The organism is Agathobaculum sp. LCP25S3_E8 (assembly GCF_052117165.1).
In the GTDB taxonomy this organism is placed as follows: Bacteria; Bacillota; Clostridia; order Oscillospirales; family Butyricicoccaceae; genus Agathobaculum.
In genome coordinates this window covers 1-40,775 of record NZ_JBQKJR010000028.1, presented here as the reverse complement: position 1 = coordinate 40,775, position 40,775 = coordinate 1, and the positions used below count along the sequence as shown (strand labels likewise).

Annotated in this window: 42 protein-coding genes; 11 read left to right on the top strand and 31 right to left on the bottom strand. The window is 46.5% G+C overall.

Annotation, left to right across the window (positions count from 1 at the left end):
* Positions 1–238: 238 nt before the first annotated feature.
* The 26 genes from ACTQ34_RS10630 to ACTQ34_RS10505 all read right to left on the bottom strand — a co-directional run bounded on the left by ACTQ34_RS10630 (position 239) and on the right by ACTQ34_RS10505 (position 28,401).
* A complete protein-coding gene (locus ACTQ34_RS10630) occupies positions 239–1,195 on the bottom strand; it encodes a sugar-binding transcriptional regulator (protein ID WP_441363785.1) in 957 nt (318 codons plus the stop codon).
* 95 nt (positions 1,196–1,290) lie between these two features.
* Positions 1,291–2,337: a zinc-dependent alcohol dehydrogenase gene (locus ACTQ34_RS10625; protein WP_441363784.1), complete on the bottom strand. Its 1,047-nt coding sequence runs from the start codon at positions 2,335–2,337 to the stop codon at positions 1,291–1,293.
* Positions 2,338–2,347: 10 nt separating this feature from the next.
* A complete protein-coding gene (locus ACTQ34_RS10620) occupies positions 2,348–3,514 on the bottom strand; it encodes an iron-containing alcohol dehydrogenase (protein WP_441363783.1) in 1,167 nt (388 codons plus the stop codon).
* 9 nt (positions 3,515–3,523) lie between these two features.
* On the bottom strand, positions 3,524–4,405 hold the full coding sequence (locus tag ACTQ34_RS10615) for a class II fructose-bisphosphate aldolase (protein ID WP_441363782.1): 882 nt from the start codon (positions 4,403–4,405) through the stop codon (positions 3,524–3,526).
* Between the two features lie 8 nt (positions 4,406–4,413).
* Positions 4,414–5,220: a BtpA/SgcQ family protein gene (locus ACTQ34_RS10610; protein ID WP_441363781.1), complete on the bottom strand. Its 807-nt coding sequence runs from the start codon at positions 5,218–5,220 to the stop codon at positions 4,414–4,416.
* A 38-nt stretch (positions 5,221–5,258) separates the two neighbouring features.
* Positions 5,259–6,107 (bottom strand): PTS system mannose/fructose/sorbose family transporter subunit IID, encoded by an 849-nt coding sequence (locus ACTQ34_RS10605; RefSeq protein ID WP_441363780.1) that lies wholly within the window; start codon positions 6,105–6,107, stop codon positions 5,259–5,261.
* 1 nt (position 6,108) lies between these two features.
* Positions 6,109–6,855, bottom strand: coding sequence for a PTS mannose/fructose/sorbose/N-acetylgalactosamine transporter subunit IIC (locus ACTQ34_RS10600; protein ID WP_441363779.1), 747 nt, complete (start codon positions 6,853–6,855; stop codon positions 6,109–6,111).
* Positions 6,856–6,873: 18 nt separating this feature from the next.
* Positions 6,874–7,335: a PTS sugar transporter subunit IIB gene (locus ACTQ34_RS10595; protein ID WP_441363778.1), complete on the bottom strand. Its 462-nt coding sequence runs from the start codon at positions 7,333–7,335 to the stop codon at positions 6,874–6,876.
* A 52-nt stretch (positions 7,336–7,387) separates the two neighbouring features.
* A complete protein-coding gene (locus tag ACTQ34_RS10590) occupies positions 7,388–7,792 on the bottom strand; it encodes a PTS sugar transporter subunit IIA (RefSeq protein ID WP_441363777.1) in 405 nt (134 codons plus the stop codon).
* A 405-nt stretch (positions 7,793–8,197) separates the two neighbouring features.
* The gene (locus ACTQ34_RS10585) at positions 8,198–13,012 is read right to left on the bottom strand and encodes a BspA family leucine-rich repeat surface protein (RefSeq protein WP_441363787.1); all 4,815 of its coding nucleotides are present in this window, start codon (positions 13,010–13,012) and stop codon (positions 8,198–8,200) included.
* Positions 13,013–13,385: 373 nt separating this feature from the next.
* Positions 13,386–14,780, bottom strand: coding sequence for a hypothetical protein (locus ACTQ34_RS10580; protein ID WP_441363776.1), 1,395 nt, complete (start codon positions 14,778–14,780; stop codon positions 13,386–13,388).
* Between the two features lie 16 nt (positions 14,781–14,796).
* A complete protein-coding gene (locus ACTQ34_RS10575; protein WP_441363775.1) occupies positions 14,797–15,072 on the bottom strand; it encodes a hypothetical protein in 276 nt (91 codons plus the stop codon).
* 269 nt (positions 15,073–15,341) lie between these two features.
* Complete coding sequence (locus ACTQ34_RS10570; protein ID WP_441363774.1) at positions 15,342–16,187, bottom strand: tyrosine-type recombinase/integrase; 846 nt, start codon at positions 16,185–16,187, stop codon at positions 15,342–15,344.
* A gap of 352 nt (positions 16,188–16,539) precedes the next feature.
* A complete protein-coding gene (locus ACTQ34_RS10565) occupies positions 16,540–17,787 on the bottom strand; it encodes a hypothetical protein (protein WP_441363773.1) in 1,248 nt (415 codons plus the stop codon).
* 88 nt (positions 17,788–17,875) lie between these two features.
* On the bottom strand, positions 17,876–20,416 hold the full coding sequence (locus tag ACTQ34_RS10560; protein WP_441363772.1) for an S-layer homology domain-containing protein: 2,541 nt from the start codon (positions 20,414–20,416) through the stop codon (positions 17,876–17,878).
* A 184-nt stretch (positions 20,417–20,600) separates the two neighbouring features.
* Entirely contained in the window at positions 20,601–21,461 is an 861-nt protein-coding gene (locus tag ACTQ34_RS10555; protein ID WP_441363771.1) for a vWA domain-containing protein, read from the bottom strand.
* The gene (locus ACTQ34_RS10550; RefSeq protein ID WP_441363786.1) at positions 21,439–21,573 is read right to left on the bottom strand and encodes a hypothetical protein; all 135 of its coding nucleotides are present in this window, start codon (positions 21,571–21,573) and stop codon (positions 21,439–21,441) included. Before ACTQ34_RS10550 ends, ACTQ34_RS10555 begins: the two co-directional genes overlap by 23 nt.
* A 313-nt stretch (positions 21,574–21,886) precedes the next feature.
* Complete coding sequence (locus tag ACTQ34_RS10545; RefSeq protein ID WP_441363770.1) at positions 21,887–22,477, bottom strand: zinc-ribbon domain-containing protein; 591 nt, start codon at positions 22,475–22,477, stop codon at positions 21,887–21,889.
* A gap of 36 nt (positions 22,478–22,513) precedes the next feature.
* Positions 22,514–23,164: a zinc-ribbon domain-containing protein gene (locus ACTQ34_RS10540; RefSeq protein WP_441363769.1), complete on the bottom strand. Its 651-nt coding sequence runs from the start codon at positions 23,162–23,164 to the stop codon at positions 22,514–22,516.
* Positions 23,165–23,188: 24 nt separating this feature from the next.
* Positions 23,189–23,308 carry a zinc-ribbon domain-containing protein gene (locus ACTQ34_RS10535; RefSeq protein ID WP_441363768.1) on the bottom strand — a complete coding sequence of 40 codons (120 nt, stop codon included), beginning with the start codon at positions 23,306–23,308 and terminating at the stop codon, positions 23,189–23,191.
* A 37-nt stretch (positions 23,309–23,345) separates the two neighbouring features.
* Entirely contained in the window at positions 23,346–23,936 is a 591-nt protein-coding gene (locus tag ACTQ34_RS10530) for a Crp/Fnr family transcriptional regulator (protein WP_441363767.1), read from the bottom strand.
* 249 nt (positions 23,937–24,185) lie between these two features.
* Positions 24,186–24,815: a zinc-ribbon domain-containing protein gene (locus ACTQ34_RS10525; RefSeq protein WP_441363766.1), complete on the bottom strand. Its 630-nt coding sequence runs from the start codon at positions 24,813–24,815 to the stop codon at positions 24,186–24,188.
* A gap of 46 nt (positions 24,816–24,861) precedes the next feature.
* Positions 24,862–25,497, bottom strand: coding sequence for a zinc ribbon domain-containing protein (locus tag ACTQ34_RS10520; RefSeq protein ID WP_441363765.1), 636 nt, complete (start codon positions 25,495–25,497; stop codon positions 24,862–24,864).
* A 52-nt stretch (positions 25,498–25,549) separates the two neighbouring features.
* Complete coding sequence (locus ACTQ34_RS10515; protein ID WP_441363764.1) at positions 25,550–26,458, bottom strand: serine hydrolase; 909 nt, start codon at positions 26,456–26,458, stop codon at positions 25,550–25,552.
* The gene (locus tag ACTQ34_RS10510) at positions 26,442–27,209 is read right to left on the bottom strand and encodes an N-acetylmuramoyl-L-alanine amidase family protein (RefSeq protein ID WP_441363763.1); all 768 of its coding nucleotides are present in this window, start codon (positions 27,207–27,209) and stop codon (positions 26,442–26,444) included. The genes ACTQ34_RS10515 and ACTQ34_RS10510 overlap by 17 nt, the downstream gene beginning before the upstream one ends.
* A gap of 16 nt (positions 27,210–27,225) precedes the next feature.
* Positions 27,226–28,401: a YARHG domain-containing protein gene (locus ACTQ34_RS10505; protein ID WP_441363762.1), complete on the bottom strand. Its 1,176-nt coding sequence runs from the start codon at positions 28,399–28,401 to the stop codon at positions 27,226–27,228.
* 156 nt (positions 28,402–28,557) lie between these two features.
* Here ACTQ34_RS10505 and ACTQ34_RS10500 point away from each other — a divergent pair, with 156 nt between their 5' ends.
* The 8 genes from ACTQ34_RS10500 (at position 28,558) to ACTQ34_RS10465 (ending at position 34,575) form a co-directional block, all read left to right on the top strand.
* Entirely contained in the window at positions 28,558–29,259 is a 702-nt protein-coding gene (locus ACTQ34_RS10500) for a LytR/AlgR family response regulator transcription factor (RefSeq protein WP_441363761.1), read from the top strand.
* 2 nt (positions 29,260–29,261) lie between these two features.
* Positions 29,262–30,551 (top strand): sensor histidine kinase, encoded by a 1,290-nt coding sequence (locus ACTQ34_RS10495; protein ID WP_441363760.1) that lies wholly within the window; start codon positions 29,262–29,264, stop codon positions 30,549–30,551.
* Positions 30,552–30,765: 214 nt separating this feature from the next.
* Positions 30,766–31,140 carry a hypothetical protein gene (locus ACTQ34_RS10490; RefSeq protein ID WP_441363759.1) on the top strand — a complete coding sequence of 125 codons (375 nt, stop codon included), beginning with the start codon at positions 30,766–30,768 and terminating at the stop codon, positions 31,138–31,140.
* Between the two features lie 15 nt (positions 31,141–31,155).
* Positions 31,156–31,299 (top strand): hypothetical protein, encoded by a 144-nt coding sequence (locus tag ACTQ34_RS10485; protein ID WP_441363758.1) that lies wholly within the window; start codon positions 31,156–31,158, stop codon positions 31,297–31,299.
* A 6-nt stretch (positions 31,300–31,305) separates the two neighbouring features.
* Positions 31,306–31,800, top strand: a complete 495-nt coding sequence (locus tag ACTQ34_RS10480; RefSeq protein ID WP_441363757.1) for a hypothetical protein — start codon at positions 31,306–31,308, stop codon at positions 31,798–31,800.
* Between the two features lie 61 nt (positions 31,801–31,861).
* Positions 31,862–32,311 (top strand): hypothetical protein, encoded by a 450-nt coding sequence (locus ACTQ34_RS10475; RefSeq protein ID WP_441363756.1) that lies wholly within the window; start codon positions 31,862–31,864, stop codon positions 32,309–32,311.
* Positions 32,312–32,499: 188 nt separating this feature from the next.
* Positions 32,500–33,795 carry a hypothetical protein gene (locus ACTQ34_RS10470; RefSeq protein WP_441363755.1) on the top strand — a complete coding sequence of 432 codons (1,296 nt, stop codon included), beginning with the start codon at positions 32,500–32,502 and terminating at the stop codon, positions 33,793–33,795.
* A 123-nt stretch (positions 33,796–33,918) separates the two neighbouring features.
* Positions 33,919–34,575 (top strand): hypothetical protein, encoded by a 657-nt coding sequence (locus ACTQ34_RS10465; protein WP_441363754.1) that lies wholly within the window; start codon positions 33,919–33,921, stop codon positions 34,573–34,575.
* A 230-nt stretch (positions 34,576–34,805) separates the two neighbouring features.
* Here ACTQ34_RS10465 and ACTQ34_RS10460 read toward each other — a convergent pair whose 3' ends face one another.
* A complete protein-coding gene (locus ACTQ34_RS10460; RefSeq protein ID WP_441363753.1) occupies positions 34,806–35,753 on the bottom strand; it encodes a DNA/RNA non-specific endonuclease in 948 nt (315 codons plus the stop codon).
* Positions 35,754–35,881: 128 nt separating this feature from the next.
* Between ACTQ34_RS10460 and ACTQ34_RS10455 the strand changes: the two genes are divergently transcribed.
* A complete protein-coding gene (locus tag ACTQ34_RS10455) occupies positions 35,882–36,142 on the top strand; it encodes a helix-turn-helix domain-containing protein (RefSeq protein WP_441363752.1) in 261 nt (86 codons plus the stop codon).
* A 212-nt stretch (positions 36,143–36,354) separates the two neighbouring features.
* Here the strand turns inward: ACTQ34_RS10455 and ACTQ34_RS10450 are convergent, their stop codons facing one another.
* From ACTQ34_RS10450 to ACTQ34_RS10440, 3 genes are all read right to left on the bottom strand, one after another.
* Positions 36,355–37,212 (bottom strand): hypothetical protein, encoded by an 858-nt coding sequence (locus tag ACTQ34_RS10450; protein ID WP_441363751.1) that lies wholly within the window; start codon positions 37,210–37,212, stop codon positions 36,355–36,357.
* 1 nt (position 37,213) lies between these two features.
* Complete coding sequence (locus ACTQ34_RS10445; protein WP_441363750.1) at positions 37,214–38,269, bottom strand: DUF4367 domain-containing protein; 1,056 nt, start codon at positions 38,267–38,269, stop codon at positions 37,214–37,216.
* A gap of 74 nt (positions 38,270–38,343) precedes the next feature.
* Complete coding sequence (locus tag ACTQ34_RS10440; protein WP_441363749.1) at positions 38,344–38,823, bottom strand: RNA polymerase sigma factor; 480 nt, start codon at positions 38,821–38,823, stop codon at positions 38,344–38,346.
* A gap of 290 nt (positions 38,824–39,113) precedes the next feature.
* On the opposite strand from ACTQ34_RS10440, the gene ACTQ34_RS10435 reads away from it, so the two are divergent.
* A complete protein-coding gene (locus ACTQ34_RS10435) occupies positions 39,114–40,136 on the top strand; it encodes a stalk domain-containing protein (protein ID WP_441363748.1) in 1,023 nt (340 codons plus the stop codon).
* A gap of 222 nt (positions 40,137–40,358) precedes the next feature.
* On the top strand, positions 40,359–40,595 hold the full coding sequence (locus ACTQ34_RS10430; protein ID WP_441363747.1) for a putative signal transducing protein: 237 nt from the start codon (positions 40,359–40,361) through the stop codon (positions 40,593–40,595).
* Here the strand turns inward: ACTQ34_RS10430 and ACTQ34_RS10425 are convergent.
* The coding region (locus ACTQ34_RS10425) for a hypothetical protein (RefSeq protein ID WP_441363746.1) at positions 40,570–40,775 on the bottom strand (206 nt) is incomplete at its 5' end. The genes ACTQ34_RS10430 and ACTQ34_RS10425 overlap by 26 nt on opposite strands.

Below are 40,775 nucleotides of genomic sequence, written 5' to 3'. Positions count from 1 at the left end.
TTCTCGGACATGGTTTGCTGTCTCCTTTCGAATGGTGTGTCGCGACTTCATTCTACCAAAGATCTGCAAACCATGTCTTTTTTGTTTTTGCGAAACTTATTCTACCTGACCTCTGGTTCCGCTTTCATACTACCAAATGTCCGAATAAGGTCTGACACCATAAACATATCTAATAATAAAGAGTGACGCTGCCGATATTGCGTCACTCTTGATGAGATTTCATTTTTCCGTTTTTTGCTCACATCTCACATAGCATAGCGGCTGTATGTGTATCTACGATTAAAACATTGATATATTTTCCTTTTATAGCCGCATATATGGCTTTGGCTTTGTCAGGAAGTCCAGCCACTCCGATTCGCACCGGAATATGGAGATAATCAGGTAATTCGACTGCAATAATCCTATCCCGATAGCGGTTTACAACGCGCTTTCCATCCTGATCAAACAGATGCGAACCAACTTCGCCAGTCAGTTGCTGTCCCTCTTCCAAAACGGCAATATCATGGATATCTACGCCTACAAAGGAGTACCGTAAATCCACACTTTCGTATGCGCCAATACCAACCACAGCGATATTGCAGGACTGAATCACATGATAGGTGTCAATGAAACTCGGTTCTTGCTGCAATGACTTTTTCATTTCCGCACTGCTCACAATAATTGGTGCAAACAACATGAACGGTTTTGCACCCAATCGATTTGAAATATTATGGACAATTTCATTTGCTGCAGTATTTTGCGGTTCGCTGTTTCGGCTGCCCAGCATTTGCACCACAGTTACATTTTTCTTATGTAGAGAGGGCATTTGTTCTGCCATTGCCGCCAATGTATTTCCGCGTGTCAGCCCGATGACATCATTGTCCCGCAGAATGGTAGACAGGTATTGTGCGGCCGCTGCACCCAAATCACGGAACGCATCCTGTTCGCTGGCGATGTCTACAACACGAATGTCAAGCAATCCGAATTTTTCTTTTAAGCGAGTCTCCAATTCCAGCAGTGTTGTGCTGGGATTGGGATTGATGGTAATATGCACAATACCGCTTTCCAGGCAATCCGCCAAAATCCGGTTCACTCTCTGCCGTGACATATTCATTCGTTGTGCGATCTGCTCCTGTGTACATCCCTCTTTGTAATAGTAGTGTGCAACGCGGGTAAATTCTGAAATCTGTGCATCTGTCAGTTTTTTATCCTTCATGCCGATTCCCCCAGCACCTTTACTATCTATATTCTAAACAATACATATGGAAAATGCAACCATTGTTCAAGCAAATCAGCAGAATCTTTCCATAATCACAGCAATACGCTCACACGGAATTTGCCGGGTGTGGCCGCTTCCGCGAATGCGTCCTGAATTTTATCCAGCGGATACTTGTTTTTTTCAATCAGCTGCGACACCTTCACGACTCCTAAATTGAGCATATCTGCCGCCGTACAGAAATCTTTCAAATCCGCACCGAATGTGCCGATGAGTTCCAGACGGCGATAATGAATGACATTGGAATCAATATCGATAGCGGGTGCCGGATAGGCTGCACCGAAAAACAGGATGCGGCCATCCAAATGTTTGACCAAATCCAGCGCCTGCTGGTTTACCTTGGTCGCTGCCACTGCCAGAACGGCCGCGTCCGCACCTTTTCCGTCCGTCAGCCGCATGATTTCCTGCACCGGATCGCTGGCGCTGCTGTCAATCACTTCAAAACCCATTTCCCGGGCAACACGCAGCTTATGCTCCATCAGTTCAGAGACGATCACTCTGCATCCCAGCGCACGCGCCGCCTGTGCATTCAACAGTCCCATGGTTCCGGCGCCAACCACGATTACGGTTTCGAGCGGCTTGACTCGCAGTTTCTCCAACCCCTTCACCACTGCAGCCAGAGGTTCCATAAATGCCGCCTCGCTTGGGGAAAGCGATGGATTCATTTTAATCAGAGCACGTGCAGGGCGAACGGCATAATCCGCATAGGCAAACATACCGCGATATCCGTCCGGACTGATTTTTTTCGGCCCAATTTCGTTATTATCGCATCCGCGGCCGCGTTTGCATCCATCACAAATTCCGCACGTGACGTAGGCCAGCGCAACATGATCGCCGGGTTTCAGATCCAGCACCTTCTCGCCGGTCGCTACAACCGTGCCCGCGCTTTCATGTCCGCTTGCCATCGGATAGCCGCGTCCTTCCCGCAGCCCCAGCCACTGCTGGTAATCCGTCGTGCAAATATTACATGCGTCCTGCTTGACCAGAACTTCATCCGGCCCTATTTCCGGCAAAGGACGCTCTCTCACTTCTGCATGCCCTTTTTCCGTCAGCACACCAAACCGCATGGTTTTGATTTCCATAGCTACCCTCCTAAACGCTTGCCTGCAAAATATTCAGAACATCCTGTTTATCCAGCTTACGCATCCCGCCGATAGGACCGTCTTCGGTTACCAGCGCAGCGATTTCTTCCAATCTGTCACAGGTTACCCCTGCTTCTGTCAATGTGAGCGGCACATCCAGGCTTCTCCAGAAATCGCGCAGCGCGGCAATGCCTGCCTCTGCCGTTTTTTCCGGATGGGCTTCGTCGTATGCGATATCCCACACACGGACAGCAAATTGTGCAAATCTATCCACATGTTCTTTATAAACATATTCCATCCAATGAGGCGTTAAAATGGACAGCGTCGCGCCATGCGCCAGATTGGTAAAGCCGCCTAAAATATGCCCGATGAAATGACAACTCCAATCCGGAACACGGCCGCAGTCGAGCAGCCCGTTGTGCGCCAGATTGCCTGCAAAAACGATTTCTGCGCGCGCATCATAATCGGTTGGATTTTCCAATGTCAACGGAAGATTGTGGATAATTGTGCGCAGCGTTGCTTCGCATAACCGGTCCGTCAGCTCCACATGCGGCTCGGCGGTGAAGTATCGCTCCATCACATGGCTCATCATATCTACTCCGCCAACGGCCATCGGATACCGAGGTACCGTAAAAGTCACTTCCGGGTCCATAATGGCAAACACCGGTCTTGTATGTCCGTTCGAGCCGAGCAGCTTAATATGGCCGTCTTCATTGGTGATAACAGAACCTGCACTGGATTCGCTGCCGGTTGCCGGAATGGTCAGCACAACGCCAACCGGCAGCGTCGTTTGAATGACATGCTTTTTTGTGTAGTGGTCCCAAACATCACCGTCGTATGTAGCACCCAGACCAATTGCTTTGGCTGAATCAATGACACTGCCTCCGCCCAGCGCAAGAATAAAATCAATTTTTTCCCGTTTGCAGATTTCGATGCCTTCCCGCACCTTACTGAGCACCGGATTGGGCTGTACGCCGGTCAGTTCCACAATTTCCAGGCCCTGATCCTGTAAAGACTGGATGACTGTCTGATAAATTGCAGAATTGCGGATGAACTCATCGCCATAATGATGGAACAGCACCCGCTTTCCATAGGGAAGAATTTCTTCTCCCACACAGGATGCCATACCGCGTCCAAAAATAATTTTAGTTGCATTTTGAAACTTAAAATTTCTCATATGCTTTTCTTACGCCTTTCCGTCCGAACCAAACAGTCGAATATAGTGCTCCAGTTTCCGCCGGTATACCTCTGTTCCCACCATGGGAGCAACATTGAAGTTTTTCTTTTTGCCCGCGTACATGTCCAATGCCGCCGCAATGTCAGCATCATCACTGGATTCCCCGCGCATGAAGCATGCCATGGCCTCTCCAGCCGGATCTGCCATATCCGTAAACAAATTGATTTTCTGAATGCCGCATTCGATACATTTTTTCAGATTCTCGTCTCCGGTGCCGGAACCGCCGTGCAGAACAAGCGGCACAGGGACCAGTCCGGCAATATCCCGCAGCAAATCAAATTCCAGTCGCGGCGTACCTTTATATACGCCGTGCGATGTGCCGACTGCCACCGCCAATGCATCCACACCGGTTTCCTCGACAAACCGCTTTGCTTCCTCACGATGGGTCAGGCCGCTGTCACGCGTTTCTTCATATTCCGAACCGGTTCCGACGTGTCCCAGTTCCGCCTCCACGGTGACGCCCATCGCATGTGCGATTTTTACCACTTCGCGCACTTCGCGCACATTTTCTTCAAAAACCAGCTTGGATCGGTCAATCATGACCGAGCTGTATCCGCATCGAAGCGCGCGCATGATTTCTTCAAACGGTCCGCCATGATCCAAATGCAGCGCTACAACGGCTTCCGGATGTTTTCTGGCATAAAATTTTGTTACTTCGGCGGTTTCCTCCATATTGGTCGTGCCAAGACAGGAAATAATCAGCGGTGCTTTCAAATTCAGCGCAGCCTGAAAGCATCCCTGTACCGAAGGGCTGTTATACGCATCGGGCGCTGCAACGCCATAGCCTCCTTTTTTAGCCGCATTTAAAATTTTATCGATTGCTACCAGCATATGTATCCTTATCCTTTCGCTGCATCAATAAATCTCTTGGCACGTTCCGGATCGACTTCATTCCACAGGATGCCGTCCTTTTTGACAAAGGTGCCAACCACCATGCCGTCTGAAATCCGTAAGGCTTCCTTGATATTATTCGGCGTGACGCCGCTTGCAATCATGATTGGCCTGTCCTGAAAACGGTTCTTAATCTGTTCCACTTCGCTGAAATCCGGCGCCAGTCCTGCGTGTTGGCCCGGAACCAGAACACCTGCCGGATCCAGCACGCTAAATGCTGTGTCTGCCATATCCGACTGACTGCGTGTATCCAGAGAAGTACCGCCATGCGCATCGCAATAGCAATAGATATTGACGTTTTCCGCATGGATATTACGACGAAACCGCATGATATCTCCGGGATGATATTGTGTCAGACCACACATATCCGCATAAACACCACTGATATAAGCGCGGATGAACTGTGCATCAATCGCTTTTGCAATCGAAATCGCCGCGTATGGATCCACCAAAACACCGCAGCCGTATGGAATCTCCACGGCATCCAGCGCTTGCGAAACAATGCGGGTATAGCACGCAATGACTTCCGGACCAACTTTGGATAAATACGGTCTGTCCCCTTCGTTGGCAAAGACAATGGCATCAAACCCGGCATCCTGCAGTGCGCGTATTTCGCGCTTTGCGCGGGCAACCTGCTCCCGGAGCGTTGACGTACTGTCATAATGCGGTGTGCCCGGCAACGCCGCCAAATGCACACAACCGATGATGGGCTTATCTGTTTTGAATATCTTTCTGTGATTATCCATCCAATTCATACAATACCGTCTCCTTATTTGTGGTTTTAAACAAGCAATTATCCAAGGAAGTTCACAAAGGTTAATACAAAGCCGATTACAAACAGTGTCAGCAAAACAAATACGGAAGACTTCTGTTTTTTCTTCAGCAGATAGATGACCAATGCCAGTACCGCCAACGGCATCAGACACGGAAGAATGCTGTTCAGAACGTCCTGCAACACCACTTCAGAGCCACCAAACGTACCGGAAACAATGGTATTTACCTTGATATTGCCGGCGGCAAGCGCGCCGATTACAATCATACTGACGATTTTAAGCGCATCCGTCACATTTTTCGTGGTATCCGACGCCAGCAGTTTCATAACGGCGCCTCGACCCATCTGATAGCCCGAGAAAAAGGAAAAATAACTGACAATCAGCGCATATGCCGTAAACCCCACGATATACAGAATCGGACCAATCACGTTGCCCTCGGTTGCCAGATTGATGGAGATACCCAGCAGAATTACCTTGACAATCGATTGCGTTACAGAATCACCTATGCCTGCCAGAGGGCCCATCAATGCATTTTTCATGCTGTCAATCATATCCGGCGCAACATCATGTCCCATGGCGCGCTCCTCTTCCAACGCGCATGTTGCGCCTAGAATCATGGCGCCCCAGTTATTTTCCGTGTTGTAGAACCGCATATGCCGGCTAAGGGTTTCCGCGCGATCCTCTTTGCTGGAAAACAGCTTTTCCACCACTGCACTGATCGCCTGACAAAAACCAAGGCCCATCAATCGCTCGTAATTATAGCATCGCTGCGCCCAGCATATCCATCTCCACCAGGTCTTCAGCAAATCCTTTCGATTGAGTAATCTTTTTTCCTGTTCCGGCAGAGTTGCCTTGTTTTCTGTATTCACGTTAACCCTCCTTTTTTCTTGCAAACATGTAGAGCACTGCAATACATCCGCCAAGGATTGCTACAAACATAATATTCACATTGAGATAGGCAACCAGGAAGAAGCCGATAACGGCGTAAGGCAGAAACTTTTTATCCCATACATAAGTCAGCAGCAAACCAATGCCGAGCGCCGGAATCAATCCGCCGGTCACACCAAGCGCGGTAATGATTTTTGCAGGAATCAGTTCCATCAGCTTTTCAATCGCCTGCGAACCGAGGTACATCGCCAAAAAGCTGGGAATGAAATAGCAGAGAAACGGTACTACCTGAGAACCATATTGATTCATAATACGGACCATTTTTGCATTGCCTTCCGCAGCATATTGGTCTGCCTTATGCACCACGATAGAATTCAGCGTCATATAGGCATTACGGCAAAGCAAACCCAAAGAACCAAGTGCCACTGCAACGGTCAGGCCCGCTTCTGCCGCCAATCCGGCGGACATGGTAAGCGCCGTGCCAAGATAACCCGCGATTGCAAGTTCGCTGGGCAATGTGCCGCCAACAGCAATGGCGCCCAAATAAGCAAGCTGAATGGTTGCGCCGACCTGCAAGCCGTAGGTGATATCGCCAAATAAGATTCCGCACACCAGCCCGCCAACCAGCGGACCGCCCAAATAGAATGACCACCGCAAAAACATCGGCATCGCTGTCGCTACATACCAAGTGATCAGTGCAACAATTACCGCCATCAAAACTTGACTCATACTCGTTTCATCCCCATTCTATCGTTTAAATTCGGTCTTGGTGTCATCTGGAAGCAGCTGCATATTCACTTTCCAGCCCAATTGCTGTAAATCAGCCAACTTATCTTTTTCCTCTTCGCTCATATAGGCGTATTTGGTATATTTCGTTCTTTTCGGCGTAGTCGCCACATTGCCAACGATCAATTCTCCAATTTCGACATCTTCATGCAGGGCCTCCCATGCTTCCATTGGACCTTTGAATAAGATGATGGCATTTTTCCCATCTTTCTCCCGCATCATTTCTCTAAACTGCTGTACTTCCGCCACTTCTACCTTGATGTTACTAGGTGCAGCCAGTTGGTAAACTTGCTGCATAAACGCATCATGTGCAGCCACATCATCCACAATAACAACTGTGTTGGCACCGGTCTTAGCCTGCCAGGCCACCATTACCTGTCCATGAATCAATCTTTCATCAATTCGATACAATACTGCTTCCATGTTTTCCCTCCATTCTGCAAATAAAAAATTTCAACCCGTTGTTCGTTCCGATCTATCTGGAAAGTTCCGCCATTAAATCCCGTATTCCCTCCGTACCAACCTCCAATGCAATTTTTTTCAATTCCTGACATGGCATTTCGAGAATTAATGGAACGATCTCCAGCAACATGGGAAGGTTTACACCCGTAATCACCTCCATATTTTTACCCTTTTCCTTCACTTCGCTGATTAACGATGCCGCAATATTAAAAGGCGTACCGCCAAACAGATCCGCAAGAATCAGGAAATCTGTTTCTGCATCCTCCAATAACATCTTCCGCAGTGACGTTCGGAATGCTTCAATATCCACACCCAGTCCAAGTGCTTCCAGTCCGGTGCGGTCCGCGATGAACATCCCCGTTGATTCATACAAAGATGTCGCAAGCTCTCCATGCGTTAAAATGATTACCTTTCCCATATTTCCTCCAATCGTTACATTTGTAATACTACATTACTTATGTTACAAACAGAGTGTACAACCAAATAAAATACAAGTCAACACATTCCAATCAATTATTTATTTTTCTCTATTTTATAAAATATCTATTATATATTTCTGTACAAATCGACAACTTGATAAGATTTTCTCAATGAGTGTTCTGCTATGGTTTTCAGCTTTATACAATCGGATGGTTTGAGCCTATTATGCAGAACTTAATCCGTTTTTTCTCCAATGGAAATGCCCCCTGATGCAGTACTCTCATTTTTCCTGCATCAGGGGGCATTTGACCTTTGACGATTCTATGGGTTGCCGTTTATAGAAAAATCGCCAACCATTTTTTTGCTCAGTCCGTTACGCTAAATAAGAAAATATACCGAAACCTTATTTGAGATTCTTCCAAGTCTCCGCACCATTTGCTTTCTCAAATTCGTGACTGTTCGTGGCTTCCACGATCTGATAGTACGCCCAATGCGTGCCGGTTACATCCGCAAACGAGCGCAGGGAAGAACTGTTGTTTCCAACATAGGTTTCGTCTGCCGCGCGTCCCAACATGCGGTTGGTTATCGTCGTGACTTCCGCACGCGTAATCGTGTTATTGGGTCGGAACGTACTATCTGAATAACCGGTAATCCAGCCGTATTGAATGGAGCCAATCACATAATCGTAGAACCAGTCGCTTTCCTGCACATCCGAGAAAATATTGATGCCGGTCTTGTCCAGCTTGGCAAAACGCATGGCAATGGCCGTAAATTCCGCACGTGTGATCGCTCGTTCGGGTGCAAACTTTTCATTTCCCACACCCGTGATGATGCCGAGGGACGCCAGTGTATTCACCGCCGTAGCGTACCAGCGTTCCGAATTCACATCACTGAACGATACGGTGATCGCAACATCCTTGTTCAGCAGCAGATTGTAGAACATCTGCGCCACTTCCGCACGGGTCATGTTGCCGCCGGGCTGGAAGGTCCCGTCCGGATAACCATTCAGATAGGAATTATGGTTGACGGTGTCGAGCCAATCCGCAACGCCGGTGTCATTCGGATCTGCCACTTCGGGAAGCGGTTCAAATTCAACCTTTACCGTTACCTCGGAATTCGGCATCTCAAAGGTGAACGATCCGTCGCCGTTGTCGGTAATCGGCACTTCATTTCCATCCTTGTCCACAATTGTGATATCGGTTACTGTGCCGTTGGTATCGACCGTGACAACCTCGCCCGGTGCAGCTTCCTGCTTATCCGAAGTTGCGGTGCCGTTGCCGGTATCCTCAACATGAACAGGGTATTTATCGGTAACAGAGCTGCCGCCTCCGCCACCGCCACCGCCGGAGCCACCGGAACCGCCACCCGTTCCTTTGTCAAACTCTACCTTGACAGTGACTTCTGAATCGGGCATTTCAAATGTATAGTTGCCATTGCCCTTATCAGTAATAGTAATATCATTTCCGTTCTTATCGGTTACAGTGATTTTATCTACTGTGCCGTTTGTGGTGATGGTTACCGTTTCGGCAGCAGCAGCTTCTGTTTTGTCAGAAGTGGCTGTACCCTTACCAGTAGAATCTACATTGACAGGGTGTTTTCCAGTATCTTCACCAGAACCGCTGTTCGTAATTGCCTCTGCTTTGATGATGATATTGCCGCTGACGTTGTTGATTGATACCTCACCAGTGGATGCATTGTAAGCAGTATTGGTGATGGAAACGCCACCCATGGTAATAGAAACATCGTTCATTTTATAGCCGCTGTCTGCCGTCAGGGTGGTGGAATAGCTTCCTCCCAGAGCGACTGTCGTATCCGTATTACTACTTGTTACATGGTTTAAATTATATCCAACGCCGTAGCTACCGCGTTTCCATACAGCATAGAGCGTAACCGTCTTACCATTCTGATCAATCAATCCGTCAGCTCTGGCTTGGTCGCCTTTTACCACAGCGCCGGAAGGTGTTTTTGCCCAGCCCACAAATGTGTAATTGCTATCCGGATAAGTAAAACCATTCGCTGTCAAAGTTTTTGTGGTGTCCCAAGTGACGTTGGTCATGTCGTTCATGGTGTCCTCGCCACCGTTGGCATCAAAATGGATGGTGCCGGTATAGGGCGTCCAAGGACCGCTGAATGTTACAACTACATTGGATTTATCCTTAAACTGGTCAGTGGATAGTGTACCATTCGCAATGTCGATGGAATAGGTGCTGCTATCATCCTGATAGGTGCCGTCCGACTGCTTGGTCAAAGGAACATTTATGCCGTCTACTGACAAAGTAGGTGTCCAGCCACCGAATATATGATGGTCTGCATCTTCATCGATCCTCTGAATGTAGTGTGTCTGACCTATTTTTACCGTCTGTTCACCTGGCAGTGCAGGTGCACCGTCTGGTATATGTTTAGCATCATTGTTTGTGGTGTATTCATACTTGACCGTAATTTTCTGCGTATGTGCATCATCAAGAGTCCATTTGCCAGTCAATGTCAAGTTGGAGCTTGGCATATTGAACGAACTATCCGGAGTAACCTTTTGGTTGGTATCAGAGCGATACCAGCCGTCAAAGGTGTAGCCTTGCAGAGTGGTGTTCGGTTTCGCCGCAGCTTTGATGCTTGTTCCGCTGTCTACCGCGGTGGTGGCAGGAAGTGCCGCATCACTTGGCACGTCACCGGTAAAGACATAGCTTAACTGGTACGCGGTCGTAGTTGGCGGCGTACCACCATCACCACCGGCATTCTTCTGATTCCATAAGCGGACGGTTTGAGATGCAGATGTACCGGCGCTGTCGGTGACATAGGCGGTGCCATCCCAGAAGGCATAACCTTCTGTGTTATAGTCCTGATCCTCCTTCTTCTGCACCGTTGTCATAAGGCTGACGGTGACTTCTGTGCCGGTATAAAGTCCCTCGAAAACGCCTTGAAGGGCATACTGACCGGAACCGCTGCCGCCAACTTCCACCACTTTGGGCTCTTCTACTACACGGCCACCCTTGTAGCCGGTAGGTGAGCCAGAGTCCTTGATTTCTGTGGTGCTCACATACCAGTCCGCATTGGTGTGGTCGGGATCGTCTTTATCCCCTTGGAACTGCTGAATGTCCTCGGGAATAGGGAAATTGAGCGTAATGCGGCCAGATTTTACACCAACATCACCCACATATTTGACGGTTACCTTGTAAGTAATTTTATCGCCTGCGCTTACCATATCCGGGTGAACATACACGGATTCATTTCCCTCTGCAGTGGGTACTGCCCGTGCCAAGGCGGGGGCAGTCGCGCTAAGCGGCACTACCTCGAATTCTTCTGCAGGCTGCGTTGTTTCCTCCACCGAAGCAGACTGGTTTCCATCCTGCGGCTGGCTTACCGCTTCCGAGGTGTCATTCGCAGGTGTCTGCGGTTCGTCATTCTGGGTTTCCTCCGGGATCGGCTCGGAAACGCTCGGGGTTCCCTCCGGAGTCGGCTCGGAGACGTTCGGGGTTTCTTCCGGGGTCGGTTCAGAAACGCTTGGGGTTTCTTCCGGAGTCGGATCTGCAACGTCAGGAGTCTCCTCCGGGGTCGGTTCGGAAACGCTCGGAGTTTGCTCCGGCAGTGCAGGAGCGGCGTTAGGAGCAGTCGTCAGTTCATTGGTTTGGGACAATGCCTGTCCGCTTGTTGTGATACTGGAGAATGCATCACGAATGGCCAGCAGCATCTGGGAATTATCTGAACCAATTTCCAGAGAAGCGCTTGAGGGCACACCCTTGAACATATCGGTTATCGAATAATTGTTTTGTGTTGCTTTGATTCCAGACCAGGATAGATCAATGTTTGTTAGGCTGGAGCAGCCGGAGAACATGGAACTCGTATTCGTCAAATTAGGTAAAATCCAGTTTCCAAGGTCTGCTTTCTCTAAACTTGAGCAATCAGAGAACATATTCTGCATGGTTGCAAGTTTAGTGAACGTTGCACCACCTTTGGGAACATTGAAAGTGACATTCTTGAGGTTTGTTAAGCCAGAGAAAAGACCGGAAAAACTACTTATAATATTATTACTTCCTAGTCCTATACCATCTATGGTTTCAAGGTTAGAGCAACCAGAAAATATGTCGGACATATCTGTAACATTTGAAATGCTAAAGTTTTTTCCAAAATTCAGTGTTTTCAGATTATAGCAATTGTAGAACATTTGGTACATATCCGTAACCTTGGAGGTGTTCCATTTGTCCCCAAAGGTCAGGCTTTCTAAATTCGAGCAACCACTGAACATTGAATACATAGTCTGCACGTTAGATGTGTCAAAGTTGCTTAAATCCAGACTGGTTAGGCTCCTGCAACCTTGGAACAGGCTGTACATATTCCCCACGTTAGAGGTATCCCATTTGCTCAAATCCAGACTAGTAAGATTTGAACAGTAGGCAAACATAGATTCCATGGTTACTACCTTGGAGATATTCCATTTATCCCCAAAGGTCAAACTGCTTAGATTTGAGCAACTACTAAACATAAAACTCATATCTGTCACACTGGAAGTGTCCCAGCCGCTCACATCCAGATTATACAGGTTCTGGCAGCCAGAGAACATCTCATACATTTTTTTTACCTTTGAGGTGTCCCAGTCACTCAGATCCAAGCTAGTCAAGTTAGAGACGTAGAACATATTCGACATATCCGTCACACTAGAAGTGTCCCAGTCACTCACATCTAGGTTAGACCAGGGCGAGCAGCGTGCAAACATCCATCCCATATCTGTAACCTTGGAGGTGTCCCATTCCTCCCCAAAAGCAAAGCTGTTTAGACTCGAGCAGCTTTGAAACATAGCATGCATATCCGTCACGTTGGAAGTGTTAAATTGGCTCACATCTAAACTATTAAGCTTTGAACAGCCGGAGAACATATAAGACATATCTGTAACCTTGGAAGTGTCAAAATCATCTCCTAAATCCAACGTCACGAGGTTTTCGCAACTCTGGAACATAGTACGCATGTTTGTCACGTTGGAAGTGTCGAATTTACTCAAGTTTAGGCTGGTTAGATTCGAGCAGAAGTTAAACATACAAGACATATCTGTGACTTTGGAGGTGTTAAAATTGTCTCCTAAATCTAGACTTGTCAGACGAGGACAGTAGTTGAACATGTACTTCATATTTGTCACGTCAGAAGTATCCAAAGATTTTAATGAGATCGTTTCAACATAGGATGCCCATAGTTCTGTCCAAGGAGAGACCTGCAACTGACCCGAAAACATATATGAACAGTCTTGTGGTGCTTTTACTCCGCCAGGTCCGGCGATAATCATATCATATTTGTTATTTTGGGATTTGTTTGGAACAAGGTATGCAACAACCTTGTCGTTTTCTGTCGCACCAATATAACGGGCATAAACGGCATCGTTTACATTCGTCAAATTTACTCTGAGTGGATCAACGGTCTGCTGTTCTGGTGGAATGGTGTCATATTGAGGCGTAAAGTTAATAACCTGAACACTTACTACACTGTCCTTGGCAATTGTGCCGCCGTTATTGGGCAGTGTAACACCGGTAAAGTCCAATGGATTTGAATTTTGAAAATTAAAAGAACCCATCTGATTGCCATATCTTGGCATCTCACCCTTCTCATAGTCAATCTCCAAATTGACCTCCACATGACCAAACGACGGTTCGAGCGTCATGTTGCCATCCGGCATGGAGATGATTTCGCCGGGGGCATAATGACGGCCGTAATTGGCGCCGGAAACCACAGTCCAGCCGCCAAAGGAAGAACCGTCCTGCGCGAGTATCATCCCCCATCGGCAACGTGACACTTTCGCCGGCGAGCTTGTTGGTAATATTACTTACTCCGTCCGCGTTCTGGAAGGCAATGTCATGTGCTGTGCGATCCATTTCGACCGAGGGCAAATCCAGTTCCAGACCATATTCAATCTGTTCATCAAACAGACCGGTATGCAAACCACCATTGTTGCCATCGTGGTCCGCGATAATTTTCCCTGTGGGAATAACAGTCTGCTCTTCGTAGACGCTGGTGTCCAACTCGACATCCAAAATAAAATCCAGATCGATCTGACGGCATTGCCGCTCGATGGTGACATCCACGCCCTTGCCATCCTCTCGAAGCGTGGTAGTCAGGCTGGCCATGGAGCTGCTGGCTTCATACCGCACGCCGGTAATTTTCTTCACCAAGGTTTGATTATTATCCAACTCCAGCGAAAAATGGATGTTGTGGTAATGGTCGTGAACGATCTCTTCCAGATCAGCCGCCATTTCCTCTTGCATCAGAATCACGTCATTCGCAGCATGAGCAGCCGGCGCCTTTTGATTGGGGTCACCATGTGCTTCGGCATGCTGCGTGGCGTATTGGGACAGCAGTTCATTTGGCGAGTCGGCATACTGCCAGGTGACCAAAGCATCTGTGCCGTCCTTCAATTCATTATCCAACGCTTTTAGATTTTCCTCAATGGCGGTGGTATCGGTCGAGCCAAATTCCTTGCCCAGCACCCAGAATACCACAGTCGGATAATCGTTTGCGTCGTGAGCTGCCTTGACCGCCTGTGTGGCCGTTTGCAGTGCCAACGGCTCATTGGCTGTACCTTCGCCGGAAACACCGTGTTGTCCAAATTTGCCGGTAAGATCCGCTTTGGTATCCAGAATTCCGGTGTTTTCCATAATGCTTTGCTGATAGCCGATGAGCTGAACGGTGGAAGCTGCATCATAGTCATAGATGTAGCTCATACCGCTGTCGCGCATCATTTGCTCGAAAGCCTGATGGGAATTTTGACCTTGTCGTGAGGTATCCACCAGAAAAATCACATTGAAGGGATTGGCTGCTATTCCTTTTTTGTGATAGGTAATGGTTGCTTTCGAGCGCTGTGTGTCTGTATATTTTACTTCCACGCTGGTTTGCTCCACACTGTTTGTGGCATCCCCATCTCCCGATGGATCAGCCGCCATAGCAGAAACCGGAAGTAACCCAAAAATCATACACAAGGAAAGCAATCCGGCCAGCAATCGTTTTTTCATTCGATTTTCTCCTTTCTTATCCTGCAATATCAGGATTTTTTCTTGCTGATTGGTTCAGATACGCAATCAGGCGCATGCGGGCTTCCTGTGATGAAGAAGCCGACGGCTCGTGTGCGAGGTAGTGCAGTGCATCATTCCACTCCCGCAGGCTGAACGCGTCGCTGGAAATGAATCTGATCTTCTGTGCCTGACGTTGTTTCTCGATAGGCATCAAAAAGCATAGGTCAGATAACATGGTGCAACCAGCCTCTTTTGCCAGCGTCTCCATCAGCGATGCGGAGCGACCAAACATAAAACCACCTCCTTCATGACAGAATCAATATTTTGTCTATATAAAAGAGGTGATTTGACAGATTTTTTTGGTTTTCAAGTATTTCCCATAAATTTTTGGGTGCAAAAAAAAGAGTCGGGGGTGCGTTTTGACCCTCGACTCAGTGTTATTATGCCTAACAAAAGGAAAATCTTGCGCAAAGCAGAATTTAATGGTAAACTATACACGATTGAACTACTTTTCATTGGTTGCTGCTCAGCAAAAAGTAGAGACAAAATATTGATTCCGTCCTATATGATAAGGCCCAGTCGTTCGATCTGCCGGATATGTTCCTTCCCGGAAGCCAGCAGATAGATCCTCGTAGTTTCCACACTGGAATGACCGAGCACATCCGCAAGCAGTGCGATATCCTTGCAGATCCGATAGAAAAGCGTAGCAAACAGATGGCGCAGGTTATGGGGAAACACTTTGGAGGGCTGGACTCCTGCCGCAGTGCACAATGCCTTCATTTCTGCCCAAATCTGTTTCCGATTGATTGCATGACCGCTTCTGGTAAGAAATATCTTACCGGAAGTTATTTTTTGCCCTTTTGCATATTGCAGCAGCTTTTTACAAAGTTTTTTGGGCAGCAGAATGACGCGGATTTTCCCTTTTAGGGCAATTTGCGTCTGCCGTTGCCGGGCTGCTTCCACTGTGATATATTGAATCTCGCTCACACGAATCCCCGTGGCGCAGATGGTTTCCATCAGCAGGGCAAGCCGTTCCTGGCCGCGCGTTTTTGCCGCTGCCAGCAATCGCTCATATTCTGCCCGGCTCAGCTCCCGCTGCGTGTCTTGAAACATCTTTTTCTGAATTTTCAAAAATTTAACGCGGCATTCATCCCACCCCAAGAACTGGAACAGACCATTGAGCGCAGAAAGCATCGCGTTGATGGTAACTGGCGCATAGTGTTGTGCCACAAGGCAGGCTTTCCATGCGATTGCCTGTTCTTTTGTGACCGTTCTGCCGTTCAGCCAAGTTACAAATGCGTTGGTATCGCGTACATATTTTTCGATTGTCGCTTCGCTGCGTTCCTCGGTGAGCAGGTGACGACGATAGGCGTTAATCTGTTCCGGGGTGATTTTGCGTTCGCTCATCCGATTTTCCTCCAATCCCAAAGATATGCCACTATTGTATCTTATATTTTGCGTTCTGTAAAAATCAAAACATCTGAAAATCGTAATAAATTAATTCAATAACTTTTACTTTTCGAACAGTTTATGCAAATAAAAATCCGGCCATTGGCCGGATTTTTATATTCTCTCACAAGATTATGCGGTCTTTTCAATTACGGTAGTTACATTGCTGTCCGGTTTTATGATGTGCATAACTCTGTTCGAGTCAGACGTAACCAGCCAGCAAGTGTCGGAAATCCACCGCCAAATTCATAAGACATTTTCATTGAATAAGCCGTAAATATGACCTAACAGCATTTATGAAACGAATCACTTACAAGGCTTGTAATTGGAGCAAAAGCACCGTTTGTTTCACTGATGGTGTATCTTCATAATGCAAAGAATCAAATTTCTGCATCGGAGGATCGATTGCATATGTCTTCAGATTTGATTTGATATATTCCAATCGATTGTCCAGTGCGTTGGCCTGCTCTTGATTTCCACTCACCACGGTTTTTCCCATGAATTGATAAGTTGCTCCCGTCATATTGTCCTGCATGGTAAACAGTTCGCCAATCGGATTGGTCATCCATTTTATCGTACAATCAACGCTAAGAGCATCAACCCATTTACCATTCTGCACGGTTTGCAATTTCTCTGTCCAGTGCCGGTCTCCGGAATTGGCTTGTATCAGTGCCCAGTCACCGATACTGCTGGTATAACTGTAAATTTTCCCACTCTCTTCATACAGTTCAATCGACCCATAAGAAAAATAAGTCGGATCGCCATTTCCGCTATACAAATATGCTGCCCGTTGATTTGTTATCTTTTCTGCCGTTGATCCGTTCCAATGATAAACAGATAGATAACTATTCAAATTTCGACCCATTTTATTGAGATCATCATCCGCATAACCACATACCAGCTCCGGATTGCCATCCGAATCGAAATCAACCAGCATTGCAGTCACCAAACCGCTTACTGCTTTTCCTCCACTGAGTTTTCTCATTTCACCGTACTGATTGGTTAATTTATCTATTACTGATAGATAGGCCTGCGCTCTTTTGCTTGCTTCGTTTTCCGCCGCGGTTTTTGTATAGGATTGGTCTGTTAAAATTTGTACCTGACCGGTTTGATTATCATATTCAACACCGATATTAAAACGTTTTGCCATATCACGGAGCTTAAAATAGTTATTTCCTGCTATGCTGTAGCCAGTAAATGCAATTTGCTCACCATCCAAATAAATCGCACTTGTAGCCTCATATGCCTTCTGGCTTTGGATATTGCTGTTGGATAACTCACCACCAACCATGGTATATGGCATTTCCGATGTCATGCGGATAGCTTGACTTGCGCTGTCCCACTCAACCTGAAACTGTTTTTCTGTTCCGTTTACAAGCGCAGCAAAATCCCGAAGCTTGAAATAATTATTTCCCTGTATCATGTATGCAGAAACATTCTGTGCTTCACCATCTACTAAAATCATATTTTGAGAAAGTTCGGCTGTTTCCGCTGCACCTGCAAAAGAAATGAAGGTTAACAGACTGATTGCCGCTGCGATAAATGTTTTTTTCAACATGATTTTCTCCTCTGCACAACGTTATCCGGAAAAAGATACTTTGATACTGTTACTATAATTTACTTTGTTGACAATTTCAAATACTTTTTCAGGTATTCAGTTGTTTCAGTATGTCTGCATATGTTTGTCCCTCTTGGCTGTCATAAAGAGCGACTGCGCGACTGGTTTCAAAAGCATTCCGGAGATTTTCCTCATAATCTTCCTTTGCTACGGCCTGACCATTCCAAGTATAACGATATTCATTTTCCGGAACAGACACTCCGTTGTCATCTACTATCTGATAATCCCCGCGAACCACTGTCTGGAAGCTGCCTTCCTCCAAGCGGTAAACTACATCGTAAAAATAACCCATATGCCCTCCAGAGGCTAAGAACAGCCCCTCTCCGGGTAAATATGAAATTCCGGCAACATAGCTACTCAACTCCTGTACTTTTCCATTGGAAAAGGTGCACAGCCGATTTCCCGCGTAGGTGAACATATAGTCAATCCAAAGTTCCGGGGTGTTGTCTCCGTTGGCATCAAACAAAAAATAGCGTGCCTCATCTATAAGACTCGTTGTATTGCCGTTACCAGCGGTTTTCTCGATATCCTGCACAATATAGTCCCGATAAGCCTGCTTCCATCCTATACCTGTTGCTTGCTGATCGGTTTTCGTGACTGTAAAAGGAGTAGGTGAATCCCCTGACAATACCGCACCGTGCAAAGTACCCTCCAGATCCAGCAAACTATAATCGGACGGATGCTCAATCCATTGATCCGCATCAAAACGGAAAGTGCCTCTATCCGTCAGCGAAACATCCATGGTATAGGAACCTTCCTTGGCGTTTGTGTGGCCAGGCAGATTATAAAAATCAAACAGCGCACGGTAGTTTCCGCTTTCTTCATAGATGGTTAAAGTCAATCCGGTTTCTCCTTGCGTAGCATAATAGGAGCCTTCATAAGTACCTGCCAAATCTGCAAGTGCCGCTGCACGATTATCTCCTAAACGGTAATTTTGCGCTTTGCTTCCGCCAAAAATTATAACACGCGCGCCCAAATAACCATCATTATCCCCGAATTTATCCTGCGCATAGCTTAATGCTTCACTTAAGGTATAATACTGATTTGTTTTCGCATTGACTTTGGTCATGCAGGACATAATCTCCCGCTGCATCGCCTGTGTATAGTCTGTTAATACGGTATCCGAATTTGCTACAACCGCAGTGGCGCCTTTGTTTAAAAATGCATTGGCAAATACAGAATCCTTTCCCGTTGCGCAAGCGCCAAGATATACCAATGATCCATCCAGGCTTGATACATATTTTTCTATGTACTCACTGCCGATGGCAATCCGGTCTTCCATATTGGTGCAAATGATCCTTCCGGACAGATAATCCGCAGTGTGTTCCATATTTTGCAGATAGTAAATCGGATTCAAAAGAAATGCTTCTTCATCCAGCTGCTCTCCCAGCGCGATAAATGCGTGCGTTTTACTGGTAAAATCACCGTGACCATCCCACAAAATTACCTGATTTTCCGACATGCTTTCTATGCTGTCCAAAGTCACTGCGGCATCATCATAGTTTTCGGTGAAAGAATAATTATCAAAGGCAGCTGCAATTTCTTTTGCCACACCGTCTGTTGCAGCTTCTCCGTTCACATCCTGATTTTTGCCTGGTCTTTCCGTTTCCCACCAACGGCTAAACGGTTCATAGGTGAGTATAGACATATGTACTCTCTGACCGGTACTACTGGTGTTTTCCAGCGGAGCTAAATACACATATTGGATTCCGCTGGCTAGCTGTATCCATATGGTCTGCTCCTCTCTTTCATAATCTGAAATAGTATCGAGAGTTTGTTGATGCTTAACCTCAGCCTCAACAGCATCCAGCAGCTCATCGATATCGGAAATAGAAACATATCCTTTGCTGTCCAGATATGGTTGTCCTGCCTTTTCTATCTCATCCGTTGTGGAAAAGTATTCCATTAGGCTTTTTGTGGTAAGCTCAGAACCTGACTTCTGTTCCAACGCTCTATCCAGACGCATAAACATTGTGGCTGCTTCGGCGCGATTTGCGGTTTCCTGCGGCTGAAAAGAGCCGTCCTCATAACCAGTCAGGATGCCTGTCCGGCGCATCAGTTCCACACCCTCTTGCGCCCAAGAGGAAATATCCGCTTTATCCGTGAAAAATGCAGCTGGATTGCCGGCCTCTGGGAGAGAAAAACCCGCGCTGTTTACATACCGGGCGATCATAGCCGCCATTTGTTCTCGCGTGACGGCATCATCCGGAGAGAATTTCCCATCGCCTATGCCGTCTGTTACCCCTGTCCGGGCTGCCCAAGCCACATAGGAGCTGTACCATTGTCCGGTCCGCACATCACTGAACGAACTGCCGGGGTAGGTATCCTGTCCTACTCCAGCCATTCGGCCCAAAATCGTGACAAACATTGCGCGGGTGAGACTTCCGTCAGGACGGAAAGCAGTATCGCTTTCTCCGTTCATCAATCCATTATCATAGACGTATTCCACTGACTCTCTGGACCAGTGACTGGATGGAACGTCTGTAAAGGGGAAAGCGCCTGCCGCGCTCACTGTTCCAATGAAGAAAGCCAACATCAGACATAGAGACAACAGAATTTTTCGTTTCATGGTTTTCTCTCCTTCCTTTTTTCGTCATTGTTTACCAATTAACTGCGTCGGGAGCCAACAATCATCGAATGGTTTGCAATTCTATAGGCTTACTGACGGTTCATCCTCTTTTTCGCCCGCCGTTTCAGTACAAATATGCCTATTCCTACCAGAATAACTGCAACAACGGCAAGCACACCATAAATCACAAGCGTATAGTCCACGATTTCGCCGGTTTCTCGTTTGCCTTGCCACGGTATTTCAAGTCATATTTTCCATCTCCATCCTCATCGACCTTGCGTTCGGTTGTATCCGTATTGGCCGCAACGGTATCAATGATGGTACTGCGATTGATTCTGATATCCTCAAAATTTCTCAAATCGCTGTAATCTCCATTTTCATCCATAAACCCAATGGTGTAATTCATTTTCCCAAGACCGGTTCCCTGAATACGGATATCATATTGCACTCCGTCTTTCAATCGCAGCGTCTTGATTCGATTGTCTGAACCTTGTTGGGCATCCTCCTGCGCTTCCTGTTCTTTCTCGCTTTCTTCAAACGTCAGCGAACCGAATGCGGTCCTTGTCTGGAGGTTTTCTTCACTGGAATCCAAGGTTTCTCCCTGATAGCTGACCGATACATCCACCGGACAGGCAATACGGATATAAATATACTTTTGTCCGTTAATCTGGTCGGCAATATTTCCGAAAAAGAATACCAGATTGTCCGCATTTTCAACTTCATAGTGGCAGCCATCACTTGCAATTTGCTCCATTAGGGCCTGTGCGGCAGATTTATCCCCCAGACTCTCGAAAAATCCCAAAGTATAAATCGTGATGTCTGATTGTTTGATTTGGTCTGCATAGGCAATCAACTCCTCGCCAACTTTCCCTTCGTTCGGTTCTCCATCACTCATCAGAACTACAATTTTTTGTTTGGCGTTGCTGCTGTCAAGCATAGACTGTGCTTTGGCCAATCCCGCTTCAATGTTTGTTCCTCCGCCGGAAGAAATCTCCTCAACAATTCCCTGTAGATGACTGTTCTCAACAGAAAAATCCGACAGCATTCTGGAGATATACTGTCTGCTTATCGTTGAAATCCTGCAATGTACACTGCTCACTGGAACCGTCCGGATATTCTACCATAATTGTTTCCGGCCTTGCGTTTTTCCAATACAGGTCATTGCTTTTTTGGTATCCGGCATTGATTAAAATACTTGACTAAGTGCTAAGAGGCAGTGGATAAACATACTCATCCGCTGCCCCTTCTACTATCTCATCTCATTTCTACCAGCCCATTACAGAACAACACATATGGCATGTATCACGATTTAGCGGTAACTTTCAAGACAAGAGAAATATTATGCTTAAAATTACGGTATCCCATCGTTCCATGTATCGCATACTGAACAATCAATAAGATAATTTTTATATTTTCATATGGATACTTTCTGTATCTGTTACAGACCTTGATTGCAATCGCCGTTAAAGATTATAATTTTGCTCCACACTCGGTACAAAAAGCAACATTGCTCTCTATTTTTGCACCACAGTTGGGGCAAGTTCTCTCCGCGGTTTCAACCTGGCTTTCGCCTTGTTCTTCGCTCTGGGACGGCATTTGCTGATTCATCGGTTTACCGCATACCGTGCAAAATCGCATTCCTTTACGTACCATAGCCCCACAGTTTGCACACTTTTCCATATCTGTATCATCAGCAGCAACCGTATTTTGTGGAATTGATGCACCGCAAGAACTGCAAAATGCTGCACCGGAAGGAAGCTCCGCACCGCATTTTTCACAGCGAATTACACCTTTTATGTCCTGAATTCGCTGCCTGCGTTCTGAAATTTTATTTTCCGCGTCTAAAACCGAACCAATCATTCCGGCGAAATCACTTTCACAGCTTGCTGCATGCTTTTCCACATATAATTTTCCAATTTGGTAATACAGATTGTTTGCTGTGCGCTGCAGATCGGAAATTTCGGAATTGATCTTTGCTATATCCGCAACATCTTTTGTCTTTTGTACAGCCGTTTGGCTGACCGAGGTCAGCTTTCTACTTAAATCATCAAAAAACGCCATTTTTTTATATTCTCCCCCATATTTATATGTTTGCAATTAAAGCAGACTGCCCAAACTATCTATATCCAAATACCACGACCGTCCCACCTTTACAACCGTCATTTCGATATCCTGTGTTCTTTCCTGTTCTCCATATTTTACAGAAACAGTAACATCTACTGTTTTTGCAGCTTTTACTTTAACTGCGTATTCATTGTATACATTCTGAATATCCAGCAGTTCATCCCCAGTGATATCCGTATCCGACAAAACCTCACAGTCTAATTTCCAGTTTTCACCCATCATTGTATCCAGTGAAGATATTTGGCTTTGCAATTCGCTTTCGGTCTGAGCAATAAACTCTTCCATATCCTGATCGCTGTACCCTTGCTGTTCCATGGCGTTTTCCATCATGCCCGGTGGTAAAAGATCCAGAATTGCATTAACATCTGCGTTCATACTTGCATCAAAATATTTATCAATGGTTTTCTCATAGCTTCTTCCTCCAAAGAGCCAGAATCCTATGACTGCAACCACAACCACCACGGCAACAATTGAGAAGATTGCCTTAATGTTTGTCTGTTTTTGTCCTATCGTTGTTTGTCCTAATCCATCAACTTTTTTCGCTGTTGTCGTCAGCGGAGCGCCGCACGCATGACAGAACGCCGCATTCTCTTCGTTTTCTGCGCCACAATTTCCACAGAACATTTTTAAACCTCCCACTAAAACAAATCATTTTTCTTTTTGAGTTGCCGTCGCATTGTCCTTTTGGCCTTGATCCAATGCGCTTCCGCAATATTCGCAAAACTTGGAACCAGGGGAGACTTCCTTACCATATTTCCAGAAAAACATTATTTATCCCCCAATCTAAAAAGTGCTTATATTTTTGTCAAAGACACACGTTCTCAGCTTGTGCGCGCAAAACACCTCTCAGACGGCTTAATGTAACAGGTGTCATCCCGAGAAATGATGCAATATACTTATTACTTATTTTATCGATTAGTCCTGGATATTCTTGAAGAAACCATTGATACCGTTCCATCGCAGTATGTTGGCATAACATCGTTTTAGTTGTCCAATGATCCTTCAATGCTTTTCTTAAAAGGCTATTATATATCCAAAGTATTTGAGGATTTGCCTGCATCAAATTCTGTAAGGCCGTGCTTGAGATAACTATCACATCGCATTCGGTCAAAGCCTCAATACTGATAGGCGATAATTCCTTGTCGATATAACAGGACATAGCCGGTGTACCGCACTTGAAGCCAAAGCAGTCTGTAATGTCACGGCCGTTTGTATCGAGGAAGAACCCTCGTAATATTCCATGCAAAAGAAAAATAAAATTTTCCTGCATTTCGTCCTCTCGAATGAGCAAATCGCCTTTCTTCAAATGCAGATGCTTTGTATGATTAACAAAATGTTCTAATAGCGTTTGATCTGATATATGTAATACATCTTTGTAAAATGCTTTAATAACCATTTCTTCAAATCCCCCCTATTATGACATTCATTACACTAAGATTATATATCCAAATGCAAAATGAGGCATTATCATAAGTTAATTTCTTACATTTTTTAAATCAATATCAATATTCTTTACACAATAGGTTTCACACACTTGTTGCGAACTTTGTTATATAAGCAAATGGGATGGCTCAACGCCATCCCATTCCTAATATGTTTATTGATATCTGACAAACCGCCCTTGTATGTCCAAATATGCTGTGCATTATAGCTTATGCCCGCATTCTGTGCAAAAGGCGCAGTCTGCCTCATTGGCAGCTCCGCAGGCCGGACAGATTTTCGCAGTTGATTCTTCAGCAGCCGACGTTTGATCCATCGTAGGCGCTGATTCCTGCCCGTCAGCAGGCGCTTCCTGCACAGGCGACACGGCGTCCCGCAGCATCGGTTTGCCGCATGCAGTGCAAAAACGCATGCCCTGAGGGATCATTGCGCCGCAGCTTGCACATTTCTCCAAATTTTGCGTGTTGACCGACGCTGCACTTTTGGGTGTCGGTGCGCCACAGAAACTGCAAAATGCCGCACCGGCCGGAATATCCGCACCGCATTTTTCACAACGGATAACACCTTTGATATCCTGAATTTTCTGCCTGCACTCGGCTATTTTTCTTTCCGACTCGATTACCGAACCAATCATGCCAGCAAAATCGCTTTCATAATCCGCCGCATGCTTTGCAACATACAGCTTGCCAATCTGATAGTACAGATTATTGACCGTGCGTTCCAGCTCGGAAATCTCTGCATTGATTTTTGCAATATCCGCGACATCCTTTGTCTTTTGTACTGCCGACTGACTGACTGAAGTCAGCTTTCTTCCCAAATCATCAAAAAAAGCCATTTCATTTATCCCCCTATACTTTTATTTATGATTTCTTCGTTGGTTATCAAAGTGAATTGACATCTAAATACCAGGAACGACCGACTTTTATCACAGGGATTTCCAAATCCTGCGCCCCTGATAAAATACCGGAATCAAGCGAAACATTTACATTTACAGTTTTGGCCTCTTTCACCTTCACGTTGTATTTGTCTTTATACTCTGTCTGCAATGTTTTCAATTGTTCTCCTGTGATATCATCCTCTCCTGTGATATCAATGTTTAAATCCATATTGCCTGCAATGGCGCCACCGATTGCCAGCATACCCTTTAACTCATTCTCTGCCTGATTTACAAAATTCTGCATATCCCCCTTATCGAAGCCTTGTGACTCCATTGTGCTTTCAATCACATCATTGGGTATCAGTTCCAACACGCCCTGCACATCTCCATCCATGCAGGCTTCAAAAAACTTTTCCACGGTAGCCTTATATCCTCTTCCGCCGAACAGCAGCCAGCCCACCAGTGCAATCACCACAACGGCGGCAACCACCGCAATGATTCCCTTTTTTCTGTCGGCCTGTCTTTGCGACATCGCCGCCGCCCCTGCGTTGGCCCCTGGCGCTGCTGTCAACGGTGAGCCGCACGCCTGACAGAAGGCAGCCGTATCATCGTTTTTTGTTCCACAATTTCCACAATACATCTGTTTATCCTCCAATCTTTTTTTCAACCCTCAAATTCTGTCAAAACCCTCTTTATAGAGCCGCCTGCAAACCGGAAAGATACTGGTAGACCTGCTGTGAAATTGCAACGATATGGCTTCTTGCCGCGCTTGTATCCGCAACATCTTGCGACATCACACAAAGAATGTAAGGAGAATCCCCGCTCCAGACAATCGCCGCATCATTTTCCACTGCATCCAGTTCTCCGGTTTTATTGGCGGTTTCAACCCCTTCCGGAACACCGGCAGGAATTTTTTCCGTCCTGGTCTGCTGCTTTAATGCATCCAGAATCGCATCGGCTCCCGCTGTTTCACCGGACAACAGCGATTGCAGAAACGCACAGCAATCTTCCACTGATGTAAAGTTATCTGCATCCGCATGAAAATCCAGCATCAGACGCCCCATAGAAGTATCCTGATAGCCGTATTTCGTGCAATATGCATTGACCAGTTCCATACCCGCTTCGGCATTTCCGTTTCCAAGGCGGTTTACAAGCGTATTGGTCGCCTCATTGTCGCTTTCCGAGAGCATATGGAACAACAAATCCGCTGTTTCTCCGCTGTACTGTTCCCATGCCGCAACCAAATCCGGATTTTCTTCGACCGTCGCGGCTACAAATAGTTTAATCAAACTGGCAGACTGCATCGGCTTGCTGTTGACAGCATAGCACTGCTCGTCGTTTGCACGCTGCACTGCGACCGCCCATACGCCGCCTGTCTGTGCAGCATCATCGACAAGGGATTGCAGCAAAGCGGTCAGCTCTTTATCTTGGGATAACTGGGCAATTTCCTTTTCCGATGGGATGGCTTCAACAGGGGGGATGATATCCACAGTATCCACAGCAGAATCCGCATTTTTTTCTGCTGTATCCTCCGGCTGTGCGCATGCAGATAACAAAAGCAAGGTCAGCGCACAGCATGCCAGCCTATTCCACCGTTTCAAAATACATTTTCACTCCCTCTGCAATCCCCTCCGCCATTGTCTGGCGAAACGCATCCTGCGCCATCGCCAAATCATCGTGCTCATTTGTCATAAATCCCATTTCCAGAATGACCACCGGCTGTGCGCTCCAGTTGATACCGGTCATTGTATCATTATATTGAACACCCAGATTTTCTATCCCGGTTGCACCGCAATAGGATTGCAGAATCGTTTGCGCCAGATGGGTGCTTTGCTCCGATAAATTGCCGACATACGCATTCTCTGCGGAAGGAACCAGCGCCAGCGCGCCGCTTGCCTCGGGATTCTCGCTGCCGTTGGCATGAATGCGTAAAAGTATATCCGCGCCGGCATCATTTGCCATCGTTGCCCGTTCTGCATTGCTGATTGCGGTTTCATTATTCTCCCGCGTGAGCAGGGTAGAGAAGCCTTGCTGCTTCAACAGCTCCCGCAGCCGTAACGAGATATCCAAATTGAGGTCATATTCATAGGTCCCGGAAAAGGTTCCCATTGTCCCCGTGGTCGCTTTTGCTTTCATCACAGAAGAACCAGGTGCATTCGGTTCGGTTGCGCTCATATCAATCTCCCAGGATTGATGCCCCAGATCAATCGCAATCAGGAAATCTTTTTTGTCCGGCTGTGCTTTTTCCTGCGGCTGCTCAACCGTTACCTCCGGAATGGTTTCCTGTTCGGCCGATTGCTGCTGTGCGCCGGTGCATCCGGTGAAAAGCACCGTCAGCAGCAGCGGTCCCATGCAAATCCGCCTTACCTTACTGATCCAACTGATATCCATTCGGCGCAATGCTGAACTCAACCTCCGCAAGAAATTCCGCATTCTTTTTTTCCACATCACTCAATACGCTTTCGTTAAAATCTGCCGCGTCTACGGTTCCGTGGTACCACGACTGCGCATTAAAGTAATTTTGAAGCTCCTTGGATGCAAATTTTCTGCCATGACGCGCATAGATTTCATTTTTGGCATAGTTGATTTGCTGCAAGCTCAGCCCTTCAATATCCTTTTGCGTCAGTAAACGAGAATCGCTTTCGGGCAGAATTTCTTCGGATACTGCTTCCTCTGCCTCGGTCACAATTGCGTTCCCGTTCGGATCGGTCATCCGATTCGCTTTCAAAATCAGCTGACTGCCGTCCAGCTCCAATTCTCCCGTGACAAGAACTTTCTGCTCCAGCGGAAGCTCACTCCACAAGCTGATATCCACACCATCATTCTGCAAATATGCGGAGCTTACGTCATTTAGTTTCACAAATTCACCGTCATCCTCTTTCAGCAAAATGGACATCGGTTCACTCCACTCCAAAAACAGCCGGTTATCTGTGGATACTTTCACCGTACCCTGCAGGGAAACCTCATCATCTGCGACCAAATCCGCATCACTGCTGTCAATCGGTTCGGAATCTACTTCTTTTATTTGTTTTGTTTCCTGCTCTACAGACGTATCCGATGTATTCTCCGCCGTCTTTTCATCCGTCGGTGCAGAAAATACCGTAAATTTCAGAGCAACAGCTACAATACCGGCACACAGCAGCACGGCCACAATAATAATAACCGGCAGGTACCCTTTCTTCTTGGGCACTGCCTTTTGCGGCGCGGTCTGATGCTGCGAAGGACTGCTTTGCTCCATGGATGCATTTGATGCAGAACTATTCTGCACTTTATTGATTTTTGTCTCCTCTTTTTGTTGCAACGGAGCTTGTTCCGTATGCACTGACGCAGCTGGCGTGTCCGTGTTTCCTCCCTCGGGCTTTTGCTGCGGTTCAGTCGTTATTTTTGCGCCGCAAGCAGTGCAAAATGCGGCGCCGGGCTTCAGCGGCGCACCACAGGACTTACAAAATCGTCTTTCTTCTGTCCGCACATCCTGTTTGGCACCACAAGCCTGGCAAAACTTTGCACCATCCTTGATTTCTGCGCCGCAGTGTACACATTTCATCTTACATCCCCCTATCATTGACCAATCCACAGAATTCTGCTCGTCGATAATGATTAATTTCAATTTTAGTATAGCACTAAATCCAAAACTCGCAAGAAGAAAATGGAAACCCACTGCATAGTGTGGTAAAATAACACACACAGGAGGAAATGAAACATGAATATTGCAATTTGTGAGGACGAAACCCATTTCGCCGCGCACTTGCAGGATATAGTGCAACAATATCTCGAGCAGAAGGCACGGAAGGCTGCCATTATGCTGTATTCCAGCGGAGAGGAACTTTCATGCTCCGGCATTATTCCGGATATTATCTTAATGGACATTCAGCTTTCCGGGAAAAACGGAATGGACACGATGAAAAGGCTCCGAGAGGCTGGATGCAATAGTCAAGTCATCTTTATCACTGCATATCCCGAATATGTATTCCAAGCCTTCGATGTGGATGCAATACAGTATCTTGAAAAGCCTATCGACCAGAGCAAACTTTTTTCTGCCTTGGATAAGGCATGGAACCGGGCCGTTTCTGACGATGGAAAGACGATGATTCTCACGAAGAAAGCCAGTGTGTCCAAAGTAAGAATCAAAGATATTACGTATTGTGAAGTATTCAACCACCAGACCATCATTCATACTTTGTCCGACCGGTACAGCTATTCCGGTACGCTGGATTCTTTAGAGCCGGAACTGGACAAGCGCTTTTTCCGCTGTCATAGAAGTTATCTTGTAAATCTTGACTATGTTGTGGATAAGGAACCGGGGACAGCCTTGCTGGTTGGGGGCGGCAAAGTTTTCATTTCCCGTAGAAAACAACAGGAGTTCACTCTGCGGCTTTTGGAATCGTGCAGGAGGTGGGAATAACCTTGCCGGTCACGTTGTACCTTTGGTGGATGGTATCAAATGGGATTCTTACATATTTTTCGATTGATTTTTTCCTCTCCATCACTCAGACAGACGGAAAAAAGCACATCCCTATCTTATTGGCCGTCACTATCGTTCTCACGGCTGCCGTCACCCGCTGGCAGATTCCCGGTACCTTTTGGCTGGAGATTCCCTTGTGGATGGTTTACGCTGTAGTTTTTATCAAAATCCGATGGACGGATTTGCTGGCACCGATGTCGATTTTGTTCACACTGCGCACCTTTGCAGAGGGCTTCACAGCTGTGCTGACTGCATACGCCGCCGCCCACTGGAACCTGCCTTTCGATGGGACATTGGTGCAAATTGCTTTTTCTCTGTCTTTGGATATTCTGTTTTTGCTTTTGCTGATATGGATACAAAAGAGAGCTGCATTTTCGCTGCAAAAATCCATTTCTCCCTACCTGTATGCGCTGTTACTGCCCGGTGCGTTGATGGTGCTGACCATTCGGTATGGGCTGCGGCTGGACAGCCCGACTTTTGCACAATACCTGTTCTCGTTTCGCAGGGATGGCATCTTCACGGCGCTGTTCCTGTTGTCCGGTGCAGCCGTTGTATTTTTCATCATGATTGAGATTGTTTGTAAAGTAATCCGGCTGACGGAGCAGGAAACCGCAATGGCACTGCTCACAAGTCAGTTGGCTGCACAGCAAACTTATATGGAAGAAGCAAAAACACGCGATGCGCAATATGCCGCCTTTCAGCATGATATCAAAAACCATCTGCTGGTTTTATCCGGTCTGATACAGGAAGCAAAGTATGGAGCAGCAGAACAGTATGCCGTGGCCCTGCAAAACGGTTGCAGCTCGCTTATGATTCCCGTTTCTACGGGTAATCTGATTTTGGATACCCTTCTCAAAGAAAAGTTGGGCCATGCCCGGTACTGTGAAATTCGGGTGGATTGCAGCGTGCAGATTCCCTCGCATTTTCACATAGAGGATCTGGATCTATGCGTTGTCTTTTCCAATATTCTGGACAATGCAATCACAGCGTGTATGCAGGTGGAGCAATCTAAACGAGTGCTAAGCATTGCAACAAAAACGAGAGCCAATTTCTTGGTGATTGAATCCACCAATTCTGTCGCCGTAAGCCGCCCCATTGAAAAGGGCATCGGTCTACGAAACATTGAAGCCATTTCCCGAAAGTATCAGGGCATCACAGAAATTGAAAATACAGACGGAACCTTTCGGATCAGTGTGCTGCTCTGTACCCCAAAACAAGAATGCCATGCATGAGAACATAATTTTGCACAAAACCGCCCTTTCACTGCGTTCGCCGGTGGAGGGCGGTTTTGGAATATGACCAAACTCCTGTCTGCCATCCAAACCAGTCATCATTCTTTCACGCATGCTAGTGCCAGAGGAATAACAAAGAGAATAATAATCGACCAAATGGCCTTTTCGCGTGTATTTGTAGTGAATGGAGGTGAGGAGATGCAAGAAGGAGCTTATGCATAAAACTGATTTGAAACAAGCCGTTTCTCACATTGTTATGCCGGACGACATGGCCCAGCGCATCCGCAGCAATTTTCGGCAGACAGACGCAGGTAAACGCACAGCATCCAAATGGTATCGCCGTACCCCGGTTGTGACAGTTGTGTTGGTGATCTGTGTTCTGACCGTAAGCGCGGCAGCCACCTGTACCTACCTGTTCCACAACCCAACAATCCTAAAGGATCACGACGCGCTGAACGCTGTCATTGAGGAGAATAATAACACAGCCACAGGCCAACCGGAGGCTGTGGTGTATCAAGCGCCGAACTCCCGCTCCACCTTCTCTCTGGAACGGATGATGGACGATTATACATTCAAGTCCCGTGGATGAACGTCGGAGGATACCATGTACGGCTCTATTCGTTCGGATGATGCATGGAGCTTCATGGAAGTAACGGATGCAGAAGGCCCTCTGCGGGCCCGCAGCATTTTCTCCGAAGCCGGCGCTGTCAAGGAAGAGTTTACAGCGGAGGAGCCCGCCTTGCTGTAGGAGCGGATGCGCGGCGATCTTTCCGTTGATTTTTCCGGTTCGAATACAATGTTCGCCTATATTTCGGATGCCAATCTGCTGTACTCCATCACAGACCGCAACGGCACGGATGCCGGGCTGTACTGCGACGCATTGTATGCCGGACCCACGGAGGGTTCCTATTTCACCATTGAATACACATACGAGCCGGATGCGGATAACCAAGCCTACGACGCGCCCTATATCACGGAAAGCGACTATGACCAAGCCTATGCCTATACCAACGTCCACGATGTGGAGTTTGTCATCACGACATACGGGGATTGCAGCTGGGCCAAGTGTACGACTGCGCATGGCACTCTGTCTGTATGGCGGATGTCTTTCTACAGAAACGATGGAAACCATTCTGGATTATATCGGCATGGGCAATCCGTCCTGATGGATACCATTTACGCAAGGAAAGCGACCGTTTACGTGATTCATCTTTCCGTTCCCCAAAATGTTCCGATATGTTTTCTGTAGACTTTTGGGAAGGTTTTGCATGAAAAAAAACAGTCGAATCACAATATAAGGAGGGAATTGTATGTCTTTACAGATACGTTCAGGGTATATCAACCCATTGACTACAATGACCAGTCCGAAGCAAGGCCGCACATTCTTCGGAAATAATCGTCCTGCCGACAAGGCAGCAGATTTGCAAACCAAGCAGCAGCAGCTTCAGAATACCCTGCTGCTCATGAAGTCCACGGGTACCGACAGCGGGGTATCCACTGCGGAGCAGCAGGAAAAACTGCAAGCTGACTTGAAAAAAGTATCGGAAGAACTCCAGGCCGTCAAAAATGATGTGCCGCAGGCAGAAATGCTTTCCTCAGTAGAAAAGACACAGGGAACCTCCATGGCTTCCTCTGCCGCAAAGCCCAGAATGGACACCTATGAGCAAAGCGCACAAAAAATAGCGTCGTCCGGCATCTACCAAGTGCATCGAGGGCAGAATTCCGGCTACCAGATTTCATTTATCCCATACTCCGAGTAAATACATAGGAAATGTGACATTCCCAAAGTCTACATTTTTATTTGGCACGGCGGCATCTATATCCTAAATTTTACCTGATAGACACATCAGGACTCTTTACTTCCGCAAAAATCAACCGATAAAGAAAATATATAGATAGTATGTAGAAATGTTCGCGTGCAAGACATTCGTATGGGGGGAAGAACAATATGTATATCGGCCAATTTGGTGCAAATCCGTGGTTGAAAAGCACCTGGCTTAACAATATCAGCATAAAACAGAATAACTCCGCTGTGTCCGCCTCTCTTTTGCAGGCGCAGACACAGTCCAAAGCGGCAAACCGGGATCGGGTGGAGCTGAGCGGCGCTTATCCGTATCTGCCCAACCGTCTGCAAGTGCTGGAAACGCCGGAAGCGACGCCAATCAACGCCAAGCTTGACTTGGCGGCCGATCTTCGCCCGGCTTCGGAGAAAGAATACACCGAAGAAGATGCCCTGATGAATCAATACATGAAGCAGTACCGTCTGGACTTCATCAAAATAGGGGACTCCTTTGAACTGGATCCCTCCAAGCCGGTGAAGCTGATGACAGAAGGTCAGGTCAGTCAGGAGAGTTTGGATGCGTTCCGTGCCCAGTTGGAGGCAAACGGACTGGGGGACGAAATCGACTGGCGCGGTGTGCAGGAAGATTTTATCCACATGGATATACGTTTTGACAACGCCGAAAGTTTTGAAACCAAGGCGGACTATCTGGCTTCTCGCTATGCGGTTTTGAAAGACCGCATCCAAACCCAGTACACTGGCGACAAGCTGGAACAGGAAATGCAGACGCTGGATGGTTTATACACCAAGGCCAAGGAAGAAATGGCGGATTCCTATGCCGCTAACATCGGCGGGTTCTATGAAGAAATGGGACAGTCCGGTGTCTCTGCGGATATGCGGGAGAGCGTTCTGGCAGCCATCGACAGCAAAGCGGACAAATACAGTACATATCTTGCGGAAAACGACATTTATGCGGACATCACCAACCCCAGCAAGCAGTGGCTCAAGCAGGATGACGGCTATATGGCGGCCAAACTGCGGGAAAGTGCCGGTGCATCGTCGGCGGATAAAGTAACCACCCAGACTGTCAGCGAACAAGCTCCATACAGCGACGATGATTTAGCATTTGCCGCTTTCTACGCTAAAGGACTTTCCGAGCAAATCAAAAATCCGGAGTGGGATACCTATGAAATCAAGGACAGTGATGCCGATTTGGGCAAATATCTTGCCCAGCAGTTTCAGTCCCTTTCGGACGAGATGAAGCAGGCAGGCATCAGTGATAAGCTGTCGCAGGTATTAAAAGATTCTTTTGAGCCGTTCATCGACAAGTTCCTGGATGCGCTGGATGCCAAAATAGACCATAACCGGGAGCGGGTTGCCAACAAGCCCTGGCAGGCCGGTCTGATTCGAACGGAATATTTCAACCGAAACGAAGTATATCGGGCGTTTGCGATGTTTCAATAATATTGCAGTGACAAAGGAAAATTATAATTTCTAAGTCAAAGAACCATTTTGCGTTTTGGTCTGAAAATCAACACATACAACAGTTTATAAATTTCTTATACTTGGCAAAGGGAGAAGTTAAAAATGAGTATAGCAAATGTAACTGGAGTAAGTAATCTGGCAACCACCTTTGAAACACAGCAGACCAATGATACTGCTTCTTCGAATACAAAAGCAGAACAGCTTCAAAAGCAGTTAGAGCAAATAAAAAAGAATGATAATTTGCCGAATGACGAAAAAGAAGCGCGTATTGCAAATATAGAAAAACAGCTTGCACAGATAGAAAAACAAGAAGGAAAAGAAAATAGCCAAGATTCTTCTTTCGAGATGAAAAAAAGATTCGATACATATGAAGAGCAAACGCCGCAGCAATCAGCGGGTACGGGCATGTATAAAGTTTCTCATGATGAAAAGGGACAGCAAATCATTCAAGTAGACAAAAATCAAGAAGATATGCAGAACCAGCCCAAAACGGAGTCTCAAAATGAGGGGGAAGAGCCAGTCATTGTAAAGACAACGGCAAACACAGATAAAGTGGACAAAGAAATTGAAAAGTTAAAACAATCGAAAACGCAGTTGGAACAGAAGATTGCGGCAGCCAAAGATACAAGAGAAAAGGATTCATTAGAGAACCAGCTTGCACAAGTGGAAGCTGAACTGAAAATGAAAGATAATGACACATATCGCCGCCAGCATATGGAGATAACAGAGCAAAAAGTTGTTTCAAAGGTTGGCGAATAAAAAGATTCGTTCCACTCATGGCAGATAAACAGCCCTAAAATCAGCATTTTAGGGAAAATCCTGCCGCGCTGGATATTCTGAATCTGGTCAAGGAGACTGAAAAACAGTTTGTATAGGACGGCGCCAAACTGTCGAAAAAATCCGTCATTTTCTGGACGAAAACACATGTTAATCCGGCCGCAAGGTCGGATTTTTTTATGGGATATAAGTCAAAAGATAGCTTTATTGCATCAAGGCATACATCTCTTACACGGCGCATATCCCTGTTCGATCAGTGTTTCCCGCGAACCGATATATTGCTCCCGGTTGGACGGCTTAATATCCTCCACGCTGGAGCAGCTCGGCCGATGGAACTTGTGGGTATTGGTATTGAGCACATAATTCAGTTTCTCCTCTGGAGGTGTCTGCTCCGGAGGCTCGTAAGAGGTCGCATTTACCAACGCACTTTCTCCGGTGGCATAATCGATCTGTACGCCGGGTTGGACATTGAAGGCATAAACGCAGAAGCAAATTCCTGCACCGCTGTCCTCGACCGAATATCCCTCCATAAGAACGCCACTCGCGAGAAGGTTCGCCCCCTCAAAAATCGGCGTCGCACGATAGAGCACATGATTGCCGGTCTGCTGTACATAGTCCGCGACCTGATTTTCAAACGGCAGCATCCCCTCGATATTCAGATACCGCGTACCGGTGATCAGATTGCGCTCATTTGCATTTTCGGCGGTCAGCTGGTATCCGATCAGGTGACAGCGATTATACAGATATTTGCCGTCTACGCAGTCGTATTTGACCAGATGCCAGCCGCTCGGTTTGACCTGTCCGATGCTGCCGCGATCCTCGGTCGGCATCAGATCTTGACCAACACAAGCAAATGCAACGCCGCAGCGACCGAGCGCATCCAGCGGACTGTATATCTCAAAGGATTGGTCAGTGATCTCGTCGTCTGTGAAAAAGGGGATATTGTTATGGATCTCAGTATAAGGCGTGCCCGCATATTGCGGGATTTCCCATGGTGGTTGTGGATTGTCTTCGGACAAGGTCGTTTGGAGCGTTTGCTCGGTTGTTCCGCTGACTGTGCTGGGGCTGCTGTTTGCTTGCGTAAAATCTGCTTTGCATCCGGACAGGATCAGAAGTACGCAAACCAGTAATACGCCCCACCGCTCGATTTTCTGCTTCATACAAACCCCGCTTTCTGCTGATACGGATGTTGTATCTACATCTACCAATATACTTAGATATTTATACATATTCAAGTGCTTTTCGGAAAACTATACTTGGAAATAAGAATAGTTCCGGAGGCCTTGAAATGATCAGCTATGAGCCGCTTTTCAGAACCATGAAAGAAAAAGGGATCACATCGTATAAGCTACAAAAGATGGGCTTCAACCGTGCGACCTACTATTCGATGAAATGCGGCAAAAGCGTGTCTACCAACACCATTGATCTGCTTTGCAGGCTGCTGGACTGTCATGTTGAAGATATCATGCAATATATAGCAGAAAATGACGAAAAAACACGACAAAGTGAATTTTCGTCATTTGGGGAACTGCATCATTTGGTTTGTTAAAGTGGAAAGCTCCGGAAAATACGGCTTGATGCCCGAAAAACGATATAATGACAGCAAAAATCCGGCCAAAAGGCCGGATTTTTATTATAGTTGTTTGTTTTGTAAATTACTCTTGCTGATTTATGCCAAGAAAAACAACCGCTATATGCGGTTGTTCCACGCTAAAAGTTGTCATTGGCAACTGAAATGTTCACATTGTTTATCAAAAATGTTTACCGAGAGCGTGACCGCTTTGCCAATCTCCAAACTGCCGCTATCAGAAATATCCCCAACAGGACGCATATCAGTAGATCAAGCGGTATTGGGAAAGAGGTATCTTTTTCCGTCCCCACATTGGTGCGCTGCGGAGGGTCGGCTTGTGTAATCGCCTGCTGGAGCACCGAAAGTGCAGATGCCTCAAGGCCGTTCTGTGCTGCCGGCAGGGTCACCTCAACCAGATTATTTTCAACGGCATAGGCGATTTGTTCGCCGAGACGCTGGATATCGCTGTTATCCAAATCCGAGATCATTTCGCCAAACGCGGTGGGATCGGCTTCATATGCTTCCGCAATCGAGATGCAAAACGCTTCGTCTGAATACGGATCGGACACCGAGAGGTTCTGGTCGATGAGACTGCAAATGGTCTGTACATCAAAGCCGGGCAGGGTGACCGACGTATCTTCCGGGATTTCTGTTTCGGGGTTTTGCGCCTGATAGGCGGTCCAGTAGTCGGTCAATTCCTCTGCCGCATCCAACTGGTCGGCGGAAAGGTTAGAAAGCCCGTTTAAGATATCCGGCAACGTGTTTTCAGCATAGTTGTTTTCCCAAACGATAAACTGTACAACCACCTGACGTACATCGTCTGGCTGGGAGGCCAGCTCGGAGAGGAATGCGGCCGGGTCATCAGTAAATCGCTGATACAGTTCATAACTGATGGCTTCTGAGCCTGCGCCATCTGATGTTGCCGCTTGTTCCATGAGCGCAGAAGTGGATTGCGCCGCACTGTCGACTTCGTTTGCAGCAAGAGCAGAAAAAGACATCGCAAATGCTGTCAGCAAGGCGATAGAAATCAGTTTTTTCAGCTTACGCATTTTATTCTCCTTCATATACCGAATCAATAACCTTTTTCATTTCGTCTACGGTCACAGTTCCGTAAAACAGGACTTCTCGGTCTCCCACTACGGTTGTCGCATTGATATTATCAAGATTGTGCATAATATACCAATTTACATTATGTACTTCGTATTCGATAACAGGACGATCATCTTTTTCTATAACCGCATTTGAATCGGTGTGAATTGAAGAAATACATACAGATAGGTTTCTCTCCCCATTCAAATAATTCGCAAAAAAATCCGTAGTTTGGGACAGATGATCTTTGGTGATCTGAATATACTCCTGCGTAAACCCTTCTGGTAACCATGTCGGAATCACCTTGTCTGATACCCCAAACGCCTTTACCGTTTGAAGTAAATCAGCGTTTACGATTTCAAAGCGTTCAACGACGTGGGAGGCACCCCATTCAGAAGCAGTTTTTTCTAATCCCAACGAAGTCACATCTGTATCTGGTATATCAGAAAAATCGGGTTGCTTTGAACCATTGGTCGGAATCGGATTTTCTTCAGAACCAAGCGGAGCATTTGGATCAGTTTCCGGCAATTCGCCAACATACTGCTCTCTGGGATTATAGTAGGTATCTGGATCATATTTTTCAGGATTTGTCTTTTGCACGATATAGCCGAACGTCTCGGCGCCCCACATTGCAACATAGTCATACATACTGCGTCCAAACGCAAAAATGCAGAATGTATTGAGCACAATGATCGCCGCGGCTATAACACACAAACGATACCCCCACCGCCGGACGCGAGTGTGCTTATGCGTTGCAAAGGCCGCAGCATGTAGTTCCTTGAACTCCTTCAGTGCGCTTTCTACGTCGGGATGCGTATTTTCGGCATTTTCAGCCTGTGTCTCATCCGTGTAGGCCTTCAGCTGGGGGAGGGCGTCTTCTCCGGATGCGCAAACCTGATCCAGAAGCGCAAGCAGCTTCGGGTCGATGTCGACTTCGTCCGCAATCCGGTCGGTGGAATGCAAAATGGTTTTATCACTTTCGTGCCTTTTCTCATTATCCTGACTATTTGTACACATGCGCTTCACCTCCTCATACGGTTTCTGCTACTTAAATAATGCTTGACAGCAGGATTCTGTAACAAAAAAACTTGCTATTTGTCCTGTTCCATTAATTCCGCACAGCGCTTCTTGGCGCGGCTGAATTTCATGCGGCAGGCGCTTTCTGTTGTATGCAGGCGCTTCGCGATTTCTGCATAATCCAGATCTTCGCCAAGCCGTAGTATCAGAATGTCGCGCTCCTCCGGTGTCAAACCTTTGGGGAGCATCTCTGAAAACGGGATCAGTTCCTGCTCCTTGCCGCGGATGATCGCATCATCCAGCGATACTTCTTTACGGACTTTTGATTTTCTGCACTCGCCGAGTGCATTGTTCTTCAGCACTGTAAACATCCATTTGACAGGGTCTTCATGGTTCATCACAGTGGAAATTTTCAAGATAAGTATGAGAAAGGTGTCCGATACCACATCCGAAGCCTTGACCGGATTTTTTACGATTCGCAGTGCGACTTCAAACATGAGAGCATAGTGCTTTCGATAAAGACTTTCAAAAAAGGAAATTTGCTCTTGTGTCACCCCTTAGTCCCCCCTTGGAGCCAGCTGCGGCTTGATGGAGCAGACTGTGTGAGCAGCTCCAATATCGTTAATTTTAGCATCCTGCTGTGAAAATACAATCCATTTGCTTCTCAGTTACCATTGTAATAAAGGTATTTCCTCACATTAATACAATGCTTCAAAACGTCATTTTGTAACAAAAAAGGACACACAAAATATTTTTTAATTTGCTGTTGCAAAACGGAATCTTGAAGCATTGTACATGATATGGAATGAAGAAACCTGTCCATATTTTTTAAGGAGGAATCATTATGAGGCGCACATTAAAACTCGCTTTGCTCGCATTCACGCTTTCCGTTGCCACGATATACGGAGCAGCGGCGGCAGGAAATGAAATTGCAATCAGCGATCCGAACGCACAGATTTATGTACAGGGTGTTCCAGTCATGTTCCCGAATGAACATGGAGAATACATGCCAGCCATCAGTTATCAGGGCTCTACCTACATGCCTGTTCGTTCGGCTGGCGAATGGATGGGTAAAAACGTGGGTTGGAATGGAGCAACGCAGACCATTACGTTGAGCGGCTCTGTGGACAGCGTAATTCATGGTGAAAATGAAGCGGTAAACGGTGCTGTTTTTCACGGAATAAAGGAAGGAACTGCTGTTCTTTGCCCGGAACGAAAAGTTTATCTGGACGGTGAGCAGGTGACCTTCAAAAATGAAAAAGGTACTGTCATCTACCCCATAGATTTTTTGAACGTGACATATTTGCCGGTTCGCAGCATCGGCGAGTTGACCGGCATGAACGTAAAATGGGTCGGCAGTCAAGACGGAAATATGGGTCTCATCTTTTTGAGGATGCCGCTGAATGAAGCAGAGCGTTCTTCTCTCCAAACCTATGCGCAAAATCTCCAAGCCGCAGCAGAAAAATTATACGATATATCCGAAACATTTCGACAGGCAATCCCTGCGCGGGTTGTCATAACAGAAACGCAGTATACTGTTGTAGATCAGAAAAAAGCACAAGCCGCGCTGACCGAAATGCAGCAACAGATTGCAGAGATGCAAAAATTATGCCAATCGGATTCTACGCTGGTTCAGTATTACCAAAATGAGATACTTTCCAATCTCAAGACTTTACACACCGCAGCACAAACTGTGAGCAATATGCTGTCACAAAATGATTTTGATACTGTGATTGAAGGCGAGGGAGTTATGGGCATCAGCCTTCCCATTGTCCATAGCGGCAGCAATACGGTGCTGCAAATGACCGCGCATATGCGCGAAGTTATTGAGCAGACTGGATTTATCGATCCCTTTGCTAACATATAATTCGGGTTAGCAAAGCTTAAGGAAACATCTCGTGCAAGAAAAACAGTCCGGCCTGTGTCCAACCTAACCGGATTTTCGTACCGTTGTTTTGGATAAAAATTAAATAGATATTTGTCATATAATGCAGTTGATATCATTTTCTTTGCATCCTATACTAATTCTAAGCAAAGAAGTTATGGTTGACCTGTTTCCCGTGGTTATAATCAGTAAGGGGGCTTTTCGATGCCATTACCGCATTTTTTAACACACCGACTGGTATTTTCCAGCTTTTCTGCCGAGGATGTTCTGCGGGTAAAAGAAAAACTGAAAGCGAATGACATTTCTTTTCTTGTCAAAAAGAAACAGTCAAACTTGAGCGAAGGCACATTCGGACAACTCGTTGAAAAGCAAATCGCATACGATGTCTATGTACCGAATGAGGACTTTGACCGCGCTAAGCACGTGTTAAACCTGCTATAAATCCAACACAACCAGAAAAGCGCTTAAAAAAGTACAAAAAACCCGTTATTTCTTTCGAAATAACGGGTTTCAGTCTGTCGAAAAAGTCCAGCAAAAGCTGGGCTTTTTCGTTTGAGCGCGGTAAAATAGGAATAGGTGGTGAGAGCAATGCTGGAACGAGGAAAAATGGATCGGGATGTA

Coding starts and splice junctions, on each gene's coding strand:
- ACTQ34_RS10630 (WP_441363785.1), bottom strand. CDS start 1,195: ATGAAGGATAAAAAACTGACAGATGCACAGATTTCAGAATTTACCCGC.
- ACTQ34_RS10625 (WP_441363784.1), bottom strand. CDS start 2,337: ATGGAAATCAAAACCATGCGGTTTGGTGTGCTGACGGAAAAAGGGCAT.
- ACTQ34_RS10620 (WP_441363783.1), bottom strand. CDS start 3,514: ATGAGAAATTTTAAGTTTCAAAATGCAACTAAAATTATTTTTGGACGC.
- ACTQ34_RS10615 (WP_441363782.1), bottom strand. CDS start 4,405: ATGCTGGTAGCAATCGATAAAATTTTAAATGCGGCTAAAAAAGGAGGC.
- ACTQ34_RS10610 (WP_441363781.1), bottom strand. CDS start 5,220: ATGAATTGGATGGATAATCACAGAAAGATATTCAAAACAGATAAGCCC.
- ACTQ34_RS10600 (WP_441363779.1), bottom strand. CDS start 6,855: ATGAGTCAAGTTTTGATGGCGGTAATTGTTGCACTGATCACTTGGTAT.
- ACTQ34_RS10595 (WP_441363778.1), bottom strand. CDS start 7,335: ATGGAAGCAGTATTGTATCGAATTGATGAAAGATTGATTCATGGACAG.
- ACTQ34_RS10590 (WP_441363777.1), bottom strand. CDS start 7,792: ATGGGAAAGGTAATCATTTTAACGCATGGAGAGCTTGCGACATCTTTG.
- ACTQ34_RS10585 (WP_441363787.1), bottom strand. CDS start 13,012: ATGTTTTCGGGTCAGTTGCAGGTCTCTCCTTGGACAGAACTATGGGCA.
- ACTQ34_RS10580 (WP_441363776.1), bottom strand. CDS start 14,780: ATGAAAAAACGATTGCTGGCCGGATTGCTTTCCTTGTGTATGATTTTT.
- ACTQ34_RS10575 (WP_441363775.1), bottom strand. CDS start 15,072: ATGTTTGGTCGCTCCGCATCGCTGATGGAGACGCTGGCAAAAGAGGCT.
- ACTQ34_RS10570 (WP_441363774.1), bottom strand. CDS start 16,187: ATGAGCGAACGCAAAATCACCCCGGAACAGATTAACGCCTATCGTCGT.
- ACTQ34_RS10565 (WP_441363773.1), bottom strand. CDS start 17,787: ATGTTGAAAAAAACATTTATCGCAGCGGCAATCAGTCTGTTAACCTTC.
- ACTQ34_RS10560 (WP_441363772.1), bottom strand. CDS start 20,416: ATGAAACGAAAAATTCTGTTGTCTCTATGTCTGATGTTGGCTTTCTTC.
- ACTQ34_RS10555 (WP_441363771.1), bottom strand. CDS start 21,461: ATGCTGTCGGATTTTTCTGTTGAGAACAGTCATCTACAGGGAATTGTT.
- ACTQ34_RS10545 (WP_441363770.1), bottom strand. CDS start 22,477: ATGGCGTTTTTTGATGATTTAAGTAGAAAGCTGACCTCGGTCAGCCAA.
- ACTQ34_RS10540 (WP_441363769.1), bottom strand. CDS start 23,164: ATGTTCTGTGGAAATTGTGGCGCAGAAAACGAAGAGAATGCGGCGTTC.
- ACTQ34_RS10535 (WP_441363768.1), bottom strand. CDS start 23,308: ATGTTTTTCTGGAAATATGGTAAGGAAGTCTCCCCTGGTTCCAAGTTT.
- ACTQ34_RS10530 (WP_441363767.1), bottom strand. CDS start 23,936: ATGGTTATTAAAGCATTTTACAAAGATGTATTACATATATCAGATCAA.
- ACTQ34_RS10525 (WP_441363766.1), bottom strand. CDS start 24,815: ATGGCTTTTTTTGATGATTTGGGAAGAAAGCTGACTTCAGTCAGTCAG.
- ACTQ34_RS10520 (WP_441363765.1), bottom strand. CDS start 25,497: ATGTATTGTGGAAATTGTGGAACAAAAAACGATGATACGGCTGCCTTC.
- ACTQ34_RS10510 (WP_441363763.1), bottom strand. CDS start 27,209: ATGGGACCGCTGCTGCTGACGGTGCTTTTCACCGGATGCACCGGCGCA.
- ACTQ34_RS10505 (WP_441363762.1), bottom strand. CDS start 28,401: ATGAAATGTGTACACTGCGGCGCAGAAATCAAGGATGGTGCAAAGTTT.
- ACTQ34_RS10500 (WP_441363761.1), top strand. CDS start 28,558: ATGAATATTGCAATTTGTGAGGACGAAACCCATTTCGCCGCGCACTTG.
- ACTQ34_RS10490 (WP_441363759.1), top strand. CDS start 30,766: ATGCATAAAACTGATTTGAAACAAGCCGTTTCTCACATTGTTATGCCG.
- ACTQ34_RS10485 (WP_441363758.1), top strand. CDS start 31,156: ATGTACGGCTCTATTCGTTCGGATGATGCATGGAGCTTCATGGAAGTA.
- ACTQ34_RS10480 (WP_441363757.1), top strand. CDS start 31,306: ATGCGCGGCGATCTTTCCGTTGATTTTTCCGGTTCGAATACAATGTTC.
- ACTQ34_RS10475 (WP_441363756.1), top strand. CDS start 31,862: ATGTCTTTACAGATACGTTCAGGGTATATCAACCCATTGACTACAATG.
- ACTQ34_RS10470 (WP_441363755.1), top strand. CDS start 32,500: ATGTATATCGGCCAATTTGGTGCAAATCCGTGGTTGAAAAGCACCTGG.
- ACTQ34_RS10465 (WP_441363754.1), top strand. CDS start 33,919: ATGAGTATAGCAAATGTAACTGGAGTAAGTAATCTGGCAACCACCTTT.
- ACTQ34_RS10460 (WP_441363753.1), bottom strand. CDS start 35,753: ATGAAGCAGAAAATCGAGCGGTGGGGCGTATTACTGGTTTGCGTACTT.
- ACTQ34_RS10455 (WP_441363752.1), top strand. CDS start 35,882: ATGATCAGCTATGAGCCGCTTTTCAGAACCATGAAAGAAAAAGGGATC.
- ACTQ34_RS10450 (WP_441363751.1), bottom strand. CDS start 37,212: ATGCGTAAGCTGAAAAAACTGATTTCTATCGCCTTGCTGACAGCATTT.
- ACTQ34_RS10445 (WP_441363750.1), bottom strand. CDS start 38,269: ATGTGTACAAATAGTCAGGATAATGAGAAAAGGCACGAAAGTGATAAA.
- ACTQ34_RS10435 (WP_441363748.1), top strand. CDS start 39,114: ATGAGGCGCACATTAAAACTCGCTTTGCTCGCATTCACGCTTTCCGTT.
- ACTQ34_RS10430 (WP_441363747.1), top strand. CDS start 40,359: ATGCCATTACCGCATTTTTTAACACACCGACTGGTATTTTCCAGCTTT.